This window comes from Demequina aurantiaca, assembly GCF_000975135.1.
Lineage (GTDB): Bacteria > Actinomycetota > Actinomycetes > Actinomycetales > Demequinaceae > Demequina > Demequina aurantiaca.
Genome location: NZ_BBRF01000001.1, coordinates 1,095,609 through 1,152,456, shown reverse-complemented (window position 1 = coordinate 1,152,456; position 56,848 = coordinate 1,095,609). Strand labels below are relative to the sequence as shown.

54 protein-coding genes and 4 tRNA genes (2 of these 58 only partly in view) are annotated in these 56,848 nt (G+C 64.1%); 15 read left to right on the top strand and 43 right to left on the bottom strand.

Annotation, left to right across the window (positions count from 1 at the left end; all coding sequences use genetic code 11):
- The 28 genes from rplE to AOP73_RS05065 form a co-directional block, all read right to left on the bottom strand.
- Positions 1 to 505, bottom strand: the 5' portion of a protein-coding gene (gene rplE / locus AOP73_RS05200; RefSeq protein WP_061963572.1) for a 50S ribosomal protein L5. 56 nt of this gene lie to the left of the window's left edge; only the first 505 of its 561 coding nucleotides appear in the window; its start codon is at positions 503 to 505; its stop codon lies off the left edge, out of view.
- Positions 505 to 843 (bottom strand): 50S ribosomal protein L24, encoded by a 339-nt coding sequence (gene rplX / locus AOP73_RS05195; RefSeq protein WP_061963571.1) that lies wholly within the window; start codon positions 841 to 843, stop codon positions 505 to 507. Before rplX ends, rplE begins: the two co-directional genes overlap by 1 nt.
- Positions 843 to 1,217: a 50S ribosomal protein L14 gene (gene rplN, locus AOP73_RS05190; RefSeq protein WP_061963570.1), complete on the bottom strand. Its 375-nt coding sequence runs from the start codon at positions 1,215 to 1,217 to the stop codon at positions 843 to 845. The genes rplX and rplN overlap by 1 nt, the downstream gene beginning before the upstream one ends.
- A gap of 55 nt (positions 1,218 to 1,272) precedes the next feature.
- Positions 1,273 to 1,560: a 30S ribosomal protein S17 gene (rpsQ, locus tag AOP73_RS05185; protein WP_061963568.1), complete on the bottom strand. Its 288-nt coding sequence runs from the start codon at positions 1,558 to 1,560 to the stop codon at positions 1,273 to 1,275.
- Between the two features lie 2 nt (positions 1,561 to 1,562).
- A complete protein-coding gene (gene rpmC, locus AOP73_RS05180; RefSeq protein ID WP_061963566.1) occupies positions 1,563 to 1,814 on the bottom strand; it encodes a 50S ribosomal protein L29 in 252 nt (83 codons plus the stop codon).
- A complete protein-coding gene (rplP, locus tag AOP73_RS05175) occupies positions 1,814 to 2,233 on the bottom strand; it encodes a 50S ribosomal protein L16 (RefSeq protein ID WP_061963564.1) in 420 nt (139 codons plus the stop codon). Before rplP ends, rpmC begins: the two co-directional genes overlap by 1 nt.
- Entirely contained in the window at positions 2,233 to 3,057 is an 825-nt protein-coding gene (gene rpsC, locus AOP73_RS05170) for a 30S ribosomal protein S3 (protein ID WP_061963562.1), read from the bottom strand. The genes rplP and rpsC overlap by 1 nt, the downstream gene beginning before the upstream one ends.
- Positions 3,057 to 3,431 carry a 50S ribosomal protein L22 gene (rplV, locus tag AOP73_RS05165; protein ID WP_061963560.1) on the bottom strand — a complete coding sequence of 125 codons (375 nt, stop codon included), beginning with the start codon at positions 3,429 to 3,431 and terminating at the stop codon, positions 3,057 to 3,059. Before rplV ends, rpsC begins: the two co-directional genes overlap by 1 nt.
- A gap of 32 nt (positions 3,432 to 3,463) precedes the next feature.
- The gene (gene rpsS, locus AOP73_RS05160; RefSeq protein WP_061963558.1) at positions 3,464 to 3,742 is read right to left on the bottom strand and encodes a 30S ribosomal protein S19; all 279 of its coding nucleotides are present in this window, start codon (positions 3,740 to 3,742) and stop codon (positions 3,464 to 3,466) included.
- A 12-nt stretch (positions 3,743 to 3,754) separates the two neighbouring features.
- Complete coding sequence (gene rplB, locus AOP73_RS05155) at positions 3,755 to 4,594, bottom strand: 50S ribosomal protein L2 (RefSeq protein ID WP_061963556.1); 840 nt, start codon at positions 4,592 to 4,594, stop codon at positions 3,755 to 3,757.
- 19 nt (positions 4,595 to 4,613) lie between these two features.
- A complete protein-coding gene (rplW, locus tag AOP73_RS05150; RefSeq protein ID WP_061963554.1) occupies positions 4,614 to 4,919 on the bottom strand; it encodes a 50S ribosomal protein L23 in 306 nt (101 codons plus the stop codon).
- Positions 4,916 to 5,620, bottom strand: a complete 705-nt coding sequence (rplD, locus tag AOP73_RS05145) for a 50S ribosomal protein L4 (protein WP_061963552.1) — start codon at positions 5,618 to 5,620, stop codon at positions 4,916 to 4,918. Before rplD ends, rplW begins: the two co-directional genes overlap by 4 nt.
- 5 nt (positions 5,621 to 5,625) lie before the next feature.
- Complete coding sequence (gene rplC / locus AOP73_RS05140) at positions 5,626 to 6,285, bottom strand: 50S ribosomal protein L3 (protein ID WP_061963549.1); 660 nt, start codon at positions 6,283 to 6,285, stop codon at positions 5,626 to 5,628.
- A 25-nt stretch (positions 6,286 to 6,310) separates the two neighbouring features.
- On the bottom strand, positions 6,311 to 6,619 hold the full coding sequence (gene rpsJ / locus AOP73_RS05135) for a 30S ribosomal protein S10 (RefSeq protein WP_042213186.1): 309 nt from the start codon (positions 6,617 to 6,619) through the stop codon (positions 6,311 to 6,313).
- Positions 6,620 to 6,915: 296 nt separating this feature from the next.
- Positions 6,916 to 8,106, bottom strand: coding sequence for an elongation factor Tu (tuf, locus tag AOP73_RS05130; RefSeq protein ID WP_061963547.1), 1,191 nt, complete (start codon positions 8,104 to 8,106; stop codon positions 6,916 to 6,918).
- Positions 8,107 to 8,236: 130 nt separating this feature from the next.
- The gene (fusA, locus tag AOP73_RS05125) at positions 8,237 to 10,339 is read right to left on the bottom strand and encodes an elongation factor G (RefSeq protein ID WP_061963545.1); all 2,103 of its coding nucleotides are present in this window, start codon (positions 10,337 to 10,339) and stop codon (positions 8,237 to 8,239) included.
- Positions 10,340 to 10,365: 26 nt separating this feature from the next.
- Entirely contained in the window at positions 10,366 to 10,836 is a 471-nt protein-coding gene (rpsG, locus tag AOP73_RS05120; RefSeq protein WP_061963543.1) for a 30S ribosomal protein S7, read from the bottom strand.
- Positions 10,836 to 11,210 carry a 30S ribosomal protein S12 gene (gene rpsL, locus AOP73_RS05115; RefSeq protein ID WP_061963541.1) on the bottom strand — a complete coding sequence of 125 codons (375 nt, stop codon included), beginning with the start codon at positions 11,208 to 11,210 and terminating at the stop codon, positions 10,836 to 10,838. Before rpsL ends, rpsG begins: the two co-directional genes overlap by 1 nt.
- 207 nt (positions 11,211 to 11,417) lie before the next feature.
- The gene (locus AOP73_RS05110) at positions 11,418 to 15,293 is read right to left on the bottom strand and encodes a DNA-directed RNA polymerase subunit beta' (RefSeq protein ID WP_061963539.1); all 3,876 of its coding nucleotides are present in this window, start codon (positions 15,291 to 15,293) and stop codon (positions 11,418 to 11,420) included.
- A gap of 15 nt (positions 15,294 to 15,308) precedes the next feature.
- On the bottom strand, positions 15,309 to 18,788 hold the full coding sequence (gene rpoB, locus AOP73_RS05105; protein WP_061963538.1) for a DNA-directed RNA polymerase subunit beta: 3,480 nt from the start codon (positions 18,786 to 18,788) through the stop codon (positions 15,309 to 15,311).
- A 421-nt stretch (positions 18,789 to 19,209) separates the two neighbouring features.
- Positions 19,210 to 19,590: a 50S ribosomal protein L7/L12 gene (rplL, locus tag AOP73_RS05100; protein ID WP_061963536.1), complete on the bottom strand. Its 381-nt coding sequence runs from the start codon at positions 19,588 to 19,590 to the stop codon at positions 19,210 to 19,212.
- A gap of 54 nt (positions 19,591 to 19,644) precedes the next feature.
- The gene (rplJ, locus tag AOP73_RS05095) at positions 19,645 to 20,166 is read right to left on the bottom strand and encodes a 50S ribosomal protein L10 (protein ID WP_061963534.1); all 522 of its coding nucleotides are present in this window, start codon (positions 20,164 to 20,166) and stop codon (positions 19,645 to 19,647) included.
- A gap of 445 nt (positions 20,167 to 20,611) precedes the next feature.
- Complete coding sequence (gene rplA, locus AOP73_RS05090; protein WP_061963532.1) at positions 20,612 to 21,310, bottom strand: 50S ribosomal protein L1; 699 nt, start codon at positions 21,308 to 21,310, stop codon at positions 20,612 to 20,614.
- Positions 21,311 to 21,373: 63 nt separating this feature from the next.
- Entirely contained in the window at positions 21,374 to 21,805 is a 432-nt protein-coding gene (gene rplK / locus AOP73_RS05085) for a 50S ribosomal protein L11 (protein ID WP_061963530.1), read from the bottom strand.
- A 62-nt stretch (positions 21,806 to 21,867) separates the two neighbouring features.
- Positions 21,868 to 22,728, bottom strand: coding sequence for a transcription termination/antitermination protein NusG (gene nusG, locus AOP73_RS05080; protein WP_061963528.1), 861 nt, complete (start codon positions 22,726 to 22,728; stop codon positions 21,868 to 21,870).
- Between the two features lie 30 nt (positions 22,729 to 22,758).
- Positions 22,759 to 23,016 carry a preprotein translocase subunit SecE gene (gene secE, locus AOP73_RS05075; protein ID WP_061963526.1) on the bottom strand — a complete coding sequence of 86 codons (258 nt, stop codon included), beginning with the start codon at positions 23,014 to 23,016 and terminating at the stop codon, positions 22,759 to 22,761.
- A 66-nt stretch (positions 23,017 to 23,082) separates the two neighbouring features.
- Positions 23,083 to 23,155, bottom strand: a tRNA-Trp gene (locus AOP73_RS05070).
- A 386-nt stretch (positions 23,156 to 23,541) separates the two neighbouring features.
- Positions 23,542 to 24,402 (bottom strand): endonuclease domain-containing protein, encoded by an 861-nt coding sequence (locus AOP73_RS05065; protein WP_152650535.1) that lies wholly within the window; start codon positions 24,400 to 24,402, stop codon positions 23,542 to 23,544.
- A 395-nt stretch (positions 24,403 to 24,797) separates the two neighbouring features.
- On the opposite strand from AOP73_RS05065, the gene AOP73_RS05060 reads away from it, so the two are divergent.
- From AOP73_RS05060 to AOP73_RS05025, 8 genes are all read left to right on the top strand, one after another.
- Positions 24,798 to 26,009 carry a pyridoxal phosphate-dependent aminotransferase gene (locus AOP73_RS05060; RefSeq protein ID WP_174435862.1) on the top strand — a complete coding sequence of 404 codons (1,212 nt, stop codon included), beginning with the start codon at positions 24,798 to 24,800 and terminating at the stop codon, positions 26,007 to 26,009.
- A 108-nt stretch (positions 26,010 to 26,117) separates the two neighbouring features.
- A complete protein-coding gene (locus tag AOP73_RS05055) occupies positions 26,118 to 26,528 on the top strand; it encodes a hypothetical protein (protein WP_061963520.1) in 411 nt (136 codons plus the stop codon).
- Between the two features lie 10 nt (positions 26,529 to 26,538).
- Positions 26,539 to 27,465, top strand: a complete 927-nt coding sequence (locus AOP73_RS05050; RefSeq protein ID WP_061963518.1) for an ABC transporter ATP-binding protein — start codon at positions 26,539 to 26,541, stop codon at positions 27,463 to 27,465.
- A complete protein-coding gene (locus AOP73_RS05045) occupies positions 27,462 to 28,310 on the top strand; it encodes an ABC transporter permease (protein ID WP_061963516.1) in 849 nt (282 codons plus the stop codon). The genes AOP73_RS05050 and AOP73_RS05045 overlap by 4 nt, the downstream gene beginning before the upstream one ends.
- A 63-nt stretch (positions 28,311 to 28,373) precedes the next feature.
- Positions 28,374 to 29,657, top strand: coding sequence for a sensor histidine kinase (locus tag AOP73_RS05040; RefSeq protein ID WP_152650534.1), 1,284 nt, complete (start codon positions 28,374 to 28,376; stop codon positions 29,655 to 29,657).
- Positions 29,654 to 30,340 carry a response regulator transcription factor gene (locus AOP73_RS05035; RefSeq protein ID WP_061963513.1) on the top strand — a complete coding sequence of 229 codons (687 nt, stop codon included), beginning with the start codon at positions 29,654 to 29,656 and terminating at the stop codon, positions 30,338 to 30,340. The genes AOP73_RS05040 and AOP73_RS05035 overlap by 4 nt, the downstream gene beginning before the upstream one ends.
- 124 nt (positions 30,341 to 30,464) lie before the next feature.
- The gene (locus AOP73_RS05030; protein WP_061963511.1) at positions 30,465 to 31,208 is read left to right on the top strand and encodes an ABC transporter ATP-binding protein; all 744 of its coding nucleotides are present in this window, start codon (positions 30,465 to 30,467) and stop codon (positions 31,206 to 31,208) included.
- 3 nt (positions 31,209 to 31,211) lie between these two features.
- Complete coding sequence (locus AOP73_RS05025) at positions 31,212 to 33,716, top strand: ABC transporter permease (protein WP_061963509.1); 2,505 nt, start codon at positions 31,212 to 31,214, stop codon at positions 33,714 to 33,716.
- Positions 33,717 to 33,824: 108 nt separating this feature from the next.
- Here the strand turns inward: AOP73_RS05025 and AOP73_RS05020 are convergent, their stop codons facing one another.
- Positions 33,825 to 34,925 (bottom strand): UDP-N-acetylmuramate dehydrogenase, encoded by a 1,101-nt coding sequence (locus AOP73_RS05020; protein WP_061964864.1) that lies wholly within the window; start codon positions 34,923 to 34,925, stop codon positions 33,825 to 33,827.
- Between the two features lie 28 nt (positions 34,926 to 34,953).
- The gene (locus AOP73_RS05015) at positions 34,954 to 36,321 is read right to left on the bottom strand and encodes an MFS transporter (RefSeq protein ID WP_160295435.1); all 1,368 of its coding nucleotides are present in this window, start codon (positions 36,319 to 36,321) and stop codon (positions 34,954 to 34,956) included.
- A gap of 156 nt (positions 36,322 to 36,477) precedes the next feature.
- Here AOP73_RS05015 and AOP73_RS05010 point away from each other — a divergent pair, with 156 nt between their 5' ends.
- Positions 36,478 to 37,542 (top strand): LacI family DNA-binding transcriptional regulator, encoded by a 1,065-nt coding sequence (locus AOP73_RS05010; RefSeq protein ID WP_061963505.1) that lies wholly within the window; start codon positions 36,478 to 36,480, stop codon positions 37,540 to 37,542.
- Positions 37,543 to 37,578: 36 nt separating this feature from the next.
- On the opposite strand, the gene AOP73_RS05005 is transcribed toward AOP73_RS05010, so the two are convergent.
- The 7 genes from AOP73_RS05005 to AOP73_RS04975 form a co-directional block, all read right to left on the bottom strand.
- Positions 37,579 to 39,054 carry an NCS2 family permease gene (locus AOP73_RS05005; protein WP_061964862.1) on the bottom strand — a complete coding sequence of 492 codons (1,476 nt, stop codon included), beginning with the start codon at positions 39,052 to 39,054 and terminating at the stop codon, positions 37,579 to 37,581.
- 130 nt (positions 39,055 to 39,184) lie between these two features.
- Positions 39,185 to 39,616, bottom strand: coding sequence for a MaoC/PaaZ C-terminal domain-containing protein (locus tag AOP73_RS05000; protein WP_061963503.1), 432 nt, complete (start codon positions 39,614 to 39,616; stop codon positions 39,185 to 39,187).
- The gene (locus tag AOP73_RS04995) at positions 39,616 to 40,062 is read right to left on the bottom strand and encodes an FAS1-like dehydratase domain-containing protein (RefSeq protein WP_061963501.1); all 447 of its coding nucleotides are present in this window, start codon (positions 40,060 to 40,062) and stop codon (positions 39,616 to 39,618) included. Before AOP73_RS04995 ends, AOP73_RS05000 begins: the two co-directional genes overlap by 1 nt.
- Positions 40,063 to 40,134: 72 nt before the next feature.
- Positions 40,135 to 41,190, bottom strand: a complete 1,056-nt coding sequence (locus tag AOP73_RS04990) for an endonuclease/exonuclease/phosphatase family protein (RefSeq protein ID WP_061963499.1) — start codon at positions 41,188 to 41,190, stop codon at positions 40,135 to 40,137.
- Between the two features lie 219 nt (positions 41,191 to 41,409).
- Positions 41,410 to 41,574: a 50S ribosomal protein L33 gene (gene rpmG / locus AOP73_RS04985; protein WP_061963497.1), complete on the bottom strand. Its 165-nt coding sequence runs from the start codon at positions 41,572 to 41,574 to the stop codon at positions 41,410 to 41,412.
- Positions 41,575 to 41,634: 60 nt separating this feature from the next.
- Positions 41,635 to 41,708 (bottom strand) — tRNA-Met (locus AOP73_RS04980).
- A gap of 54 nt (positions 41,709 to 41,762) precedes the next feature.
- Positions 41,763 to 41,835, bottom strand: a tRNA-Thr gene (locus AOP73_RS04975).
- A gap of 96 nt (positions 41,836 to 41,931) precedes the next feature.
- Here AOP73_RS04975 and AOP73_RS04970 point away from each other — a divergent pair.
- The 5 genes from AOP73_RS04970 to AOP73_RS04950 all read left to right on the top strand — a co-directional run bounded on the left by AOP73_RS04970 (position 41,932) and on the right by AOP73_RS04950 (position 48,763).
- Positions 41,932 to 43,188, top strand: coding sequence for a winged helix-turn-helix domain-containing protein (locus AOP73_RS04970; RefSeq protein WP_061963495.1), 1,257 nt, complete (start codon positions 41,932 to 41,934; stop codon positions 43,186 to 43,188).
- Positions 43,189 to 43,302: 114 nt separating this feature from the next.
- The gene (locus tag AOP73_RS04965; protein ID WP_061963493.1) at positions 43,303 to 44,802 is read left to right on the top strand and encodes a sugar porter family MFS transporter; all 1,500 of its coding nucleotides are present in this window, start codon (positions 43,303 to 43,305) and stop codon (positions 44,800 to 44,802) included.
- A gap of 104 nt (positions 44,803 to 44,906) precedes the next feature.
- Positions 44,907 to 47,150, top strand: a complete 2,244-nt coding sequence (nrdD, locus tag AOP73_RS04960; RefSeq protein WP_061963491.1) for an anaerobic ribonucleoside-triphosphate reductase — start codon at positions 44,907 to 44,909, stop codon at positions 47,148 to 47,150.
- A 3-nt stretch (positions 47,151 to 47,153) separates the two neighbouring features.
- Positions 47,154 to 47,759 carry an anaerobic ribonucleoside-triphosphate reductase activating protein gene (nrdG, locus tag AOP73_RS04955; RefSeq protein WP_061963489.1) on the top strand — a complete coding sequence of 202 codons (606 nt, stop codon included), beginning with the start codon at positions 47,154 to 47,156 and terminating at the stop codon, positions 47,757 to 47,759.
- Positions 47,756 to 48,763, top strand: coding sequence for a formylglycine-generating enzyme family protein (locus AOP73_RS04950; protein WP_061963487.1), 1,008 nt, complete (start codon positions 47,756 to 47,758; stop codon positions 48,761 to 48,763). Before nrdG ends, AOP73_RS04950 begins: the two co-directional genes overlap by 4 nt.
- A 138-nt stretch (positions 48,764 to 48,901) precedes the next feature.
- Here AOP73_RS04950 and AOP73_RS04945 read toward each other — a convergent pair whose 3' ends face one another.
- Both AOP73_RS04945 and AOP73_RS04940 read right to left on the bottom strand, forming a co-directional pair.
- Positions 48,902 to 50,005, bottom strand: a complete 1,104-nt coding sequence (locus tag AOP73_RS04945) for a GmrSD restriction endonuclease domain-containing protein (RefSeq protein WP_236683506.1) — start codon at positions 50,003 to 50,005, stop codon at positions 48,902 to 48,904.
- Positions 50,006 to 50,226: 221 nt separating this feature from the next.
- A tRNA-Tyr gene (locus AOP73_RS04940) sits at positions 50,227 to 50,308 on the bottom strand.
- Between the two features lie 134 nt (positions 50,309 to 50,442).
- Here AOP73_RS04940 and AOP73_RS04935 point away from each other — a divergent pair.
- Positions 50,443 to 50,934, top strand: a complete 492-nt coding sequence (locus AOP73_RS04935; protein WP_061963485.1) for a YajQ family cyclic di-GMP-binding protein — start codon at positions 50,443 to 50,445, stop codon at positions 50,932 to 50,934.
- Positions 50,935 to 51,309: 375 nt separating this feature from the next.
- Here the strand turns inward: AOP73_RS04935 and AOP73_RS04925 are convergent, their stop codons facing one another.
- The 4 genes from AOP73_RS04925 to AOP73_RS04910 all read right to left on the bottom strand — a co-directional run.
- Positions 51,310 to 53,040 carry a thiamine pyrophosphate-dependent enzyme gene (locus tag AOP73_RS04925; RefSeq protein WP_061963481.1) on the bottom strand — a complete coding sequence of 577 codons (1,731 nt, stop codon included), beginning with the start codon at positions 53,038 to 53,040 and terminating at the stop codon, positions 51,310 to 51,312.
- Complete coding sequence (locus AOP73_RS04920; protein ID WP_061963479.1) at positions 53,037 to 54,590, bottom strand: FMN-binding glutamate synthase family protein; 1,554 nt, start codon at positions 54,588 to 54,590, stop codon at positions 53,037 to 53,039. The genes AOP73_RS04925 and AOP73_RS04920 overlap by 4 nt, the downstream gene beginning before the upstream one ends.
- Positions 54,591 to 54,651: 61 nt before the next feature.
- A complete protein-coding gene (locus AOP73_RS04915; RefSeq protein ID WP_061963477.1) occupies positions 54,652 to 55,470 on the bottom strand; it encodes an SDR family oxidoreductase in 819 nt (272 codons plus the stop codon).
- A 10-nt stretch (positions 55,471 to 55,480) separates the two neighbouring features.
- Positions 55,481 to 56,848 carry the 3' portion of a succinic semialdehyde dehydrogenase gene (locus AOP73_RS04910; protein ID WP_084626576.1) on the bottom strand. 171 nt of this gene lie beyond the right edge of the window, so only the last 1,368 of its 1,539 coding nucleotides appear in the window; its start codon lies beyond the right edge, outside the window; its stop codon occupies positions 55,481 to 55,483.

The window sequence follows — 56,848 nt, the reverse complement described above, 5'->3', positions numbered from 1 at the left end:
CGGTCGATGCGGTCGTGACGATGGTGATGTCCATGCCTCGCACGCGGTCGATCTTGTCCTGGTCGATCTCGTGGAACATTGACTGCTCCGTGAGGCCGAACGTGTAGTTGCCGTTGCCGTCGAACTGCTTGGGGCTGAGGCCCCGGAAGTCGCGGATACGGGGAAGCGCGGTGGACAGCAGGCGGTCGAGGAACTCCCACATGCGGTCGCCACGCAGCGTGACGTGAGCGCCAATCTCCTGGCCCTCGCGCAGCTTGAACTGGGCGATGGACTTCTTCGCCTTCGTGACCTGCGGCTTCTGGCCAGTGATGGCCGTCAAGTCCGCGATCGCGCCGGTGATGAGCTTGGAATCCTTCGCAGCTTCACCAACACCCATGTTGACGACGACCTTGGTGAGGCCCGCAACCTGGTTGATGTTGGAGTGAGCGAACTCTTCCTGAAGGCTCGACACAATGTTCTCGCGGTACTTGACCTTGAGACGCGGCATCGTAGTTTCGGTAGCCATTAGACGTCCTTACCGGAACGCTTGGCGACGCGCACACGCTGGGTGCGCTTGCGGCCATCACGCTCGACTTCTTCGGAACGGTAACCCACGCGGGTTCCCTTCTTGGTCTCGGGGTCAACCAGCATGACGTTGGAGATGTGCAGCGGCGCCTCGACTGAAACGATGCCACCCTCCTGGTTGTCACGGCTCGTGCCGGGCTTGACGTGCTTGGTCACACGCTGCACGCCTTCCACGATCACCCGGTCGGTCTCGGTGTTGACCGAGAGCACGCGCCCCTGCTGACCGCGGTCACGGCCGGCGATGACGACAACGAGGTCGCCCTTCTTGATCTTCGCCATTAGATGACCTCCGGTGCCAATGAAATGATCTTCATAAACTTCTTGTCGCGCAGCTCGCGGCCCACCGGGCCGAAGATGCGGGTTCCACGAGGGTCGGTGCTCTCGGAACCCTTAAGGATCACGGCGGCGTTCTCGTCGAACTTGATGTAGGAACCGTCGGGACGGCGGCGCTCCTTGGTGGTGCGCACGATGACGGCCTTAACCACATCGCCCTTCTTGACGTTTCCGCCGGGAATTGCGTCCTTGACGGTAGCAACGATGGTGTCACCGATGCCTGCGTAGCGGCGCTTGGAGCCACCGAGCACACGGATGCAAAGGATTTCCTTGGCACCGGTGTTGTCGGCGACGCGAAGTCGCGACTCCTGCTGAATCATGTCTGTCTCCTGTCGTCTGGTTCTCGCGCGTCAGCACGAGCCTGGTCGAACGTAGTTACTTGGCCTTTTCGACGATTTCGACCAGGCGCCACCGCTTTGAAGCGGACAGCGGGCGGGTCTCCATCACCACAACGAGGTCGCCGATGCCGGCCGTGTTGGCCTCATCGTGCGCCTTGAGCTTGCTGCTCTGACGAAGAACCTTGCCGTAGAGAGGGTGCTTGACGCGCTCCTCAACCTCGACGGTAATCGTCTTGTCCATCTTGTCTGACGTGACGTAGCCACGGCGCGTCTTGCGGAACGCGCGGTGGTCTTCCGTCGCCGTCGTGTGCTTTTCAGTCGACATAGTTACTTTCCTTCTTCGGACTTGGCCGCGGGAGCGGTCCGAATCCCGAGCTCACGCTCGCGCAGAATCGTGTAGATACGGGCGATGTCACGCTTAACCGCCTTGAGGCGGCCGTGGTTCTCGAGCTGGCCGGTGGCCGACTGGAAGCGCAGGTTGAACAGCTCTTCCTTCGACTTCTTGAGCTCCTCGAGCAAACGCTCGTTCTCCATCGCGTCCAACTCGCTAGGTGCGAGGTCCTTGGTACCGATAGCCATTAGATGTCACCACCCTCACGGGTCACAAAGCGGGTCTTCATGGGCAGCTTGTGCTGCGCGCGGCTAAGTGCCTCGCGAGCCAGCTTTTCATCAACGCCGGCGAGCTCAAAGAGCACGCGACCCGGCTTGATGTTGGCGATCCACCACTCGGTCGAACCCTTACCGGAACCCATGCGGACTTCGGCAGGCTTCTTGGTCAGCGGACGGTCGGGGTAGACGTTGATCCACACCTTTCCACCACGCTTGATGTGACGGGTCATTGCGATACGAGCGGCCTCGATCTGACGGTTCGTCAGGTACGCAGGCTCGATGGCCTGGATGCCATAGTCACCAAACGACACCTCGGTGCCGCCAGTAGCGTGCCCCGAACGACCGGGGTGGTGCTGCTTACGGTGCTTAACACGACGAGGGATAAGCATTACTTGCCTTCCTTCCCAGCGTCGGCCTTGGGAGCCTCTGCTGCGGCGGGCGCTTCAGCCTTGGGGGCGTCGGCGGCTGAGCGCGGGGCGCCACCATCACGACGCGGGGGACGTGAACCGGTGGGACGGTCGCCACGACCGCGCTGGGGACGAGGAGCCTTGGCCTGCTCAGCAGCCCACTCCTTTTCGGTCATGTCGCCCTTGTAGATCCAGACCTTGACGCCGATGATGCCGAACGTGGTCTTGGACTCAAAGAAGCCGTAGTCGATGTTCGCGCGCAGGGTGTGCAGGGGCACACGGCCTTCGCGGTAGAACTCCGAGCGGGACATTTCAGCGCCACCAAGACGACCGGAGCACTGGACACGGATGCCCTTGGCGCCGGCGCGCATCGATGACTGCATGCCCTTGCGCATGGCACGGCGGAACGAGACTCGCGAGGCGAGCTGCTCTGCGATGCCCTGAGCCACGAGCTGAGCGTCCATCTCGGCGTTCTTCACCTCGAGGATGTTGAGCTGCACCTGCTTGCCGGTGAGCTTCTCCAGGTTGGAACGAAGCTTGTCAGCCTCGGCTCCACGACGACCGATGACGATTCCCGGGCGAGCGGTGTGGAGGTCCACACGTACGCGCTCACGGGTGCGCTCGATCTCGACCTTGGACACGCCTGCGCGCTCCAAGCCCTTGCTCATGAGCTCGCGGATCTTGACATCCTCGCCCACGTAGTCGCTGTAGCGCTCGCCCTTCTTGGTCGAGTCTGCGAACCAGCGCGAACGGTGGTCGGTAGTAATACCCAGGCGGTAGCCGTGCGGGTTAACCTTCTGACCCATTAGTTGGCCCCTTCCTTAACGGCGCCCTGACGGGTGGCCACGGTTACCTTGAGGTGGCTCGTCCGCTTCAGGATGCGGTTGGCACGACCCTGTGCGCGCGGCATGATGCGCTTCATGGTCGGACCCTCGTCCACGGTGATTGCCTTGATATACAACTCGTTCTCGTCGAAACGCTCGCCGGCCTTGTCGGCTGCAACGCGTGCGTTGGCGATTGCCGACGAGATCAGCTTGCGGACGTCCTCGGACACGGCCTGCGGCTGGAACTTCAGCGAGGCAACAGCCTCGACAGCGTTCTTTCCACGAACCAGGTTCACGACGCGGCGAGCCTTCTGAGCGGTGACGCGAACGTATCGCGTTTGCGCATTGGCTTCCATCTCTAAACTCCTCTTACCTTCGCTCGGGCGCCTTAGCGGCGGCCCTTGCGGTCGTCCTTGATGTGGCCCCTGAACGTGCGGGTAGGTGCAAACTCACCGAGCTTGTGTCCCACCATCGACTCCGTCACAAACACGGGAATGTGCTTGCGACCGTCGTGCACTGCAAAGGTGTGTCCCAGGAAATCGGGCGTGATCACGCTACGGCGCGACCAGGTCTTGATGACGGTCTTCGTTCCGGCCTCGTTCTGGGCGTCCACCTTTTTCTGCAGGTGGTCGTCGACGAAGGGGCCCTTCTTCAGACTGCGTGGCATAAGTCAGGCTCCTTAACGCTTGTTCTTGCCAGAGGTACGGCGGCGGACGATGAGCTTGTCGCTCTCCTTGGACTTCTTGCGGGTACGGCCCTCGGCCTTGCCCCAAGGGCTGACCGGGTGACGTCCACCAGAAGTCTTGCCCTCACCACCACCGTGCGGGTGGTCGACAGGGTTCATGACAACACCACGCACGGTTGGGCGCTTGCCCTTCCAGCGCATGCGGCCGGCCTTACCCCAGTTGATGTTCGACTGCTCGGCGTTGCCGACCTCGCCGATCGAGGCGCGGCAGCGTGCATCCACGTTGCGAATCTCACCGGAGGGCATACGCAGCTGGGCGTATACGCCATCCTTGGCGACGAGACGCACCGACGCACCCGCGGAACGGGCAATCTTGGCGCCGCCACCGGGCTTGAGCTCGATCGCGTGAATCACGGTACCGACGGGGATGTTGCGCAGCGGCAGGTTGTTGCCGGGCTTGATGTCGGCACCAGCACCGGCCTCAATAGCGTCACCCTGACGGAGCTTCTCGGGAGCAATGATGTAGCGCTTCTCGCCATCTGCGTAGTGCAGCAGCGCGATGCGGGCGGTCCGGTTGGGGTCGTACTCGATGTGAGCGACCTTCGCGGGCACGCCGTCCTTGTCGTGACGACGGAAGTCGATCACGCGGTAGGCACGCTTGTGGCCACCACCCTGGTGACGGGTAGTGATGCGACCGGTATTGTTACGGCCACCCTTCTTGTGAAGGGGGCGGACCAGCGACTTCTCGGGCTCGGAGCGAGTCACCTCAACGAAGTCGGCAACAGACGAGCCACGACGGCCCGGAGTTGTCGGCTTGTACTTACGAATAGCCATGAGTGATTCCTGTCCTTACCTAGCCGACCTGGCCGGAGAAGATGTCGAGAGCCTCGCCGCCACCAACGGTGACGATGGCGCGCTTGACATCTTTACGCTTGCCAAGGCCGAAGCGCGTGCGGCGCGTCTTGCCCTTGCGGTTAATGGTGTTGACCGACGACACCTTCACACCGAAGATCTGCTCAACGGCAATCTTGATCTCGGTCTTGTTGGCGCGGGGGTCCACCTCGAAGGTGTACTTGCCCTGATCCATGAGCGAGTAGCTCTTCTCCGACACGATAGGTCGGATGAGGATATCGCGGGGGTTCTTGTTCAGGTGGCTCACTTGGTCTCCTCCGCCTGAGTAGCGGCAGCCTCGGACTCGGTGGCAACGGCCTTAGCCGATGCGCCCTTGGCGGGGCCTGCGAGGAACGCGTCGAGCGCGGATGCCGTGAACACGATGTCATCGTTGGTCAGCACGTCGTACGTGTTGAGCTGGCCAACCGAGACCACGTGGGTGTCGGGCGCGTTGCGCAGCGACTTCCAGGCGAGCTCGTCAGTCCGCTCGAGCACGATGAGTGCGCGGCGTCCGGCCGTCACCGCAGCGATTGCGGCAATAGCGTTCTTGGTGGAAGGAGCGTCGCCGGAGACGACGCTCTTGAGGACGTGCACGCGATCGGCGCGAGCCCGGTCAGACAGCGCACCGCGAAGCGCGGCGGCCTTCATCTTCTTGGGCGTACGCTGCGAGTAATCGCGCGGCTGCGGTCCGTGGACGATGCCACCGCCGGCAAACTGGGGCGCGCGGATCGAGCCCTGACGAGCGCGACCGGTTCCCTTCTGCTTGTACGGCTTGCGGCCACCACCGGATACCTGTGCACGCGTCTTGGTCGCGTGCGTACCCTGGCGAGCTGCGGCGCGCTGGGCGACGACAACCTGGTGGATCAGCGGGACGTTCGTGACGACGTCGAAGATCTCGGCGGGAAGCTCGGCGGTGCCGGCCTTCTTGCCCTTCGCGTCGACGACGTCGACAGTCTGAGTGTTGGTCATTTGAGTTACGCGCCCTTCACTGCGGAGCGGATGAGTACGACGCCACCCTTGTTGCCGGGAACGGCACCCTTGAGCAGCACCAGGCCACGCTCGAGGTCGACTGCCTGGACCTGCAGGTTCTGCACGGTCTTGCGGTCGTTACCCATGCGTCCGGCCATCTTCATGCCCTGGAACACACGCGACGGCGTCGAAGCGCCACCGATCGATCCGGCCTTGCGGTGGTTCTTGTGAGCACCGTGGGAGGCGCCTACGCCGTGGAAACCGTGGCGCTTCATAACACCGGCGGTTCCCTTTCCCTTGGTGGTGCCGGTTGCGTCGACGAGCTGGCCGACCTCGAACACGTCGGCGGCAATCTCCTGGCCGAGCGTGTAGTCAGCGGCGTTCGCGGTGCGAACCTCGGCAACGTGGCGGCGAGGCGTAACGCCTGCCTTGTCGAAGTGGCCCTTCAGCGGCGCGGTCACGCGGCGAGGGTCAACTGCGCCGAAAGCGAGCTGAACGGCACTGTAACCGTCAGTCTCTGCGTTCCGCACCTGAGTCACAACGTTGGTGTCTACCTGGACGACCGTCACGGGAACAACTCGTCCCTCGGCGTCCCACACCTGCGTCATGCCCAGCTTCGTACCTAGCAGCGCAGTTACATTGCGCTGGGCATTGGAAGTAGTCATGTTGAGTGAAGTCCTTAACAGCTCGTTAGAGCTTGATCTCGATGTTGACGTCAGCCGGGAGGTCGAGACGCATGAGCGAGTCGACTGCCTTGGGCGTCGGGTCCACGATGTCGATGAGGCGCTTGTGAGTGCGCATCTCGAAGTGCTCGCGGCTGTCCTTGTACTTGTGGGGCGAACGAATTACACAGAACACGTTCTTTTCGGTGGGCAGCGGGACGGGTCCCACCACTGAAGCACCGGCGCGCGTGACCGTTTCAACGATCTTGCGAGCTGAGGAGTCAATGACCTCGTGGTCGTAGCTCTTCAGCCGAATGCGGATCTTTTGTCCCGCCATGGCGTGGTTCTGCCTTATCTCTCGTCAATCTGTGGTCATCACCACCGACCCCCGCGCTCGGGCGTGTCGCGCAATTGCTTCGCACGCGAGCTTTACCGATCGCTCGGCGAGTCGTTGGTGAGTGTGATGGCTACCCGCAATGGGCAACCTGAATATTATGCCAGATATTTGCCTGGCATACCAACCGCAGTTCCGTGACTCCCCTCACACCGGGGGCGGGGCCTGACGGCTAGCGTGCAGATGCGGGGCCCGGATTGAACCGGACCCCGCATCTGGGGATCGCTTAGTTAAGCGAACTACTTGATGATCTTGGTCACCGTGCCGGAGCCGACGGTACGGCCACCTTCACGGATTGCAAAGCCCTGTCCCTCTTCGATGGCGATGGGCTGAATTAGCGCAACGGTCATCTCAGTGGTGTCACCAGGCATAACCATCTCGGTGCCCTCGGGCAGCGTGATGACGCCCGTGACGTCAGTCGTACGGATGTAGAACTGGGGACGGTAGTTCGTGTAGAACGGGTTGTGACGGCCGCCCTCGCTCTTGTCGAGGATGTACGCCTTGCCCTCGAAGTCGGTGTGAGGGGTGGTGCTGCCCGGGGCAACAACAACCTGTCCACGCTCGACGTCTTCGCGCTTGGTACCGCGGAGCAGGAGGCCACAGTTCTCGCCGGCCCACGCCTCGTCCATCTGCTTGTGGAACATCTCGATACCCGTGACCGTGGTCTTCTGGGTGTCCTTGATGCCGATGATGTCGACTTCGGAGTTGATCTTGAGCTTGCCGCGCTCGATCTTGCCGGTGACGACGGTTCCACGACCGGTGATCGTGAAGACGTCCTCGATGGGCATGAGGAACGGCTTGTCCATGTCGCGCTCGGGCTCGGGGACGTTCTCGTCCACCGCGTCCATGAGCTCGCCAACCTTGGCAGCCCAAGCCTCGTCGCCCTCAAGTGCCTTGAGTGCGGAGACCTGGATGACGGGAGCGTTGTCACCGTCGAAGCCCTGCGAGCTGAGCAGCTCGCGAACCTCGAACTCGACGAGCTCGAGGATTTCCTCGTCGTCAACCATGTCGGACTTGTTCAGTGCGACGAGCAGGTAGGGAACACCAACCTGCTTGGCGAGAAGAACGTGCTCACGCGTCTGGGCCATGGGACCATCCGTCGCGGCAACCACGAGAATTGCGCCATCCATCTGCGCAGCACCCGTGATCATGTTCTTGATGTAGTCAGCGTGGCCGGGGGCGTCGACGTGTGCATAGTGACGCTTCTCGGTCTCGTACTCGATGTGCGCGATGTTGATCGTAATACCGCGCTCGCGCTCTTCAGGAGCCTTGTCGATGTCTTCGAAAGGCGTGAAGGGGTTGAGGTCCGGGTACTTATCGTGCAGGACCTTCGAGATGGCGGCGGTCAGCGTCGTCTTACCGTGGTCGACGTGACCGATGGTTCCGATGTTGACGTGCGGCTTGGTCCGCTCGAACTTGGCCTTACCCATTTGGGCTTCCTCCTGATTAGTTTTAGAGACTCGGGTAGTGAATCTTAACGTCTAGCGCTAGCCGTTGGCTATTGCGGGGCGTGTAGCTTCCCTACTGGTCGTTTGTTTATTTCTATTTCAACCGGTGGGACTACTCGCCCCGGGTCTTTGCAATGATCTCCTCGGCAACTGCCTTGGGGACCTCTGCGTAGCTGTCGAAGGTCATCGAGTACACCGCGCGACCCTGCGTCTTTGAACGCAGGTCCCCGACATAACCGAACATCTCTGACAGTGGCACGAGGGCATCAATCACCTTCACACCAGTGGCTTCCAACATCTGTCGGATCTGGCCACGGCGTGAGTTGATGTCGCCGATGACCTCGCCCATGTACTCCTCGGGCGTACGGACCTCGACTGCCATCACGGGCTCGAGGATCACAGGCTTGGCGCGCTTGACGCCCTCCTTGAAGACCATCGAACCGGCAATCTTGAATGCCATTTCGGACGAGTCAACGTCGTGGTAAGCGCCATCGAGCAGAGTGGCCTTCACTCCGACCATGGGGTAGCCAGCGAGAACGCCGAGCTCCATAGCGGACTGGATACCAGCATCGACCGACGGGATGTACTCGCGAGGGACGCGACCACCCGTGACGCCGTTGACGAACTCGTAAAGCTCGCCCTCTTCCGATTCGAGAGGCTCGAAGCGGACCTGGACCTTTGCGAACTGGCCGGATCCACCCGTCTGCTTCTTGTGGGTGTAGTCGACCTTGTCGGCAATGCCCTTGATGGTCTCGCGGTACGCGACCTGAGGCTTTCCGACGTTGGCGTCGACGTTGAACTCGCGACGCATGCGGTCAACCAGGATGTCGAGGTGCAGCTCGCCCATACCGCCAATGACGGTCTGACCGGTGTCCTCGTCCAACTTCACGCGGAACGTGGGGTCTTCCTCAGCCAGCTTCTGGATAGCGATCGACAGCTTCTCCTGGTCAGCCTTGGTCTTAGGCTCGATAGCAACATCGATGACCGGCTCGGGGAACGTCATGGACTCGAGGACCAACGGGTTCGCGGGGTCGCACAGAGTGTCACCCGTGGTCGTGTTCTTCAGGCCAATGACCGCGTAGATGTGACCGGCGGAGATGGTCTCGACAGGCATTTCCTTGTTGGAGTGCATCTGGAAGAGCTTTCCGATGCGCTCCTTCTTGTCCTTGGTGGCGTTCAGGATGGGTGCGCCCGACTCGAGGTGACCCGAGTAAACGCGCACGTACGTGAGCTTTCCGAAGAACGGGTGGGAAACGACCTTGAAGGCCAGCGCGGAGAAAGGCTCGGTTGCGTCGGAGTGACGCTCGATGATCTTCTCTTCGTCACGCACGTCGCGACCCTCGATCGCACCCACGTCGAGCGGGTTCGGAAGGTAGTCGATGACGGCGTCGAGCATCGGCTGCACGCCCTTGTTCTTGAAGGCAGAGCCACAGAGAATCGGGTACGCCTCGCCGGCGACCGTCAGCTTGCGAATCGCAGCCTTGATCTCGGGAACCGTGATCTCCTCGCCTGCAAAGAAACGCTCCATCAGCGCATCGTCCGTCTCGGCGACGGCCTCGAGAAGCATGTTGCGGTATTCCGCAGCCTTCTCCTTGAGGTCCTCGGGGATCTCCTCGGTCTCGTATGCCTCACCGAGGTCGGTCTCGCCGCGCCACACCTTGGCGTTCATCTCGACCAGGTCGACGATGCCGATGAAGTCGTTCTCAGCACCGATGGGAAGCTGGATGGGCAACGGGGTGGCCTTCAGGCGATCGATGATCGTCTGAACCGTGTAGTAGAAGTCCGCGCCCAGCTTGTCCATCTTGTTGACGAAGCAGATACGAGGAACGTTGTACTTGTCGGCCTGACGCCAGACGGTCTCGGACTGGGGCTCAACGCCCTCCTTGCCGTCAAACACGGCGACAGCACCGTCGAGGACGCGGAGCGAACGCTCCACCTCGACCGTGAAGTCAACGTGTCCGGGGGTGTCGATGATGTTGATCTGGTTCTTTTCCCAGAAGCACGTCACAGCAGCGGACGTGATGGTGATGCCACGCTCCTGCTCCTGCTCCATCCAGTCAGTCGTCGACGCACCGTCGTGGGTTTCACCGATCTTGTAGTTCACGCCCGTGTAGTACAGGATGCGCTCGGTAGTAGTGGTCTTGCCGGCGTCGATGTGCGCCATGATGCCAATGTTGCGGACCTTCGTGAGGTCCGTAAGCACGTCCTGTGCCACGAGTGGTTCTCCCTAAACTTTTCTGACTACCAGCGGTAGTGCGCGAAGGCCTTGTTGGACTCCGCCATCTTGTGCATGTCCTCGCGACGCTTCACCGCGGCGCCGAGGCCGTTGGATGCGTCGAGGATCTCGTTCATGAGGCGCTCGGTCATGGTCTTTTCACGACGCTGACGCGAGAAGTCAACCAACCAACGCAGCGCGAGGGTGGTCTGACGCACGGGACGGACATCCACGGGCACCTGGTAGGTGGCTCCACCAACACGGCGAGACTTGACCTCGAGTGCGGGGCGGATGTTCTCAAGAGCGCGCTTGAGGACGGTGACGGGGTCCTGACCGGACTTTTCCTTCACGCCTTCGAGTGCGCCGTAGACGATGGCCTCGGAGACTGACTTCTTGCCGTCCAGCAGGATCTTGTTGATCAGCTGGGTGACGACAGGTGCGCCGTATACCGGGTCGTTGATGATCGGACGCTTAGGCGCCGGTCCCTTGCGAGGCATTACTTCTTCTCCTTCTTCGCGCCGTAGCGGCTGCGAGCCTGCTTGCGGTCCTTAACACCCTGGGTGTCAAGCGAGCCGCGAACAATCTTGTAGCGAACACCGGGGAGGTCCTTCACACGACCGCCACGCACGAGCACGATCGAGTGCTCCTGAAGGTTGTGACCCTCGCCGGGAATGTACGCGGTGACCTCGATACCGGTCGAGAGGCGCACACGTGCGACCTTACGCAGAGCCGAGTTCGGCTTCTTGGGCGTGGTCGTGTACACGCGGGTGCACACTCCGCGACGCTGGGGGCTCGACTTGAGAGCCGGGGTCTTGGTCTTGGTCACCTTGGGGTGGCGACCCTTCCTGACCAGCTGCTGAATCGTAGGCACTGCTTCTCCGTCTTTTAGTTCGTGTGAAAACTGGTGAAAATCTCATGTGTCATGTCCGACCCCCGCGCTCGGGCGTGTCGGTCATGATCGTGGCGCTCCGGTGAAGGCGCGCGCAAGGGGCCCGCCGACGCGGGCACGAGTATCTAAGATACCCGTCACCCGCGTCCGCGTCAAAGCGAAGTTACCAACGCTGGCCCTGACGTAGTGCTAGTCGCGAGGAATTTCAAACTCTTCGAGAGGAACGGCCTCGCCCGTACCCTCGCTAAAGAACTGTCCGTCCCACTCTTCGTAACCGAAGGTTGGGAACAGGTTGGACTTCGCTTCTTCGGTGGGCTCGACCGTCGCCGAACGGTACTGGTGCAAACCGGTACCGGCGGGGATGAGCTTTCCGAGGATGACGTTTTCCTTGAGGCCGAGCAGCGGGTCCGACTTTCCGGACATCGCCGCCTCCGTGAGGACGCGGGTGGTCTCCTGGAAGGAGGCCGCCGACAGCCACGAGTCGGTCGCGAGAGATGCCTTGGTGATACCCATGAGCTCGGGGCGAGCCGATGCCGGCTTTCCGCCCTTCGTCACGGTTTCGCGGTTGGAACTCTCGAAACGCGCGCGCTCCACCAGTTCACCCGGCAGAAGCGTGGTCTCACCCGAGTCAAGCACGGTCACGCGACGCAGCATCTGCCGCACGATGACCTCGATGTGCTTGTCGTGGATCTCCACACCCTGCGAGCGGTACACCTGCTGAACCTCGTCCACCAGGTGCTTCTGGGTGGCACGGGGGCCCAGGATGCGCAGCACGCTCTTGGGGTCTACGGCACCAGCGACAAGCTGCTGCCCAACCTCGACGTGCTCGCCGTCCTGCACCAGCAGGCGCGAACGCTTGGTGACGGGGTACTCGATGACCTCGTCGCCGTTGTCCGGCGTCACGACCAGGCGGCGCGTGGCCTCCGAGTCATCAACCTTGAGCTTTCCAGCGACCTCGGAGATCGGAGCCACACCCTTGGGGGTACGGGCCTCGAAGAGCTCCTGGACACGGGGAAGACCCTGCGTGATGTCATCGGCCGATGCCACACCACCGGTGTGGAACGTACGCATCGTCAGCTGCGTGCCGGGCTCACCGATGGACTGTGCGGCAACAATACCGACGGCCTCACCGATGTCGACCAACTCGCGGGTCGCGAGGGAGCGACCGTAGCACTTGGCGCAGGTTCCAACAGCGGACTCACAGGTGAGTACGGAGCGGACCTTGACCTCTTCCACGCCCGACTCGATCAGCGCGTCAATCAGGGCGTCCCCGATGTCGTCGCCGGCCTTGCCGATCGTGGTGCCAGAGGCGTCCTGGACGTCGGTCGCGAGGTTTCGGGCGAAGACCGAGGTCTCCACACGCTCGTGGAGCTGGCGGTTGCCCGCTGCGTCCTCCTCGATGATCGGCATGACCAGACCGCGCTCGGTACCGCAGTCGTCCTCACGCACAATGACGTCCTGTGACACGTCCACCAGACGGCGGGTCAAGTAACCCGAGTCGGCGGTACGCAGCGCGGTGTCAGCGAGACCCTTGCGGGCACCGTGAGTTGCGATGAAGTACTCGAGAACCGACAGGCCCTCGCGGTAGTTCGACTTGATCGGACGCGGGATGATCTCACCCTTAGGGTTCGCCACCAGTCCACGCATACCGGCGATCTGGCGTACCTGCATCCAGTTACCACGAGCACCCGAACCCACCATAGTGTGAACGGTGTTGTACTCGGGGAATGCTGCACGCATTTCCTTATCCACCTCGTTGGTGGCCTGCGTCCAGATCTCGATGAGTTCCTGACGACGCTCGTCGTCGGTGATCAGACCGGTGTCGTACTGGTCCTGCACCTTGGCTGCGAGAGTCTCGTAGCGGTCCAGGATGGCCTGCTTGCCCTGAGGCGTCACCACGTCCGAGATGGCGATGGTGACACCCGAGCGCGTGGCCCAGTAGAAGCCGGCTGCCTTGAGCGCGTCCAGCGATGCGGCAACCTCGACCTTGGGGTAACGCTCGGCGAGGTTGTTGACGATGTCGCCCAGTACCTTCTTGTCAACGTTGCGGTTGACGTAGGGGTACGACACGGGAAGGAGCTCGTTGAAGAGCGCGCGTCCCAGCGTGGTCTTGAGAGTGAACGCGGAGCCGGCGATGCGGTCCTCGTCCAACGTCACGTCGGCCGGCGGCACGGTGGTGCCATCGACTCGCAGCGAGATCTCCGCGTTGAGCGCGATCGTGCCGGAGTCGAACGCCATCATGGCCTCGGAGGTCGACGAGAACGTCAGCCCCTCGCCAGTGACGCCCGGCTTGTGCAGCGACAGGTGGTAGAGACCAATGATCATGTCCTGTGAGGGCATGGTCACCGGGCGACCATCTGACGGCTTCAGGATGTTGTTGCTCGAGAGCATCAGCACACGTGCCTCGGCCTGAGCCTCGGCGGACAGCGGCAGGTGAACTGCCATCTGGTCACCGTCGAAGTCGGCGTTGAACGCACCACAGACGAGCGGGTGCAGGTGGATTGCCTTGCCCTCCACCAGCTGAGGCTCGAATGCCTGGATACCCAAGCGGTGCAGCGTGGGGGCACGGTTCAGCAACACGGGGTGCTCGGTGATGACCTCTTCGAGGACGTCCCACACCTCGGAGCGCGAACGCTCCACCATGCGCTTGGCCGACTTGATGTTCTGTGCGTGGTTGAGTTCAACCAGGCGCTTCATCACGAACGGCTTGAACAGTTCCAGCGCCATCTGCTTGGGAAGGCCACACTGGTGCAGCTTCAGCTGCGGACCAACAACGATGACCGAACGGCCCGAGTAGTCCACACGCTTACCGAGCAGGTTCTGACGGAAACGACCCTGCTTACCCTTGAGCATGTCCGAGATGGACTTGAGCGGGCGGTTACCAGGACCGGTGACCGGACGACCACGACGACCGTTGTCGAACAGTGCGTCGACTGCCTCCTGGAGCATGCGCTTCTCGTTGTTCACGATGATCTCGGGAGCACCGAGGTCAAGCAGACGCTTCAGGCGGTTGTTGCGGTTGATGACGCGGCGGTACAGGTCGTTCAAGTCGGACGTCGCGAAACGGCCACCGTCGAGCTGGACCATCGGGCGCAGGTCCGGCGGGATGACCGGAACAGCGTCCAGCACCATGCCTTCGGGCGAGTTCGTGGTCGTGAGGAACGCCATCACTACCTTGAGGCGCTTGAGCGCACGTGTCTTGCGCTGGCCCTTGCCGTTGGCGATGATGTCGCGCAGCGACTCCGCCTCAGCCTCGAGGTCGAACGTCTGGAGACGCTTCTGGATGGCCTGAGCGCCCATCGAACCCTTGAAGTACGAGCCGTAGCGACGCGAAAGCTCGCGGTACAGCAGCTCGTCACCCTCGAGGTCCTGGACCTTCAGGCTCGTGAAGCGGTCGAACACTGCGTCGAGACGATCGATCTCGGCGTCTGCACGCTTGCGCAGGTTCGCCATCTCACGCTCGGCGCCGTCCTTCACCTTGCGCTTGACGTCGGACTTGGCACCCTCGGCCTCGAGCTCGGCAATGTCCTTCTCGAGCTTCTCGGCGCGGGTGTTGATGTCGTTGTCGCGCTGGTTGGCGATCGCCTTCTTTTCAACCTCAATCTCGTTGCGGAGCTGAGGAAGGTCTTCGTGGCGACCGTCGACGTCGACCTCGGTGACCATGTAGGCCGCGAAGTAGATGACCTTCTCGAGGTCCTTGGGCGCGAGGTCAAGCAGGTAACCCAAGCGCGAGGGAACGCCCTTGAAGTACCAGATGTGGGTCACGGGAGCGGCAAGCTCGATGTGTCCCATGCGCTCACGACGCACCTTGGAACGAGTGACCTCTACGCCACAACGCTCACAGATGATGCCGCGGTAGCGGACACGCTTGTACTTGCCACAGCCACACTCCCAGTCGCGGGTGGGGCCGAAGATCTTCTCGCAGAAGAGTCCGTCCTTTTCCGGCTTCAGGGTGCGGTAGTTGATCGTCTCAGGCTTCTTGACTTCGCCGTGAGACCACGTGCGAATGTCCTCTGCAGAAGCGAGGCCGATGCGGAGGTCGCTGAATTCGTTTACGTCGAGCACAGTCAGTCCTCTTCCTTAAATCTCGTCGACGCTAGAAGCGTCGGGACGGCTGGACAGGGAGATACCGAGTGACTCGGCTGCTTGATACACGTCGTCTTCCGACTCGCGCATCTCGACAAGCTGACCTTCAGCGTTGAGAACCTCAACGTTGAGGCAGAGCGACTGCATCTCCTTCATGAGCACGCGGAACGACTCCGGCAAACCAGGCTCAGGGATGTTCTGTCCCTTCACGATGGCCTCGTAGACCTTCACGCGGCCGAGCACGTCATCCGACTTGATGGTGAGCAGCTCCTGCAGCGCGTAAGCGGCACCGTAGGCCTCGAGGGCCCACACTTCCATCTCACCAAAGCGCTGACCACCGAACTGGGCCTTACCACCCAGAGGCTGCTGCGTAATCATCGAGTACGGACCCGTGGAACGGGCGTGGATCTTGTCGTCCACCAAGTGGTGGAGCTTCAAGATGTACTTGTAACCGACGGCGACGGGCTCCGGGAAGGGCTCTCCCGAACGGCCATCAAACAGTCGTGCCTTGCCGTTCTCGTTGACCAGGCGGTCACCGTCACGGTTGGGGTTCACGACGGTACGAAGACCGCTGATCGTCTCTTCCTTCAGGCCGTCGAACACCGGGGTCGCCACGGGGCGTCCGGGCTCCGAGGTGGTCGCACCCTTAGGCAGCTGTGCGGTCCAGTCGCCCTTGGCGTCCGTTGCATCCCAGCCGTTCTTGGCGAGCCAACCGGTGGCGGTCTCGAGGACCTGACCGACGTTCATACGTCCAGGAACACCCAGCGGGTTCAGGATCACGTCGACCGGAGTACCGTCCGCGAGGAACGGCATGTCCTCCACGGGCAGGATCGTCGAGATGACGCCCTTGTTACCGTGACGGCCGGCGAGCTTGTCACCCTCCTGGATCTTGCGTCGCTGCGCGATGTACACGCGAACCAGCTGGTTCACGCCTGCGGGCAGGTCGTCGCCGTCCTCCTCGGTGAAAACACGGACGCCGATGACGGTTCCGGTCTCGCCGTGGGGCACCTTGAGCGAGGTGTCGCGGACTTCGCGAGCCTTCTCGCCGAAGATGGCGCGCAGGAGGCGCTCTTCCGGCGTGAGTTCGGTCTCACCCTTAGGCGTGACCTTGCCCACCAGCACGTCACCGGCGCGAACCTCGGCACCGATACGGATGATGCCACGCTCGTCGAGGTCAGCGAGGACCTCTTCCGAGGCGTTCGGGATGTCGCGAGTGATCTCCTCCGGACCCAGCTTGGTGTCGCGGGCGTCAACCTCGTGCTCCTCAATGTGAATCGAGGAGAGAGTGTCGTCCTGCACCAGACGCTGCGAGAGGATGATCGCGTCTTCGTAGTTGTGGCCTTCCCAGCACATGAATGCGACAAGGAGGTTCTTGCCCAAGGCGAGGTCACCCTCGTCCGTGGCAGGACCATCGGCGAGGACGGAGCCCTCGACGATCTTGTCGCCCTCGTCGACCAGCACGCGCTGGTTGTACGAGGTGCCCTGGTTGGAGCGCTGGAACTTGGCGACGCGGTAGGACCCAGTCGTCGCATCGTCGTTCGCAACCGTGATCAGGTCCGAGGAAACCTCGGTGACCACGCCGGGCTTGGTGGCGATGATGACGTCACCAGCGTCAATTGCCGCGCGACGCTCCATGCCGGTACCCACGAGCGGGGCCTCGGAACGGACCAGCGGCACAGCCTGACGCTGCATGTTGGCACCCATGAGTGCGCGGTTGGCGTCGTCGTGCTCGAGGAACGGAATCAGTGCGGTACCGACCGACACCATCTGACGTGGGGAGACGTCGATGTAGTCAACAGCCTCGGGGGCCACCAACTCAACCTCGCCACCCTTGGCGCGCACGAGGACGCGCTCGTCCGTGAAGCGGCCGTCATCGGCGATCCCGGCGTTAGCCTGCGCGATGACGAACTGGTCCTCGTCATCGGCCGTCAGGTAGTCGACCTTGTCGGTGACCTTACCCTTGAGCACCTTGCGGTACGGCGTCTCGACAAAGCCGAGCGGGTTGATGCGACCGAACGATGCGAGCGAGCCGATCAGACCGATGTTCGGGCCTTCAGGGGTCTCGATGGGGCACATGCGGCCGTAGTGCGACGGGTGAACGTCTCGTACTTCCATGCCGGCACGGTCGCGGGACAGACCACCCGGGCCCAGCGCGGACAGACGACGCTTGTGCGTCAGACCGGCGAGGGGGTTGTTCTGGTCCATGAACTGCGAGAGCTGGCTGGTGCCAAAGAACTCGCGAATCGCGGCGACCACGGGGCGCGTGTTGATCAGGGTCTGCGGCGTGATGGCCTCGACGTCCTGAGTCGTCATGCGCTCACGCACCACGCGCTCCATGCGGGACAGACCCGTACGGATCTGGTTCTGGATAAGCTCACCGACCGCACGGATACGGCGGTTGCCGAAGTGGTCGATGTCGTCAGTCTCGACGCGCACGTCGCCGTTGGTGCCCGGCATGGTCGAGTGACCGGCGTGGGCAGCAGCGATGTACTTCACGGTGGCGACGATGTCGTCAACGTTCAGGACCGAGTCGTTTAGGGGCTTGTCGACGCCGAGCTTCTTGTTCAGCTTGTAGCGGCCGACCTTCGCGAGGTCGTAGCGCTTGGAGTTGAAGTAGAAGTTGTCGAGCAGGTTCTGACCGGCCTCAACCGTGGGCGGCTCACCCGGGCGCAGCTTGCGGTACAGGTCGACGAGTGCTTCCTCGTGCGTGTGGACGGTGTCCTTCGCGAGGGTCTCGAGTACAGCGGGGTACTCCTTGAACTCGCGCTCGATGTCCTCGTCCGTCAGGCCCAGGGCCTTGAGGAACAGCGTGACAGACTGCTTGCGCTTGCGGTCGACACGAACGCCAACGGCGTCACGCTTGTCGATCTCGAACTCAAGCCAGGCGCCACGCGACGGGATCATCTTCGCGGTGAAGATGTCCTTGTCTGAGGTCTTGTCGGGCGTGCGCTCGAAGTACACCCCGGGCGAACGGACCAGCTGCGAGACAACGACGCGCTCGGTGCCGTTGACGATGAACGTTCCGCGCGGGGACATCAGCGGGAAGTCGCCCATGAACACCGTCTGCGACTTGATCTCGCCCGTGGTGTTGTTCATGAACTCGGCGGTCACGAACAGCTGCGCGGAGAACGTGAAGTCCTTCTCCTTGCACTCGTCAGGCGTGTGACGAGGCTCTTCGAAGTAGGGGTCGGAGAACGACAGAGACATGGTCTGTCCGAAGTCCTCAATCGGGGAGATCTCCTCGAAGATCTCCTGGAGGCCGGCAGTCAACGGAACGTCGTTGCGGCCTTCCTCCTTGGCTGCGTCAACGCGCGCAGTCCAAGCGGCGTTTCCAAGAAGCCAGTCGAAACTCTCAGTCTGCAGACCGATGAGGTTCGGAACCTCAAGCGGCTCAGCGATCTGAGCGAATGAGACTCGTCGTGATGCGGAGCGGTTAGCGATGGCCGAAGCCGTGGGGGTGCGCAAGGCAGCCAAGGGTGGGTCCTTCCCTTTTTAATTCGAGCAGGTCACGTGCTAAAGCCACAGTTCCACCGGATCCTGGGGCGAAACCACTTTCGAGCGGACGCACACCAGGTAGGCATTTGAGGGCAGGGCAATAGACAGCGCAACTACCCAGAGTAGTGCCGAATCGCGAGATTGTCCACCCAAAATTCAAAGTCGTCAACAGTGACGCGCGTGTCGGTGGAGGACAGGAACCAAATCGCAACCCACCCGTGGGGCAAAAGCCATGTCGCCGCTTCCGCGCCGACTGCTCCTGCGCTTACATCTACGCTGCTTTCTCGCCGAAAATGGGTCCGGATGTAGGCGCAGGGGACATTCGCCGATGCCGGGAACGGCAAAGGCCGGGCCGATGCTTTCGCATCGACCCGGCCTCCGCTTCAGCGAGAAGTCGAAACTACTTGAGCTCGACCTTGGCGCCAGCGGCCTCGAGGACCTCCTTGGCCTTCTCAGCGTCTTCCTTCTTTGCGCCCTCAAGAACAGCCTTGGGTGCGCCGTCAACGAGTGCCTTCGCCTCACCGAGACCGAGGCTCGTGAGTGCGCGCACCTCCTTGATGACCTGGATCTTCTTGTCGCCGACCTCGGCGAGGATGACGTCGAACTCGTCCTTCTCCTCAACCTCTTCAGCGGCAGCAGCGGCCGGAGCGGCAGCAGCGGCAACGGGGGCAGCAGCGGAAACCTCGAAGGTCTCCTCGAACGCCTTGACGAACTCCGAGAGCTCGATGAGGGTCAGTTCCTTGAACGCGTCGATCAGCTGATCGGTGGTGAGCTTAGCCATGGTGGCTTCCTTCCTAATTCTGCGTAAGCAGGGGTTGTTTGGGGGGTGCAGCCGTTAGGCTGCGTCTTCCTGCTTCGCACGCAGGGCTTCGACGCCTCGCGCTGCCTGAGCAAGCGGGGCCTGGAAAAGATATGCAGCTCCGAACAGCGACGCCTTGAGGACGCCTGCCGTCTTTGCGAGCAGTACTTCACGGGACTCGAGGTCTGCGAGCTTGTTGATCTCGTCAGCAGACAGCACGGCACCATCAAGAACGCCGCCCTTGAGGACGAGCGCCTTGTTGTCCTTGCTGAACTCCTTCAGACTCTTTGCAGCCTCCACCGGGTCACCGGTGACGAATGCAATGGCCGTGGGACCAACGAAGAGGTCGTCAAGACCTTCTACGCCGGCATCCTTAGCCGCGAGCGCCGCGAGAGTGTTCTTCGCAACCTTGAAGGTTGCTGCGCCGCGGAGCTTGGTACGCAGCTCAGCGAGCTGGGGTACCGAGAGACCGCGGTACTCGGTGATTACGACAGCGTCGGAGTCACGGAACTGATCCGCGAGGTCCTTTACTGCCGCCACCTTGTCTGGCGTCGCCATGGTTGTCCTTCCGTTGATGCGACCGCAGGTATCCCGCTCCGACCAACAAAAAAGCCCCGCACAGGGCGGGGCACATGGGCGCATCAGACTAATCCGACAAACCTGTACTCGCTCTGCGCTGGCTTCCACTGCTGCGGAACTTCGTGTCGGTTGGTCACCTTGCGGCTCCCGCCCCGACGACCGGCGGTCTTTGGGCGTAGGCAATCGTACGGCGTTCGCTCCCCCGAAGCAAATCCCCCGTCGTCGCGGCCAACCAGCCGAGGCATCGGCGGAAAGACTTTCAAGCATCGGCCGATGCTGGGGAGACGAAGAAGGGCCGGTTCCCCTCAGGGGAACCGGCCCGGGTGACACACGCGCTGGGGGGTTGAAGGCGCGCGTGCACCATGCTCTCTGCGCTCAACCCGGGATCGCCGGGCGTCGCACGAGTGCGTTTCTTAGTGCAGCTCTACTCTGCTGCCTTCGCCAACGGATCCACGAGGATACCGGGGCCAGTGGTCGCGGAGATCGCGGCCTTGACGATGTACTTGCCCTTAGAAGCGGAAGGCTTCACGCGAACGATTTCGTCCACGATCGTCTTGTAGTTCTCGAGCAACTTCTCGTCGCCGAACGACGCCTTGCCGACCACGGTGTGGAGGTTGGCGTGCTTGTCGACGCGGAACTCGATCTTTCCGCCCTTGATGTCGGACACGGCCTTGGCCACGTCCATCGTCACGGTGCCGGTCTTGGGGTTAGGCATGAGGCCACGGGGACCCAGGACCTTACCCAAACGACCAACCTTGCCCATCAGGTCGGGGGTGGCAACAACGGAGTCGAAGTCCTGACGACCGTTCTGCACCTCCTCGATGAGCTCGTCGCCACCGACGATGTCTGCGCCGGCCTCGCGGGCGGCGTCTGCCTTCTCGCCGTTGGCGAAGACCAGGACCCGAGCGGTCTTACCGGTGCCGTGCGGAAGGATGACGGTGGAGCGAACCGACTGGTCCGCGTGACGAGGGTCAACGCCCAACTTGAAAACCGCATCGATGGTCGAGTCGGTGTTCTTGGAGGACGTCTTCTGAGCGAGGCGGAGGGCCTCGATCGGCGTGTAGAGCTGGCTACGGTCGACGAGCTGGGCTGCGTCGTTGTAAGCCTTTGAGCGCTTAGTCATCTGCTGATGTTTCCTTTGCAGTCGTGGTGGCGGGCCAGCGCGGCCCTCCCACTTGGGGTGGAACTACTTAACGGTGATACCCATGGAGCGGGCGGTGCCGGCGATGATCTTCGACGCAGCGTCGATGTCGTTCGCGTTGAGGTCTTCCATCTTCGTCGTCGCGATCTCGCGGACCTGTGCCTCGGTAATCGAGCCAACCTTGTCCGTGTGCGGAACGCCAGATCCCTTTGCAACGCCAGCTGCCTTCTTGATGAGCTCGGCTGCAGGAGGGGTCTTGGTAATGAAGGTGAACGAGCGGTCTTCGTAGACCGTGATCTCGACGGGAACCACATTGCCACGCTGCGACTCGGTCGCCGCGTTGTAGGCCTTGCAGAACTCCATGATGTTCACACCGTGCTGACCGAGGGCGGGGCCCACGGGCGGTGCGGGGTTTGCGGCGCCAGCCTGGATCTGAAGCTTAATCAGACCAGCGACCTTCTTCTTAGGGGGTGCCATGTTTGGGTCCTTCTATTGCTCGTGGCGGATGGTGACCGCCGTGGTGTTGTCCTGCCAGGAACCTAGATCTTCTGGACCTGGTTGAACGACAGTTCGACCGGAGTTTCCCGGCCGAAGATGGATACGAGGACGTGGAGCTTCTGGCTCTCGACGTTGATCTCGGAAATGGTGCCGGGGAGCGTGGCGAACGGGCCGTCGATGACGGTGATTGCCTCGTCGACAACAAAGTCGACCTCCACGGGGGTGGCCTTCGACGACTGCTCGTCCTCGACGGCTGCGGCGGTCTCGGGGGTCACCAGCATCGAGTAGACCTCGTCAATGGTGAGCGGAACCGGCTGGTGTGCGTGACCGACAAAACCGGTGACGCCAGGCGTGTTGCGAACGGTGCCCCAGGACTCGTCGCCTAGGTACATGCGGACCAGGACGTAGCCGGGCATCCGCACGCGGGTGACGAGCTTGCGCTGGCCGTTCTTGATCTCTGCGACCTCTTCCATCGGGACCTCGACCTGGAAGATGTAGTCCTCCATGTTGAGGCTCGCGATGCGGTGCTCAATAGCCTGCTTCACGCGCTTCTCGTGACCGGAGTAGCTGTGCACGACATACCAGTCGCCCTCGCGCATGCGCAGTTCCATCTTGAACTCTGCGGCCGGATCCGAGACGGGCTCAGCCAAGTCCTGGTCAGCGTCGTCGGCCTCTTCGATAACCGCTGCAACCTCGGCAGGGTCAACCGCGTCGTCGCCGGGAACGGTGTCGTCGTCGCCCTCGATCACGGCATCGGCGGGAGCATCGGCAAAGCCGGCCTCGTCGACGGGAACCTGAGCGGGCTCTTCCGCGGCCGCAGACGCCTCAGTGAGGGCTGCGTCAACGTCAGCGACCAAGGCCTCAGCCTTGTTCAGCGCGTCGTCAATCTTGTCGTCACTCATCGGTGCACCACTTCCTTTACTCGACGGCGCTTAGCCGCCGAAAACCTTCTGCGAGAGCCAGCCGAATGCCACATCGAGCACGAAGACCAGAACCATCATGACGGCCACGAAGCCAACGACCACCCAGATGTAGCGGATCAGCTCTTCACGCGTGGGCGTGACGACACGGCGCAGTTCGGAGATCACCTGGCGCACGAACAGTGCGATGCGGCCAAAGATCGAGCGGCCCTCTCGCTTTTCGTGGCGCGGGTCGTCCTCACCGGCGTCGGTCACGGCAGATTCACTCACCGAATAGTCCTTTGCTTTGTGGGAGACATGCTTACTTTCACTCACGCGGTGAAATACCGCGCTCTGCAGGGCAGGCGGGACTCGAACCCACAACCGTCGGTTTTGGAGACCGATGCGCTACCAATTGCGCCACTGCCCTTCGGGAAAGGTTGGTTTCCCTTTGGAGATCGACATTCTGTTGCTGCGTTTTGGGCGCAGGTCATCATGACGAATGTCAATCGCCGACTAGCAATGCTACGGCTTTTCGGGCCGTAAAGCGAACTCGAGTCCGCTCCGCTGATTGGGTCCTGGTCCCTGATGGACAAATGCTGGCCCCGGCGGCGCTAGGCAACTATCCACGATACGTCAGCGCGAGGCGCACGTCGAGACCACAACCGTGCACGTGCTCCGAAATACCGTGCATGCGCTCCGAACTGAGGCGACGTCAACCATGGTGCTGCGACCGTTCGTGAAGGGCGAGACCAATACTGGCCTTCCGGATCGGGCTTTTGACCCCTTCATTCAGGACGATGCTGACTTCGTCCTTCAGGAGCGGTCGGTGGCGAGGGCGGCGCTCACCTCGGCAACGATGTCGATCGCTCGAGCACCGACGAGGTCCGCGTAGGTGAATCTCATGACCCGAAATCCGCAACGCAAGAGCATACGGTCGCGTTCCCGGTCCCGCTGGAACGCGTGCGGGTCGTCGTGATGGCGGCGGCCGTCAGTCTCGACCACCAACTGCCCCTCGACCAGCAGATCTACCCGACCTACCCCATCGACAAATCTCTGCGGTTGCACGGCAAATCCCGCCTCAACCAGATCCACGCGCACCAGTGTCTCGAGTGGGGATTCTGCCCGACCATCGGCGTGAGCGACGAGCCACTCCCTGCGCTCCCGCGCGAATTCCGCGATGGCACGGCCGCGCGAGTCCACGAGTCGGCTTGAAACGGGCGCGATGTGATTGACGTTCACAAGCCCCTTGTTCAGGGCAGAGTCGAGCGCGACTAGATGCTCGCGCGGGGTAAGGCAAGCGCTCGCAGCAATAAGTGCGCGGGCGACGGAGACCACTGTCCCCGGGGTAGCTCCACGGCAGCAGTCGCTTGCGTAGTGAAGCCGGGTGCGCGCCGAGCCACGGCCCCGCGCCGCGAAGTTGCTCGGCACCTCGAGATGAGCCCCATCCGGCAGATTGATGAGTGAAATGCCGTGGCGAGCAAGGGCGCTCACGCAGGTGACCTGCGCGCCGAGCCGGACACAATCAAGCATCATCGGGGTGACTCCAGGCACCCCGTAGACACCGCGAGCGACACGCGTCATGCGATTCTCGCGAACTGCGCCGGCGATATCCCGCTTCTGAAAGCCCAGACTCAGCAACGTGCCGGTACGCGCCGCACCACCAAGGTCGGCCACTCGCTTCGCCACGTCCACCCTGCCACGGTCCCGCAGAGCGATGGTCGGCGCTGTCGCGAGAGCACATCTGTGGATAACCGGTGAGTGGTGGCAAGGTGTTCGTGGTGGGGCTGGTTCCTTCGTGAAGGTGCGTATCCGCGGGGCCCTTCCGCAGGGGACACTGGGGCCAAAACGCAGGACGATGCTTCTATCGTCCTTCACGAACGGACCGAACGATCGGGCGGAAAGTGAGACGCGAGCACAGCGGGTCGGGGCACGACTGCCGCAGGCGGAGCTAGCACTCCGGGTGAGAGCGCAACCCCCGCAGGCGGCGGGGCGTGAGTGGGGCACGACTGCCGCAGCCGGAGCCAGCACAGCGGGTGAGGGGCATCGGCCGGTGTGGAAGAATGAAAACCGTGACCTCCTCAGCCTCTCGCCGCGTCTCTGCCCGCCTCGGTGCCATCGCACCCTCAGCCACCCTCGCCGTCGACGCGAAGGCCAAGGCCCTCAAGGCCGCCGGACGGCCCGTGATCGGCTTCGGAGCTGGTGAGCCCGACTTCCCCACGCCGCAGTTCATCGTGGACGCAGCCATTGAGGCAGCAAAGGACCCCAAGAACCACCGATACACCCCCGCCTCGGGTCTCCCCGACCTGCGCCAGGCCATCGCGGACAAGACCAAGCGCGACTCTGGCTACGAGATCGACCCTGCTTCGACGCTCGTGACCAACGGCGGCAAGCAGGCCGTCTTCCAGGCGTTCGCCGCGATCCTCGACCCGGGCGACGAGGTCATCCTCCCCGCTCCGTATTGGACCACGTACCCAGAGGCCATCGCCCTCACGGGCGCGACCACCGTCGAGGTGTTCGCCGGCGCCGACCAGGACTACCTCGTCACGGTCGAGCAGCTCGAAGAAGCACGCACTGACGCGACCAAGGCGCTGCTGTTCTGCTCGCCGTCCAACCCCACGGGCGCCGTCTACACGGCTGAGCAGACCAAGGACATTGGCGAGTGGGCCCTGGAGCACGGGATCTGGGTCATCACCGACGAAATTTACGAGCACCTCCTCTACGAGGACGCGGCATTCACACCGATGCTGTCCGTTGTTCCCGACCTCGCCGACACCTGCATCGTGCTCAACGGAGTGGCCAAGACCTACGCCATGACCGGCTGGCGCGTGGGCTGGATGGTGGGCCCCATGGACGTCATCAAAGCGGCCACTAACTTCCAGAGCCACCTCACCAGCAACGTCGCCAACGTCTCGCAGCGTGCGGCGATCGCAGCGCTCAATGGCAGCCTCGACGAGGTCTACGAGATGCGCAAAGCATTTGACCGTCGCCGCCAAACCATGGTGTCGATGCTGCGCGAGATCGACGGCCTCATCGTGCCCACGCCCAAGGGCGCCTTCTATGCGTACCCGTCCGTCGAGGGACTGATTGGCCGCACGATTCGCGGTCGCAAGATCGAGTCCTCGATCGACCTAGCGGCCGTCATCCTCGAGGAAGCCGAGGTGGCCGTGGTTCCGGGTGAGGCATTCGGCCCCAGCGGGTACGCGCGCCTCAGCTACGCTCTTGGCGACGATGATCTGATCGAAGGCGTCGGCCGTATCCAGAGCTTGCTCGCCGAGGGTTAAACCCGTAGCAGTCATTCGCTAGGCGGACGCGTTTCTTGTCCTTGTGGATGATGCGGTGCCTGCGGCGTCGCGGCCATACTCGGGGAGTCAACACTCCACGGGAGAGAAATGAATCCTCACCATGTCGCTAAAGCAGCGACTTGCCTGCTCGGCGCCGTGGGCGCTGTCCACGTCGTCGCCCTCGCCGGCGGCATTCCTTTCGAGTACCTCGGCGGCGGACGCTACCCCGACGAGACCACCGCCCGCATCGGTGAACTCGGGGCGCTTGTCACGGTGTCCGCCTTTGGCTGGATGACCGCGGCGCGGGCGCAATGGCTGTCCCGCCCATCGCCGCGCATCGTCCGCGGGTCCATGTGGGCGATGGGCGGGCTATTCGCGCTCAATACCTTGGGCAACCTCGCCGCAACGACGCTCACCGAGACGCTGATCTTCACCCCCATCACGCTGGCCCTCTCTGCCGCAGGTTTCTACCTGGCATGGCGACCCGCCGATGTCCGACCCACCACTGAGGGGCATTAGCCTCGTGACTATGAACCAACCCGCGATCACCATCCGCGACCTACGCAAGACCTACGGCGAACTGAACGCCGTCGACGGCCTGGACCTCACCATCAACACCGGGGAGATCTTCGCGATTCTGGGCCCCAACGGCGCCGGCAAATCCACGACGGTTGAGATTCTCGAGGGATTCCGCAAGCGCACCTCCGGTGAGGCGACGGTGCTGGGACTCGACCCCGCGCACCCCACGCGCGAGTGGCGCGAGCGGCTCGGCATCATGTTGCAGTCGACCTCCACCAACGCACCCCTGACGGTCCGCGAGATGGTCGCGCACCAGAGCCACCTGTTCCCCCATCCGCGCGACGTCGAAGAAACGATCGCGGAGGTGGGCCTCGAGGAGAAGGCGAACGTCCGTTCCACGGCGCTGTCGGGAGGCCAGCGACGCCGTCTCGATGTCGCCCTCGCCGTCGTGGGCCGTCCCGAGCTGATGTTCCTCGACGAGCCGACCACCGGCTTCGACCCCGAGGCTCGCCGCCAGTTCTGGCACCTCATCGAGTCACTCAAAGACGGCGGCACCACGGTCGTACTGACGACGCACTACCTCGACGAGGCCGAGCACCTCGCCGACCGCCTCGCCGTTATCGCCCGTGGGAAGATGGTCGCGCTCGACACTCCCGCGGGCTTGCGCGCCCGTGCGGCCGATGCCGTGGTGGCCTGGTCAGAACCTGGCGCCGATGGCGCGGTCACCTCTCGTACCGAGGTCACCAAGACCCCCACTGCCACTGTTCGCGGACTCCTTGCTACTCACGACGGCGAGGTCAAGGACCTCGAGATTCGGCGGCCGTCCCTCGAGGACGTGTACCTCGACCTCATCGGGAAAACCGATGACGAGGCGAGTGCGGAAGGCGATGCCGCCATGCCTGGCGAGGTCATCGCTACCGAGGAGGCAACCTCATGAGCCGAATCCCTGCGAGCAAGCCAGCCCCAGCATCGGCCGCGAACAAGCGCCCGTCCATGGCGGCGCTCGTGTGGGAGCGCGCAGTGCTGGAGACCAAGGAGTTCAGCCGCTCGCGCGAGCAGATGCTATTCATCTTCATGTTCCCCATCCTGCTGTTGATTCTGTTTGCGTCCATCATGGGCGGCAACGACATCGGCGGGGGTGTGGATTTCAAGCAGTACTTCCTCGCGGGCATGATTGCCTCGGGAATCATGAACACCGGCTTCCAGTCGCTGGGCATCTCGCTGGCGATCGACCGCGATGACGACGTTCTCAAGCGCATTCACGGCAGCCCATTGCCGGCGTCGGCATTCTTCATGGGCAAGATCGTGCACGTGTTGATGGTGTCGATCATCCAGATCGCGCTGCTGCTCCTGGTGAGCGCGCTGCTCTACGACATTCCCATCCCTACCGACCCCGCCAAGTGGTTGACCTTCGCGTGGGTGTTCCTGCTGGGGACCGCGGCGTCGACCGTGCTGGGCATCGCGTTCAGCTCGCTTGCACGCAGGGGTCGCTCCGCGCCGGCTGTGCTGACGCCCATCGTGTTATCGCTGCAATTCATCTCTGGCGTGTTCTTTGTGTTCACGCAGCTGCCGTCATGGCTGCAGCACATCGCCGAGGTGTTCCCGCTGAAGTGGCTCGCGCAGGGCATGCGATCGGTGTTCCTACCGGACAGCTTCGCCGCGCAGGAGGCCGCTGGCAGTTGGCAGCACCCGGCCACGGCGATCGTGCTGGCGATCTGGTTTGTCGTGGGGCTTGCCGTCACCATCAAGACGTTCCGCTGGCAGCGCCCGAACGACCGGTAGGCGACTGGCCATCATTCCTGTGGCCGATGCCTTCGCGGCGCTCCCTGTCCTAGGGTGGGGCACGTGAGAGTAAGGATGCCCCGCGCAGGCGACGCGCTCATTGCGGTCGGCCTCTTCGCTATTGCCCTGATTGGGCTCTACGAGATCGGTAGCGACGCGCGGCCGGAGGTCACCCCCAAGGCGATCGTCCTGATCGCACTCATGACCCTGCCGCTCGCGTGGCGTCACCGGGCTCCTCGGACCATCCTGTGGGTCTCGATCCTGGCCTGGATGATCTTTGTCGCGATCGGCTATCCCAACGCCGCCAGCATCCTAGGGCTGGTGGTCGCCCTTTACGGCGTGGGCCTGTACCTGCCCCGCCGATCCGCGCTACTGCATGGAATCGGCGCCATCCTGGTCGTCAGCGCCTGGACGGCAATGGGCGTGCTCACCAGCGACAACGTGCAGGTCGCGGCCGTCATTTCGACTCTCGTAGCGCTGGTGATCGCGCTCGGGATTGGATTGTCCGACAACCGCCGTCACTTGCGCCTCACCGAACTCGAGATTGCCCATGCCCGCCAGGACCAGGCGCGCAAAAATGCAGCGGCCGATGCTGTCCGGGCCGAGCGGGCACGGATCGCCCGAGAGTTGCATGACGTGGTCGCACACGAGGTCACGGTGATGACCCTGCAGGCCGAGGGCGCCGCCAGGCTGGCGAAGGACGGCGACCCACGGGTGGCCGAGGCGCTGCACACCATTAGCGAGTCAGGCCGCACTGGATTGATGGAGATGCAACGCATGATCGGTGTGCTGCGCGCCTCGGAGGCCGAGGCGGCGGAAGGGGTGACGGGCCGGGCGACGCTTGGAGAGAGCGACGATGCTGCGGCCGAGCACCACACCGCCTTTGACCTCTTGCCCATGCCCTCGCTGGCAGCGCTGCCCGACTTGGTTCAGCAGGTCGAGGATGCGGGACTGCCCGTGTCGCTCGAGGTATCCGGATCCGCCCACGTCCCCGCGGGCGTCGAGCTGAGCGCGTTCCGCGTGGTCCAAGAGTCGCTGACGAACGCCATGAAGCATGCCGGCCCCGGTGCCAATGCGACCGTGGCGGTCGTGCGCGAAGCCGATGCTGTGACGATTACCGTCGAGGACGATGGCCGCGGCGTCATCTCCGAGGCGATGCACTCCGGTGGCCACGGCATCGACGGAATGCGGGAGCGGATCACCGCACTGGGCGGGACACTCGATGTGGGCCCGCGCTCCGGCGGCGGCTACCGTGTTCACGCGGTGTTGCCGTCCGGGGACGACCAAGTCCACTCCACGCGACCACGCTCCGCCACGCCGATCACGCCCGAAAGGGGCCGCACATGATTCGAGTTGGACTAGTCGATGACCAGGCGATGGTGCGCGTCGGCCTCAAGATGATCCTGGAGTCGGAGGACGACCTCGACGTCTGCGGCGAGGCCGCGGATGGTTCGGAAGCGCTCGCGATGGCGCGTGAAACTGAGCCCAACGTGGTGCTCATGGACATCCGCATGCCGGGAGTGGACGGATTGACGGCGACGCGCGAACTGGTCGCGGAGTGCCCCGACGTTCACGTCGTCATTCTCACGACCTTTGACGACGACGAATACGTCTATGAAGCACTGCGTGCGGGTGCGTCGGGCTTCCTCCTCAAGAGTGCGGACGGGGACACCCTGGTCAACGCGGTGCGGGTGGTCGCTGGGGGCGAGGCGCTGCTCGCTCCCGAGGTGACGCGCCGGGTGATCGAGAAGTTCGCGAGTGGAGCCCTCGCTCAGAATCCCGCGGGTGCCGACCCGGACAACCACGTGCCATCCCCCGAGGCTATCGGCGACCTGTCGGATCGTGAGGTCGAGGTGCTGCTTCTGATGGCCCGTGGGCTCTCGAATCAGGAGATCGCGTCCGAGCTCTTCGTGTCCAACACCACCGTCAAGACGCACGTGAGCCACATCCTGACGAAGTTGGGCGTGCGGGACCGCGTCCAGGCCGTCGTGGAGGCGTACAACTCCGGCATCGTGGTACCCCGACCCTAAAAACCGTTCTATTGGACGATGGCGGATCTCGCCGATGTTCGCGAGACTAGGTGACGAACGCCCGATGCCGCCACGGCATCGGCCGTCGGTTTTCCGCGCTTCCTCCCCCGCGAAAGGTAATCCCATGACCGCCACCACAACCACCAGCCTCGCCGCCCAGATGCGCGACGGCTACAAGGACTACGGCACCGGAGAGATGGCCGTCCGCGCCCTCGACGGCGTCAGCGTCGACATCGCGCGCAGCGAGTTCACCGCCATCATGGGCCCGTCGGGCTCCGGCAAGTCGACGCTTCTGCACACGCTCGCCGGGCTGGACCGCCTGACCGCAGGGGAGTCGTCCATCTCCGACATCGTCATCACCACGCTGAGCGAGGCGCAGGTCACCGAGGTGCGCCGCAACAACATCGGATTCGTGTTCCAGTCCTTCAACCTGATTCCGTCGCTCACGGCGCGCGAGAACATCACGCTGCCCATCGACATCGCGGGAGACAAGGTCGACAAGGAGTGGTTTGACGAGATCATCGGCATCCTCGGCCTGGCCGACCGCCTCACTCACCTTCCCGCCGAACTCTCCGGTGGCCAGCAGCAGCGCGTGGCCGTGGCCCGGGCGCTCGTGTCGCGCCCCGAGATCATCTTCGCGGACGAGCCCTCCGGAAACCTCGACTCGCGTTCCGGCGCCGAGCTGCTGGGATTCATGCGTCGCGCCGTGAAGGAGTTTGGCCAGACCATCGTGATGGTCACGCACGACCCGACCGCAGCATCGTACGCCGACAGGATCCTGTTCCTCGAGGACGGCAAGATCGTGGATGAAATGCGCGATCCGAGCGCGGAGAAGGTACTCGACCGCATGAAGCAGATGGGGCACTAGTACATGTTCCGCCTCGCCATCAAGTCGATCAAACACAGCCCCAAGCGGCTGATTCTGACCGCCGTGGCCGTCGCTCTGGGCGTTTCGCTCGTGGCCGCCACGCAGATCTTCACCAACTCGTTGTCCTCCGGGTTCTCGGACCTGTTCTCGGACACCTACTCCAGCATCGACGTCGTCGTCGAGGCCGATCCCAACTCAGACGTCCTGTTCTCCCCCGATGAGGAGCCGCTCAGCGATGCCGACCTCGCCGCGGTCCAGGCAACCGACGGCGTGGCTGACGCCTACGGTGTCGTGATCACGCAGGGTGCGCTCGTGGCTCCCGATGCCGCCTCCAACCAGCCCGGTCCTCCCACCTTCGTGCAGAACTGGAACGGCAACGCAGATATCGACACCGGCGCAATCGCGGAGGGTACTGCGCCCACCGGACCGGGCGACGTGGTGCTGGACGCCGACACCTTCGCCAGCGGCTACGCCCTCGGCGACACCGTGAAGATTGCGGGAAGCGAGGGCTCCTCGGAGTACACGCTGGTGGGATCGGTAGAGCTGACGAGCGGAACCTCACTTGGCGCCAAGTTTGCGTGGATGAGCACCGATGACGTTCACGCGTTCAATAGCGACATTCCCGGGTACTCCACCATCAGCGTGATCGCTGACGAGGACGCCAACGTCGACGACGTCGCGGCGGCCATAGGCGAGGAACTGCCCGAGGGCACCCGCGCCATCACCGGCGAAGACAAGGCCGCCGAGTCTGTCGAGGCCGTGCAGAGCGTGGTCCAATACGTCGACATTTTCTCCATCGCGTTCGCCCTGATCTCGCTGTTTGTGGGCGCATACATCATCGTCAACACCTTCCGCATCATCGTCACCCAGCGCACCCGTGAGTTCGGGCTGCTGCGTGCGGTGGGCGTGACCGGCCAGCAGGTGCGCCGCATGATCCTCCTCGAGGCGCTGGTGGTGGGAATCGTCGCGTCCACGATCGGGCTCATCATGGGCTATGTGCTCGCGCTCGGCATCACGGCTATCGCCAAGCTTGCCGTCGGCGACATTTTTGGCGTCCTGACGCTCCCGCCAGACGCCATCGCCTGGGCCTATGGCCTTGGCCTCCTCGTTACGATGGCCTCGGCAATCGCCCCCGCCATTCACGCTTCGCGCATCTCCCCCATGGAGGCGCTACGTGAGTCAGCCACCGAATCCAAGAAGCCGTTGCACACGCGCAACATTGTGGGATCGGCAATGGCGATCATTGGCATCGGGACCGTGTTCCTTGGCCTCTTTGGGGACTTCGACAAGCCCTACATCTACGTGGGTGTGGGCGCCGTGCTCCTGGTCTTGGGAATGAGCCTGCTCGCGGCGCAGTTCCTTGTCCCGATCGCCTTTGGCCTACGCGGCGTGCTGACACGCCTGTTCAAGGTGGACGGCAAGCTCGCTGCGAACAACATTCGACGTGAGCCGCGCCGCAGCGCAAATACTGCGGCGGCACTGATGATCGGTGTGATGTTGCTCGCCCTTGTTGCGACGTTCACCGAGTCATTGAAGACCACCGTGACGGCCCAGTTCGACTCGACCTCAGCGGACTACTTTGTCATCGACACGGCGGGCACCGGTATCCCGGACTCGGCCATTGACCTTGTCACCAACACAGACGGGGTCGACGAGGTGGCACGCGTCGGCGTGGGCCCAATTCAGTATGACGGCGCGGATAGCCGCATCGCCGTGATCGACGTCGAGGCCTCGACGGACCTCATGACCTTCGAGACGGATCCCGACATCACCGAGGTGGGCGACGGCACGTACATTGGCCAGGCCATCCAGGATCAGGGCGTCGAGGTGGGTGACACCGTGACGCTGACAGGCGGCGGATCCACCATGGACGTCGAGGTCACGGGCCTCTTCAACGACGAAAATGGCGGCGACTTCAACGTCGACTGGGCTACCGGCGAGGAGATCCTTGGCGACGTGGTGGTGGCACAACTCCTCGTCTCCGCGGATCCCGGCACCGACGTCGAGGCACTACAAACCACGCTCAGTGACGAACTGGCCGCCGAGTACCCCACGGTGCTGGTGCAGTCGCCTGGCGAATTGGCGCAGTTCGCCAACCAGTTCATCGACCTGCTGCTCGGCGTCATCTCCGCGCTTCTCGGGTCTGCCTTGGTTATCGCAATTTTGGGCGTGGCCAACACGCTGCTGCTGTCCGTCACCGAGCGCACCCGAGAGATCGGGTTGCTCCGCGCCGTTGGTCTGCGCAAGAGGTCCGTGTGGAGGATGGTGACACTCGAGTCGATGGTGATGGCGATATTCGGGGCCATACTCGGCATGCTGCTCGGGCTTGGGCTCGGGTCAGCGTTGGTACTTGCCCTGGCCGACTTCGGCTTTGATGGGGTCACGGTGCCGTGGATATGGCTGGGCATCTACACGGTGCTCGCCGCGATCGCTGGTGTCGTGGCCGCGATCTGGCCCGCATGGCGTGCCTCCAAGCTGGACATCCTCAAGGCGATCGCGACCGAGTAGGTCACAGCAGCCTCAGCGACGGCCCTCATCCCTCCTGGGATGGGGGCCGTGTGCGTGCTACGCCCGCACCCTCAAGCGACAGTGGGGGTGCTGTAGGTTCAGCGAACGCTAGAGGTCGACCCCGAGCGTGACGGGCTCCGGGATCAGGTTGATGCCGAACGCGTCGCGCACGCCTTGCCGCACCGCGCGTGCGAGCGCTACGACGTCTCCCGCGCGAGCATTCCCGCGATTCGTCAGCGCGAGTGTGTGCTTGGTGGACAGGCTAGCCCGTGCATCGGGCATAAGGGCGAAGCCCTTGCCGAAGCCGGCGCGCTCGATCAGCCAGGCGGCGCTCGTCTTGACCGCGCCTTCAGGGTGCGCACTGCCCGCCGGGTAGCGGGGAGCATCGGCGGGCAAGGCTGCCGCGGCATCGGCGCTCAAAATCGGGTTCGTGAAGAACGAACCGGCACTCCAGGTGTCGAAGTCGCCGTCGTCCAGCACCATGCCCTTGGAACCGCGCAGATAGAGGACTGCGGCGCGCACGTCCCCCATGGGCGCACGCTCCCCCACCTCGACGCCGAGAGTCTGCGCGAGTTGCGCGTACCGGATAGGCGAGGACAGCGTTCCGGTGCGCATGTGCAGCGTCACGTCGAGGACCACGTAGCGCGGGGTGGGACGCCACAGGTGACCGTCGGGACCGAGCCCGCGCATGGAGCGCTTGAGCAGCGAGTCGCGGTAACCGAACTGGCAGTCCACACGCGCGAGCGAGCGCACCCGGTTCTCATGGCGATCCCAGGTGCGCACCAGCGCGGTAGAGTCCGCAACCTCAGCGCCGTACGCACCCACGTTTTGCACGGGAGTCGCCCCGGTGGAGCCCGGTATTCCGGAGAGCGCCTCCAACCCCACCCAGCCCTCATCAACCGCGCGCGCGACCACGTCGTCCCAGGGCATGCCAGCACTGATGGTGACGGACACTCCCCCGCATGCGCCATCGTCCTGCACGGTCAGATCGTGACGGTCGTCGCGCACCACGGTGCCCGCGAAGCCGTCATCGGAGACCAAGATATTGGAGCCTCCGCCAAGCACGAGCAGCGGGGTCTGCGTGGCATCGGCCGTGCGAACAGCGTCAATGAACTCAGGCTCGGAGTTGGTGTCGACGAGCGCGCGCGCCGGGCCTCCCACCCGCAGGGTGGTGAGGTCCGCGAGTTGGGTCTGGGCCACATCAGTCATGACGCCAGCGTATCCGTCGTGAGCGGTGCTACTTGCGCGAGGCGACGGCCGAATCAGCACCCTTGGCGGGCGGCCCCTCGTCAAGCGTTCCCTCGAGCGATACGGCGGCATTGCCGCCGGTCTGGGCCTCGTCGCTTCGCACCACGGCGGCGCCCAGTTGGCGCTCCATGGCGCGACGGCTGCGGAAGAGGCTACCGCCTCGCCTGACGGAACGTGCGAGCACAAAGGACGTGACCGATGCGATGATCACCACGAGCATGGCCTCCCGCAGCGGAATGAACTCGGCGAGCTGACCCACGAGCGGCGGGACAACGAGCCCGGCAATCGTGGAGAAGGAGGCGACAGCGGCCAAGCGAGCCGCGGCGTGCTTGGGCTCGTCCGCAGCGGCGGAGAAGCCGATGGGCGCCCCCAGCGCTGCACCCATTCCCCAGAAGACAGCAGCAACCGGGATGAGCCAGAACACGGGCGCGAAGGCGAACAACAGGATGCCGATGACAACGGAAATCGCGGCGATGCGCAAACTCTTGACGCGTCCGAGCTTGCCGATGATGGGGGCGCCGAACCAGCGCACGGTCACCATCGACACGACGAAGACCCAGTAGATGACGTCGCCAACAGCCTCATTGCGGCCAAAGTCGTCTACGACGGACAGGGCCATCCACTGCGCGGCAATCATCTCCGTCATCGACGCCGCGAAGATGATGAACCCGATCAGGACGACGCGGCGCTCCTTGAACTCGTTCTTTGCGGTGGCAAAAGGCCCGCCGATGCTGGTGCCGGGTTCCGCCGGTTTGGCGACGCCGTCCAGGACGGCCATGGGAATCACGCCCAGTCGAATCGCTGTCAGGATGATTCCGGCCGCGATGAAGTGCCACAGGACTCCGACACCCATGTGGGAGACCAATGCGCCCGCTCCGAGTCCGAGCGCGACTCCCACGGAGAATGCCGCGTGGAACTGCGGCATGATGGCGCGCTCCATACGTCGCTCGACCTCGGCGGCCTCGGCGTTCATCGCCACGTTGGTGAAGGCGAAGGACACGGAGACAAAGAAGTAGCCCGCGGCGAAGAGCCACGGTACAGCGTTTGCCGTCGCGATACCCACCGCGAAGATGGCGACCAGGTAGGAGAAGCTCGACCACCACAGCACCTTGCGGGTGCCGAAGCGCGCGACGGACCAGCCCGTAACCGCGAGCGCGCAGAGGGCGCCGGCCGCACCGAAGATGATGAGCGTCGCCAGTTCCGACGAACTGACTCCTAGACCATCGCGCATCGAGGGCATGCGTGAGAGCAGCGTCGCGGACATGGCGCCCATGAGTGCAAAGAGGGACAGCACGCCGGCGCGCGCGTACTTCACCCGTGAGCGCGAGGGCTCGTTAGTGGGCGCAAAATCAGTCATGAGGACCATGGTGTGTAACTCCTGAAGGCGAACCCGCTCGCACGTACGTGGGCTCTGGGCCAACGTCGGCGGTACCGCGGCGCGTTCCGAACATACGGGGTACGCGTGCCTTGTTCACCGATAGTCTAAACGAAGCAACGCTTCCAGGAGGAATTCATGGCTAAGAATGGCCGTCCCACCATGGCCGATGTCGCGGCAAAGGCCGGGGTATCGCTTTCCACGGTCTCTCTCAGCTACTCCGGCGCGGGTCCCATCTCCCCGGAGATGAAGGCGCGCGTAGAGAAGGCTGCTGCCGAGCTCGAATACGGCGGTCCCTCCGCTGCGGGCCGTGCGCTGCGGTCCGGCCGCTCGCATGTGGTGGGCGTCGTCATTCACGACTCTCTCACGCTCGCCTTCCGCGCACCGCTGATCCTGCAGATCATGGACGGCCTGATCTCCGACCTGGGCGACATGGGGCTCGGCGTGCTGCTACTCACGTCGCCGTCTGGCATCCCCGAGGAAAACTCACTGCTCGAGACCGCCCCCATGGACGCCGCCGTGCTCCTGCGCGTTCGCGATCACGACGAGCCTGCGCTGGAGATTCTGCGCAAGCGCGGCATCCCGATCGTCGTCATGGACGGCCCACCCCCCGCTGGTGCTGGTGTGGTGACCATCGACGATGGCCCCGCGACCGTAGACCTCATCAAGCGACTCCAGGACCTAGGCCACGAGCGCATTGGCACCGTCACGCTGCCGATCGCGCCGCGGCTTGAGACTTCATTGCGCTCGCTCGAGGACTTCGAGGATTCTGCGTGGGCACCTACCCACCGCCGCCTGCTCGCGTTTGAGGACGCCGGCATCGAGCCGTGCGTCATTGTCAGCGCGCGCGAGTCGCTGGTCGAGGAGGGCATTGCCGCCGGCCACCTAGCCCTGTCCCACGAGTCGCGGCCCACCGCGCTCGTGGTGCAGTCAGACCAACTCGCGGCCGGCGTGCTTCTCGCCGCGCGTGAACTCGACATCCGTGTGCCCCAGGATCTCTCGATCACCGGCTTCGACGGACTTGACCTGCCGTGGTTGTCCCCCACCGAGCTCACCACTGTGGTTCAGGACGGCGAGAAGAAGGGCCACGCGTTGGCAGCGGAGGTCAAGGCGCTACTCGCGGGGGAGACCCCCGAGCCCGCGTTCACCCCGCTCGAGTTCCGCCAGGGCAACACCATCGGCCGCGTCAACCCCGAGCGGTAGTGAATAGGTTGGGCGCGGCCCGTCGCGCGTGCTCCCCTAGCTGCCGAGCAGACCGTTGATCGGACCCAGCACAAAGTAGATGGCGAACGCCGCCGCAGAGGCCCACATGAGCGGGTGCACCTTCTTGGTGCCGCCCGTCGCGACCTGAAGCACGACGTAGGAGATGAATCCCACACCGATGCCGATCGAGATGGAGTAGCCGAACGGCATCAGGATGAAGGTCAGGAACGCCGGAATGGCGATCCGGTAGTCCTTCCAGTCGATGTCCGCGACCTGGGTCACCATCAGGAAGCCCACCACGACAAGGACCGGGGTAGCGGCCTCAAAGGGCACGATCGCGTATAGCGGCGTGAGGAACATCGCCAGCAGGAATCCAAGACCGGTGACAACGGATGCGAGACCCGTGCGGGCACCGTCGCCCACGCCGGATGCCGACTCAATGTAGGACGTGTTCGACGACACCGAACCGAGTCCACCGGCGACCGCGCCGAGCGAGTCGACCATCAGAATCTCCTGCGAGCGCGGCGGGTTGCCCTGCTCGTCGTTCAGGCCCGCCTCGGCGCCGATGGCCGTCATGGTGCCCATGGTGTCGAAGAAGTCCGCCATCAGCAACGAGAAGATCAGCAGCAGCGCGGTGAGGACTGGCAGTGACGTGAATCCTCCGAAGAGATCTACCTGGCCGACCAGTCCCAGATCCGGGACCTCGACGATCTTGCTCGGAAGCGAGGGCTCCACGAGCGCCCAGCCACTGGGGTTGTCGACAGAGGAGCCCAGCTTGAAGATCAACTCGAAGGCAACGGCGACCACCGTGGCAACGGCAATCGAGATCAGGAGGGCGCCGCGAACCTTCTTGGCGAGCAACACGATGGCCACGAATAGGCCAATGACGAAGACAACCATGGGCCAGGTGGCGATGTACCCATTGACACCAAACGACGTCGGAACACCGGCGCCGGGCTGGATGATGCGCGCGTCCCACAGACCAATGAACGCCAGGAACAGGCCGATGCCCACGGCAATTGCCTTCTTAAGGAACCCGGGCACTGCACGGAAGACGGCCTTGCGGAACTTGGTCAGGACCAGGATGGAGATGAGTACGCCCTCGATCACCACAAAACCCATGGCCTGCGGCCAGTTCATGCCGGTGCGCGAAGCGATCCCGTAGGCCACGAACGCGTTGAGGCCGAGGCCGGTGGCGAGGGCGATGGGGAAGCGCGCCCAGATACCCATGGCAATGCTCAGCAGGCCGGCGACGAGCGCGGTGGCCGCGGCGACCATGGCGAGGTTGGGGGCGTCTCCGCCACCCAGAAACTCGCCGTCACCGCCGGCGACAGTACCGATGATGAGGGGGTTCAGCACCACGATGTAGGACATCGTGAAGAAGGTGGTGAGTCCGCCGCGGATCTCGCTACCGAAGGAGGAGCCACGTGCGGTGATCTCAAAGTAGGAGTCGAGTTTGCCCTTGATCCCCGACTGCTGTGTCGTGGGCCGATCTGTGGTGTCAGTTGCCATGGTCAGAATCATGGCAGTAACGGGGACCTCGCTGCGACGCTTGGAGACTAGCCCGTGCGCGCGTCAACTAGAGACATTCGACAATCGGCGGGAACAAACCGTTCCAAACCAACGCGAAGCACCCGCCAGGTTAAGCGCAGGGAACGATCGCCTGCGCCTTGCCAAGGACCTTCACACCGTCAAAGTCCACGACGACGTCGATGCGCGCGGTACGCAGTTCCTCGTCCAGCGCACCCACCTTGGCCGTCACGACGACGGTCGCGACGCCGGGGTTCGGCACCGGGATCGGGCGTGTGAAACGCGTCTGAAAGTCGGCCACGTTGCCCGGCCCGGCCCACTCCTCCACCACCGATGCCGCGGCGCCCATGGTCAGCATGCCGTGAGCGATCACGCCCGGCAGCCCCACGGACTCGGCCATCACATCGTTGTAGTGAATGGGGTTGAAGTCACCCGAGGCGCCCGCGTAGCGCACCAGGGTGTCACGGGTGAAGGCGACCTCACGCTCGGCGACCACTGCACCAACCTCGAGCGCGTCGAATGAAGGAAGGTTCTCGTCGCTCATCAGGCGTCCTCTCGCACGGCCAGGGTGGACAGCACGGTGGTGACAGGGTCACCCTCGGCATCGGCCAACTCGGCGCGCGTGGTCACCATGGAGATGCCGGCGCGCTGCGTGATCTTGTCGATGTGAATGGTGGTGGTGATCTCATCGCCTGCCACGATGGGCCGGTGGTGCGTGAAGCGCTCGTCCGCGTGCACCACCTTGGAGAAGTCGACCCCTACCTCGGGGTCCACCACCACGTGGAACTCGGCGCGCTGCGCGATGACTACCGCGAAGGTGCTGGGCGCCACCAGGTCGTCGTAACCCTCCGCACGGGCAGCTGCCACGTCACGGTGGGCAAAGGAGCGGGCGTCCACGGCATCGGCGAACTCGCGGATCTTCACGCGCGTCACCTCGTACACCTCTGACGGGCCGTACTGGCGGCCGACGGCTTCTGGGTTCACTGGCATGGCGCCAGCCTAGCGAACTCGCGTGCGCAGCCCGAATGCTTGGTACCCCAGTGCCCCGGTGCCTCGCCCCACTTAGGCCGCTCCGTAGGTGACGAGCAGCATGCGGTGATCCGCCCCGGGGATCGATGCGGTGCTGACGGACGTCGCCACGAAGTCCACATGGCCGACTAGCGCGTGGTCGATCGCGACAAATGGCCACGGGCCGCGCCCCTCCGGGAACGTGGGCAGGAAGCCCGCACCCGCCTGGTCCGCGGCATCGGCGTACCCCAGCGCCTGAATCTCGCGAAACGCCCTATGGTCACGCGTGGTGTTGAAGTCGCCGAGTACCAGGGTGGGCCCGCTCTGGCCCGCGAGTACGTCGGTGAGGCGCGACAGGTCCGCGTCCCAGCTTGCGTGCGCGGTGAGCCCCGGTGCGGCGGGATGAATCGCAAACACGGTCAGCTGCTGGCCGGCGACGTCGACGTCCGCCTTCACCGCCTGCGACACGTAGCCCCCCAGCTTTTCCACCTCGTCCGACGTGTCCAGCGTCGTTGCCTTGCTCAAGGGCGAACGCGACCACAGTCCTGTGCCGGTCACCCCAGGCTCCGCGGCCACCTCCGAATACGGAAGCAGGTCGTCGAGACCAGCTGCACGCAACGCCTCGACGGCCTCAGGCGTGACCTCCTGCGCCGCCAGGATGTTCACCTCGTGGTCGCGCACCAATTCCACCACGGCATCGACGTCCGCCTGCCCAAAGGTGAGATTGATGGTCGCCACCCGCACCACCCCGCCGCCCAGCGCGTGCTGGGCCGTGAACATCGGCACGGCCCAAATCAAACAAAGAACCAAGACAGCGGCCGATGCCGCGACCAGCCACCACGCCCGCGCGACCAGGGCGAGCACCACCGGTACGACGCAGGCGACCGTCACCCACGGCATCAGCGCCACCAGGATGGCCAGCGGACCGGTCTCGATGCCGAACAGTCGCGCGAGGACGGGAACCAGCACAGCGATCAGCGCGAGCGCTGCCAACACGAACCACGCGCGGCGCCAGCGAGACCAGCGCCTGCCATCGCGTTCCGTCTCCGGAGCGCGCGCATCGACGGCCGCTTCCTCAGCAAGGGCCGATGCCGGGGCGGGCGAGGCCACGGAGGGAGAATCCGCTACGGTCGGGTTGCTCTCACAGGGCTCTGCATCTGGCACGCGGATAAGCATGGCACGGTGTCACCGCTGGCGCCCGGGAACCCCGGCGCGAAGGCGCCACTCGGCCCATACCCGGCCACAGCATCGTCCGCCTGGGAGGTTACGCCAACGCAAAACGCCCGCCCCCTCGAATGAGGGGACGGGCGCCTTGACGAATCCGACAGACTAGCGAGTCTCGCGGTGAGCGGTGTGCTTGCCACACTTGGGGCAGAACTTGGAGAGCTCAACACGGTCGGGGGTGTTACGACGGTTCTTACGCGTGATGTAGTTGCGGTTCTTGCACTCGGTGCACGCGAGGGTGATCTTTGGGCGGACGTCATTCTTGGCCATGTTTTGTCTCCTAGCCTTGTGTTTTCAGCACCCACCGACATTCGGCGGATCCATTGTGCGTAGCGAGGGGGGGACTCGAACCCCCGACCTCACGATTATGAGTCGTGCGCTCTAACCAGCTGAGCTACCCCGCCATGAAAGTGGTTCGCCGCCGCCTGAATATTCAAGCGACGGCAACCATCTATCTGAGCCCCGACAGGGAATCGAACCCTGGACCTTTTCCTTACCATGGAAACGCTCTACCGACTGAGCTATCGGGGCAAGCCGGACAAGAATACACGCGAATGGCCGGCATAGTGAAATCGCCTCTAAGTCCCGCTCGCGCGCAGTGTCTGACGCCGCGATTAGGGTAGCAAAGTGACCGATACGTTGAGTGCAGCCGCGGCCCGGCGAATCTTCCTGAGCGCGCAGGGCTTGGCACGCAAACGCAGCCCTCGCCGAGTGGGCGACGCGCAGTTCGCCGAGTACCTGCGACGCCAAGGTGTGCTGCAACTCGATAGCGTCAATGTGCTCGCCCGCGCCCACTACATGCCGCTGTTCTCCCGGTATGGCGCGTACGACCGCGCCACGCTCGACTCCTTTCTGTGGGGCGACGCGGACGGCCACTCCCCGCACGCGTTCGAGCACTGGGGTCACGAGGCGTCCGTCTCGCCTCTGGCGCTGCTGCCGGCGATGCACGTCAAGATGACCGACACCGGGGCCTGGGGCTCGCGCAACGAGGCACGCATCGAGGCCGCGCACCCCGGGCTCATCGCGCAGGTCCGCGAGCGCGTCGAGGCCGCCGGCCCCTTCGACGCCGCCGGGTTGGAACACATCGCTCCACGCCTGGAGGCCTCAGGCCCGTGGTGGGACCACAGCGCGGTCAAGTCCGCGCTCGAGCATCTGTTCATCACCGGCAAGGTGGCGGCGTCGCGTCGCGGCCACTTCCGGCGGACGTACGACTCGACCATGCGCGGGTGGGGCGTCGCGCCGGCAGACGTGGGCACCTGGGGTCTCGCGCCCGATGCGGCGCGTCAGGCGCTCTTCGACCACGCCGTCTCCGCGGTGGGCATCGGCACTCCCCGCGACGTGGCCGATCACTTCCGACTCAAACCCGGCTTGGCAAAAGGACTTGCGGCCGATGCCGTGGCCAGGGGCGTCGCCGACTGGGTGGACGTCGAGGGCTGGGGCGACCGGGCACTCCTAGCAGCCGGTGCATCCGATCCTGGGCGCGCGACGGGAGCCGCATTGCTAAGCCCGTTCGACCCCGTCTGCTGGTACCGGCCGCGCCTGGAACGCATGTTCGGCATGACCTACCGCATCGAGATCTACACGCCCGAGCCCAAGCGGGTCTACGGGTACTACACGTTGCCGTTCTTGCTGGGAGATCAGGTGGTGGGAAGGTTCGACCTCAAGGCGGACCGTGGCGCGCGAACACTGCGGGTGCTGGCATCGTGGCGCGAGGAACGCACCGTGCCGGGTGCACGCCGGCGCGGCAACCCCGAGATCGCGGACGCCGTGGCGGCCGAGTTGGGTGCCATGGCCACCTGGCTCGGACTGGAAACGATTCGAGTGGAGTCGCGAGGCAATCTCGCCGAGGCAGTGGCCGCGTCCTTGAGCGAAAGCGCCACGTAGATCACCGTTTGTCCGGCCCGTTTTCGGAGCGCGGGTGGCCCCAACGGGCGCTAGTGTGAGTACTACACGCCAGGTACGTGGGTCCAGGCCCGCACTGTACAAAGGAGTCAGCCCATGGCCGCACCGGTCGATCCCACCACCCCCATCCCGGATGCCAAGCTGAACCGCAGAGTAATTGGCATCAGCGTCGGCGCCGCGCTCGGTGGATTCCTCTTTGGCTTCGACTCCTCCGTCGTCAACGGCGCAGTCGATGCAATCCAGAAGGACTTTGCGCTCGGCGATGCACTCACCGGCTTTGCCGTCGCCTCGGCACTCCTGGGTTGCGCGGTGGGCGCCTGGTTCGCGGGCACCCTGGCGAACAAGTACGGGCGCATCCGGGTCATGGTGCTCTCCTCGATCCTGTTCTTTGTCTCTGCGTTTGGCTCCGGCTTCGCGTTTGGCGTCGCGGACCTGATCCTCTGGCGGGTGCTCGGCGGTCTGGCGATCGGCGCGGCCTCGGTCATCGCGCCGGCCTACATCGCGGAGGTCGCCCCGGCCAAGTTCCGCGGCCGGCTTGGTTCGCTCCAGCAGCTCGCGATTGTCCTCGGTATCTTCTCCGCGCTGCTCAGCGACCAGCTCTTTGCCAACACCGCCGGCGATGCCTCCAACGACCTGTGGTTTGGCCTTGAGGCGTGGCGCTGGATGTTCATGGCGGCCGCGGTGCCGGCGGTGATCTACGGTCTTGCCGCCCTGCGACTGCCCGAGTCGCCCCGCTACCTCGTAGGCAAGCACCGCAACGACGAGGCCGCCGTGGTGCTGCGGGAGTTCACCGGCGAGACGGATGTGCACCTGCGCATCGAGCAGATTCAGGAGTCGCTCGGCACCGACGACAAGCGGTCGCTGCGGGATCTGCGCGGCACCAGTTTTGGCCTCAAATCCGTAGTGTGGACCGGCATTCTGCTGTCGGTGTTCCAGCAGTTCGTGGGCATCAACGTGATCTTCTACTACTCAACGTCGCTGTGGTCGTCGGTCGGAATCGAGAACCCCTTCCTCACCTCCACCATCACGTCAGTCACCAACATTGTTGTCACGATCGTCGCCATCATGCTGGTCGACAGGATAGGCCGGCGCCTCCTGCTGCTCATCGGCTCGACGGGCATGTTCCTGTCCCTGGGCATCATGGCCATTGCCTTCTCCAACGCCACGTCTGAGGTGGTCAACGGCGAGGACGTCGCCACCTTCACCGGCAACTGGGACACGGTGGCGATCATTGGGGCCAACGCGTTCGTGGTCTTCTTTGGTGCGACCTGGGGCCCGGTGGTGTGGGTACTGCTGGGCGAGATGTTCCCCAACCGTATCCGTGCGACTGCGCTCGCCGTGGCGGCTGCAGCCCAGTGGCTGGCGAACTTCGCGATCACCATGACATTCCCCGTGTTTGCGGACATCGGCCTCACGTTCGCCTACGGGTTCTACGCCGCGATGGCGTTCCTGTCACTGATCTTTGTGTACTTCAGAGTCCCAGAAACCCGCGGCATGGAACTCGAGGACATGCACGACGACATCATCGTCAAGCGCGGCAAGTTTGTGGGCGCCGTCGTCGTCGACGAGGAGCCGCCAGCAGCGACCCGGGACTAACGTCCCGCCCCTAGCCCCGCCACTACATCTAGTTTCAGTTTATTGAAACAGCACTACATGTAGTGATAGGAGCGCCAGCGCTGGCGCCAACCCAGGGGGCAAACATGAGCATCACCGAAGCTGCACATCCGGTCACGCCGCACACGATCGCGCCGCGCGTGGTCAAGCGCGACGGGCGCGTCCTACCCTTTGACGAGGCGCGAATCTCCGCCGCGTTGAGCCAGGCATTCGTCGCGGTTTACGCCGATTTGACGGAAGACCATCAAGACACCATTGCGACTCTTACCCAGAGGGTGAGCGATCTGCTGGCAGCGCGGTACTTCGACAACGTGCAGATTCACGAGATTCAGTCGGTGGTCGAGCACGAGCTGCTCGAGTCCGGCGAGCGCCGCGTCGCGCGGGCGTACATCGACTATCGCACCGAGCGCGACGTCGCGCGAAGCAAGTCAAAGGACCTCAACCACGCGATCGTGGGCCTCCTTGAGAAGGACTCGACCCTGGTCAACGAGAACGCCAATAAAGACGCGGACGTGTTCAACACCCAGCGCGACCTCACGGCGGGCGTGGTGGGCAAAGCCATCGGCCTCAGGATGCTTCCGCCCCACGTCGCCAACGCGCACGCCAAAGGCGACATCCACTTCCACGACCTGGACTATCACCCCTATGCACCCATGACGAACTGTTGTCTGATTGACTTCGAGACCATGCTCGGCCACGGCTTCCGGCTGGGCAATGCCCAGGTCGAGCCACCCAGGTCGATTCAGACCGCCACCGCGCAAATCACCCAGATCATCGCGAACGTCTCGTCCAGCCAGTACGGCGGGTGCACGGTTAACCGCATCGACGAGCTGCTGGCGCCCTACGCGCGCCTCAACTACGCCAAGCACGCGGCCGAGGCTGCGACGTGGATCGAGGACCCGGCGCGTCACGATGACTACGCCCGCGAGCGCACTACCAAGGACATCTACGACGCGATGCAGAGCCTCGAATACGAGATCAACACTCTATTCACGAGCAACGGGCAAACGCCGTTCACGTCGGTCGGCTTTGGGCTCGGAACCGACTGGTACGAGCGTGAGGTCCAGCGCGCCATTCTGCGGGTCCGCCTCACCGGCCTGGGAGCGGAGGGCCGCACCGCCATCTTCCCCAAGCTGCTGTTTACGCTGCGCCGCCACGTCAACCTCGAGCCCGAGGACCCCAACTACGACATCAAGACCCTCGCCGTCGAGTGCGCCGCCAAGCGCATGTACCCGGACGTGCTGAACTACGACAAGATCGTGGAACTCACCGGTTCTTTCAAGGCGCCCATGGGGTGCCGCTCGTTCTTGCAGGGCTGGCACGATGCGGACGGCAACGATGTCGTGGTGGGCCGCATGAACCTGGGCGTCGTGACGCTGAACCTGCCGCGAATCGCGCTTGAGTCCGGGGGTGACCGGGCCGCCTTCTGGCGCCTGCTCGACGAGCGCCTGACGACGGTAGACGACGCGCTCATGTACCGCGTCGCACGGTGCAAGGAGGCCCTCCCCGCCAATGCGCCCATCCTGTATGTGCACGGCGCGTTTGGCGAGCGCTTGAGCCCCGACGCCGACGTGGACACCCTCTTCCGAGACGGTCGCGCGACGGTGTCGCTGGGATACATCGGCCTGTACGAGGTGGCCGCGGCTTTCTATGGCGGCGACTGGGAAACGACGCCCGGGGCCAAGGACCTGACCATCGCCGTGCTGCAACGCCTGCAGGCGGCCGCCCGCGAGTGGACCGCGCGCTCGGGTTATCAGGTGTCCGTCTACTCGACTCCTAGCGAGTCCCTGACGGACCGGTTCTGCCGCCTCGATAAGGAGCGGTTTGGGTCGGTCGCGGACATCACCGACAAGGACTACTACACGAACAGCTTCCACTACGACGTGCGCAAGAACCCCACCCCCTTTGAGAAGCTCGACTTCGAGGCGGACTACGCCCAGTACACGTCAGGCGGCTTCATTCACTACTGCGAGTACCCCGTGTTACACACCAATCCCCGCGCCCTGGAGGCCGTGTGGGACTACTCGTACGACCGCATCGGCTACCTGGGAACCAACACCCCCATCGACCGGTGCTTTGAATGCGGCTATGCCGGGGATTTCAACCCGACGGCGCGCGGCTTCCGCTGCCCGGAATGCGGCAACTCGGATCCACAGACGTGCGATGTGGTCAAGCGCACGTGCGGCTACCTGGGCAATCCACAGCAGCGGCCGATGGTGCGCGGGCGTCACGCCGAGATTGCCGCCCGGGTGAAGCATCTGCCGGGATCGGTACGGGCAGACGATGCCGCAGCCGGCGTGGGCACTGCCACCACTCCGGATGGGGCGTAGCCCATGGCGCGCACGCCCGTCCCCGAGCAGTGGCAGGCAGTCAAGGTCAGCCAGCGCTACGTCGCCGACTACAAGCCGTTCAGTTTTGTGGACGGCGAGGGCGTGAGGTGCAGCTTGTATGTGAGCGGCTGCCTGTTTGCGTGCGAGGGGTGCTTCAACGAGGCCACGTGGAACTTCCGCTACGGCGAGCCGTACTCGCCAGCGCTGGAAAACCGAATCATCGCCGACCTCGCTCATCCCGCGGTTCAGGGACTCTCGCTGCTGGGCGGCGAGCCCTTCCTGAACACGGGAGTCGCGCTGTCGATCGTTCAGCGCTTGCGCCACGAGTTCGGCACGTCCAAAGACGTCTGGTGTTGGACTGGCTACACGTTCGAGCAACTCAGCCACGAGTCCGTCGACAAGATTGAACTACTCCGGGTGATCGACGTCCTGGTCGACGGGCCTTTCGAACAGTCCCAGAGGGACCTCACTCTCGCGCACCGAGGGTCACGCAATCAGCGTGTACTCGACGCGCCCGCCTCCCGCGCACAGGGCCGCGCGGTGGAGCGAACCGCTCCCTGGGGGCAGGAGTCCACCGCGCCCCGGCCCGCAGATAGGCTGAATTCATGACTGACATGGTGCACATCCCGGGCGGCGAATTCTCTATGGGCTCCCACGACTTCTATCCTGACGAGCGCCCCATCCACCGCGTCTGCGTCAGCGACTTCCTGCTCGATGCCCACCCGGTGACCAATACCCAGTTCGCCGAGTTTGTCGAGTCGACCGGCTACGTGACTGTCGCCGAGCGTCCCATGGACCCCGCCCTTTATCCGGGCGTCGACCCAACCGCGCTGGTGCCGGGCTCGCTCGCATTCACGCCCACCTCGGGTCCCGTAGATCTGACGGATTGGCGCCAGTGGTGGTCCTGGGAGAAGGGCGCGCAGTGGCGTCACCCCTTTGGCCCGGACTCCGGCATCGAGGACCGGTCCGACCACCCCGTCCTCCACGTGTGCTTCGAGGACGCGCAGGCCTACGCCACCTGGGCCGGCAAGCGCCTGCCCACCGAGGCCGAGTTCGAATACGCCGCCCGCGGTGGGCTGGATGGCGCCACCTACGCCTGGGGCGAGGAGGTTCATCCCGACGGCAAACTGATGGCCAACAATTGGCAGGGTAAGTTCCCTTACCTCAACACCGGCGCCGAAGGTTGGGTGGGCACCTCCCCTGTCGGCACCTTCCCCGCCAATCCCTTTGGGCTCGTCGACATGATCGGCAACACCTGGGAGTGGACCTCGTCCTACTACACGCCGTCGCATCGGGCGGCCGCGGGCGACCAGGCGCCCACCACTGGACCCTCTGCCAACCTGCTGTCGCCACCCGCGACTACCCCGGCATCGGCCGATGCTGGGGCCGGGGAAGCCGGCTGCGGCGACGGCTGCACGTGTGGGCCGTCCGACGCGAGGCTGGCGTCCGCGAGTGCGGAACCGGGTTCGGAGATTCCGCGCCGAGTGCTCAAGGGCGGCTCGCACCTGTGCGCGCCCGAGTACTGCCTGCGCTATCGGCCCGCCGCAAGGTCGCCTCAGGCGGAAGACAGTGGGACGACGCACATCAGCTTTAGGTGCGCCAAGGACGCGTAGTAGTGCGGCGGCCTCCCGAACCGCGGATCCTCGGCGCTGGTCCGCTGATCCTGGTCCCGGGGCCGCGGGCCCTGCGCTTACATCTGGTTCGAGTTTTCGGGGTAAATGAGCTCGGATGTAAGCGCAGGAGCAACTCGACTACTCGCAGACCACTCCGTCGCCATCGCGGTCGGTGTACCAGTCGTATTCCGGGTCGGTGCCCTTGACGTACGGTCCGTAGCCGGAGGGCAGATCCTTGCAATACGGGAAGCGCTCGTCGAGCTCAGGCTCGGGCTTGGGGGCTGGGGCCTCGGTCTTCTTAGGCGCCGGGGCCTCGGACTTCGTGGGCTCGGGGCCGCCCGTGTTCTGGGCGAGGATGGGCTGCGAGCCGAACGACGGCATCGGCTCCCCTGGGCAGGTGTCGAGAACCCGTGTCATGGCGCCGAGCTCGGCGTCGGTGACCCAGACGTCGTACTTGGTTTTCACCGCGACCTGGCGTGCCACGTAGTCACAGCGGAACGCCTTGTTGGACGGCAGCCACGTCGCGGCGTCGCCGTCGCTCTTCTGGCGGTTGGCGCCGGCATCGATGGGCTCGAGGTTGAGCGGGTCGTTGGCGAACGCGACGCGCTGCGCAAAGGGCCAGGTGGCGGCGCCCTTCTGCCAGGCGTCCGACAGTGCGACGATGTGGTCGACGTCGACCTCGCTCTTGCCGCCACGGACAAAGTGCACCGACGTGCCCGTGTACGGGTCAGCGAGATCGCCCGACATCACCTTGCACTTGCCGTCCACATTGAGCGCCGTGAGGCGCAGGATCAACATGTCGCTGCGCGTGTCACAACCGTTGCGGTCCACGTCCACCCAGCCACTGCCGAACTGCTCGCGCGCGTAGCCGGTCTTGGCCGCGCGTCCCTTGACCGCGAGCGCGAGAGCCGCGGCCAGTGCGGTGCCGTCCTCAGCATCGGGCGGTGGCGCGGGGGCGGCGGCCTCGGCCTCCACTGCGCCGGGCGTGACCGAAGGAGACGGCGACGGATCGGCCGCTACGGAGGAACTCGGCGATTCGGATGAGGACACGGGCGCATCGGCCGATGACGTGACGGTCGGTGACGCAGCGGCCGCAGTGGCGACACCGTCCGCCCCAACACTGGTCTCCGAACCGGCGGTGGTGGTGCACGCACTGAGTACGGTGCCCCACACCATCAGTGATGCAATGGACCCGAGCGCCCTTGCGAAGGGGTGGCGCGTCTTCTCAGCCTTCTTCATCATGCTCCTCAGCACTTAAACCTGGATGAACGTTAACCCTGTCGCGCCTGCTGAACCCAGCCCGTGTGGCCAACGTCTCATTCCGGATCGGCGCGCCCTGCGCTTACATCTGAGCTGGTTTTGGGGCCTAAATGCGTCGAGATGTAGGCGCGGGTGACGGAGTCGGGTCAGGGATGCATCCTGGGCAACAAAAAGGCCCGCTGCGTACGCAGCGGGCCTGAGTGTGGCGAGTACAGGATTCGAACCTGTGAAGTCGTTGACGGCTGATTTACAGTCAGCTCCCTTTGGCCGCTCGGGCAACTCGCCATGCGCCACATTGGAAACCAAGGTGGCGCGCATGGAAGGATAGCAAGTGAAACGGCCTCGGCGCGAACTGGGGTCTCATCACCGCACAGCTCGCCCTCGCCGGAACAGGCGCGGGGCCCTATTAGGAGGCACTCATGGCCAGCGATTCCTCGTTCGACGTCGTATCCAAGGTAGACCAGCAGGAGGTCGACAACGCCCTCAATCAGGCTCACAAGGAGATCGCACAGCGCTACGACTTTAAGGGCGTGGGTGCGTCGATCGAGATGTCCGGGGAGAACATCCTGATGAAGGCCAACTCCGAGGAGCGCGTGAAGGCCGTCCTCGACGTCTTCATCGGCAAGCTCGCCAAGCGCAACATCTCCATGAAGGCGCTCGATTACGGCGACCCGATCCCTTCCGGCAAGGAGTTTCGCCTCGTCGCGTCGGTCAAGGAAGGCATCGCCCAGGACGTGGCCAAGAAACTCACCAAGCTAGTGCGCGACGAGGGCCCCAAGGGCGTCAAGGCGCTTATCCAGGGAGACGAATTGCGCGTGAGCTCCAAGAGCCGCGACGACCTGCAGACCACCATGGCGCTACTCAAGGGTGCGGACGTCGACGCTGCACTGCAGTTCGTCAACTATCGCTAGCCGCCTGACGGAAAGTCGCCCAGATCGCTGAACAGCGCGAGCAAAACTCGTCGTGTTAGCGTGAAATGGAAGTCCCCTATTTGTGCCCCTGGAGTGGTTCCAAATGTTCTTGCTGGTCACTATCGCTGGAACAGCCCTTGGTTTTCTCTACGCGCACTGGCTTCACAAGCACTTTGAGTTCAGGGATTGGCACCTCTCGGCCGCATTGGCGCCCGTGTGGGCTTGGGCGATCGGCTACGTCGTGGTGACGCGGTCCGTGAATATGACGAGTCTGCCTTCCCAAGCAGTCTTCTCCTGCGCCGTCGCCTCACTTGTCGGAACCGCTCTCGCCTACGTCAACGAGCACCGGAGGGCCAGAGTCGCCCAGCGCTGAGGCTACTTTCGACTTTCGAGTGTCTCCGTGAGCTTGGCCACCGCATAGCCCCAGGCCTGAGACACCTTGGGATTGGGCGGCACGGCAATCTCGTCGGGATTCGTCACCACGTCGAGCAACACCGGGCCGTCCTGGTCGAAGGCCCAGGACATCGCTCCGTCCAGGTCGTCCGGGTCCTCTACTCGACGCGACGCCAGACCCATCGCCGTTGCCACGGCGGCGAGGTCTGGGTTGTCCAGGTCCGTACCAAAGGACGCGAGCCCACCCTCCTGCTGCTCGAGTTGCACCATTCCCAGCGAGGAGTTGTCGAACACCACGACGACCACCGGCAGCGAGTAGGTCACGGCGGTTCTCAAGTCGCCAAGCAGCATCATGAGGCCACCGTCGCCGCTCATGGAGACCACAGCGCGGTCACGATCGAGAGCCTGCGCGCCCAGAGCCTGCGGAAGGGCGTTTGCCATCGACCCCAGATTGAACGACCCGAGAAGTTCGCGGTCGCCGCGCATCTCCACAAACCGCGCCATCCAGGTGGTCGACATGCCCGTGTCGGACGTGAAGATCGCATCATCCGGAGCGTGACGATCAACCGCCGCCGCGACGGCCTCGGGACGAATGCGATCGTCCGGGTTGTCAAAGGTAGATCGCACCTTTGCCACGATGCCGGACTCCTCGTAGTCGGGGTCCGCGATGTGGGCCTGGCGCTCCTGCCACTCGGAATACGTGTCTCGACAGGCGTCGAGGTGCTTGGACGCGTCGCCGCCGGTCAGTCGCGGCAACAGTGCCTCCAGTACCTCGCGCGAGTCCCCCACGACGGGCACGTCGACGGAGGTGCGCCTGCCGATGTGCCCGGAACGCGCATCGATCTGCACGGCCACAGCATCGTCCGGATAGAAGTCGCGATACGGGAAGTCGGTGCCCACCATCAGCAGCGCATCGGCGTCCTTAAGTGCCTTGACCGCGCCGGGGTTTCCCAACAACCCGGCCTGTCCTACCTGCATCGGATTGTCACCGTCGAAGCCCGGTTTTCCCTTGATAGTGACGACCATCGGTGCCTGCAGTCGTTCTGCGACTGCGATGGCCAGTTCCCTGGCTCCCGCCGCGCCCTGACCCACCAGCATCGTCACTTTGTCGGCGTCGTTGAGTGCCGCGGCCGCCGCCGCGAGCGAATCCTCCGTGGCATTGCCCGGGGCGTACGCGGTGACAAAATGTGGCGCCGCCACACCATCGGGCAACTCAAGGCCCCCGATGTCACCTGGAATGGTCAGCACTGCCGGGCCGCGGAACTCGTACGCCGCACCCACCGCAGCCTCCAGCATCTGTGGGAGCTGGTCGGCGGAGGAGAGCGTCTGGTTCCACACCGCGACGTCCTCGAAGACGCGATCGTTGTTGACCTCCTGGAAGTACTCGGTTCCGATCTCTGCGCTGGGCACTTGCCCGCAGATCGCGAGCACGGGGGCGTGGGACTTCTTCGCGTCGTACAGCCCGTTGATGAGGTGCAGGGAGCCGGGGCCCACAGTGCCCATACAGACGCCGATGCGGCCCGTCAGTTGGGCCTGCGCGGAAACGGCAAAGGCTGCGGCCTCCTCGTGACGAACCCCGATCCATTCGATGCGGTCGTCCGTGCGGATCGCATCGGTCAGGGGGTTGAGGGCGTCGCCGACGACGCCCCACACGTGCCCCACGCCGTGCTCCGCGAGGGCGGTGACAATGTGCTGTGCGACCGTAGTGCTCATCTCGTGTCTCCTCTAGTGGTGATGCGTGGCGGGGCGAAGCTGTCCGCCGAGGCAAGTGTCCAGTCCTTTTCCCAGTTGGCGGGTGGCTGGTCGAGCAGCTCCCCTGACTTCAACCAGTCGTAGTGATCGCCGTACGACACCGTCTCGCCGGGCGAGATCACCAGCCGTAACTGGTCGGGGGTGAGGTCTTCGGGACGCTCCGCGCCCATGGAGGACATCATCCGCACCGCCTCGTCGACGGTTGCCTTCTGGTAGCGATAGACGCGTTGCGACTTGTCGCCCACGTCGAGGGCGTGGGCGCGCCGCGGGTCCTGGGTGGCGACGCCCACGGGGCAGGTATCGAGGTGGCAACGCTGGGATTGGATGCAGCCGGTCGCCATCATCATGGGACGCGCGGCGTTCGTATAGTCGGCGCCCTGGATCAAGCGCTTGACGATGTCGTTGCCCGCGGCGACCTTGCCGCTCGCGGCGACGCGCACGCGGTCTCGTAGACCCGCACCTACCAGTGCGTTGTGGACGAGCATGAGCCCGTCAGTGAGCGGCATGCCCACGTGATCCTCGTACTCGAGTGGGGCGGCCCCCGTGCCGCCCTCGGAACCGTCCACGATGATGAAGTCCGGGGCCGTCCCGACGTCAAGCATCGCCTTGACCATGGAGAGGACCTCGACGCGGGAGCTGACGCAGAGCTTGAAACCGGCCGGCTTACCCCCGGACAGGTTCCGCATCTGCGCGATGAACTCGATCAGTTCGGTGGGGGTCGAGAACACCGAGTGTCCCGGCGGGCTGACGCACTTCTCGCCCGCCGGCACCCCGCGCGTCTCCGCGATCTCCTGCGTGACCTTGGCGGCCGGCAGCACCCCGCCGATGCCGGGCTTGGCCCCCTGCGAAAGTTTGAGCGAAACCGTTTTGATCTGATCATCACGGGACTTCTCCGCGAACTGGTCGGGGTCAAAGAGTCCGTCCTTGGTGCGCGTGCCGAAGTACCCGGTGCCGATTTCCCACACCAGGTCGCCACCGTGTTCGCGGTGGTAGGGCGAGATGCCTCCCTCGCCGGTGTCGTGGGCGAAACCGCCCATGGCCGCACCTTTATTCAGGGCGCGGATGGCGTTGGCGGACAACGCCCCAAAACTCATCGCGGAGACGTTGAGCGACGACATCGAGTACGGCTGCGAGCAGTCCGGTCCGCCCACCGTCACGCGTGGAGGATTCTCCGGCGGCGACTGGGGCACGGTGGAGTGCACCAGGAACTCGTGGCCCACCTCGTAGACGTCCAACTCGGTGCCGTACGCCTTCTCTCCGTGGACGCCCTTTGCGCGCTCGTAGATGATGTCGCGGGTAGCGCGGTCAAAGGGCTTGCCGTCCCAGTCGCGCTCGATGAAGTACTGCTGAAGTTCGGGACGGAGCCGCTCGAGTCCATATCGGAGATGGCCGACGACGGGGTAGTTGCGTAAGACCGAGTGACGCTTCTGAAGGGTGTCGTAGGCGGCGAGAGCGGCGAGCGCTCCTGCGCCGGCGATGGCTCCTAGTTTCCAACCGGACGGACTCGGCATCTGACCTCCTTGACTGGAGCGTCTGGGTGGCGGCTACCAGCCCTTCCACACTAACCCCGTCCTAGCGGTTCAAACGATCCGAGAGGCGACCCACAAAATGGTCCATCGTGTTGTTGACTCCGAGCTGGTTGGTCAGCTTGTCGAACAACGCGACGGGCAACATCCGTGCGGGGGCGAGAGCGCGGACGAACCGGGGCATGATCAATTGATGGCGGCCGCTCTCGATGGCGTCAAGGGTCCTCTGGGCCACATACTCGGGCTTCAAGATCGGCAGGAGTCGCGGGTACTTGGTTTGAACCCCCTCGAACATTCCGGTGCTGATGAAGTACGGGCACACCACGAGCGAGTTAACTCCGGCATCCGCCTTGGCGAGTTCCACGCGCAGGGATTCCGCGAATCCGAAGCCCGCAAACTTGCTTGCAGAGTAATCCGTTTGCTTGGCCACCCCGACGAGTCCCGCAGCGCTGGAGATGGTGACGACGGTGCCGCGCTTGTTCTCAATCATGCTCGCGAGGAACGCCCTGGTCACCCAGAACAGCGCGAGCGTGTTCACCTGGAGGGTGCGTTCGATCTCCTCGTCCGATGCGTCGAGTAGGTTCTTGCCGGTCACGACACCCGCGTTATTGATCACCACGTCCACGGGACCGGTCGCGAGCGCGGTGGCCCTCACGGCATCGCGATCTGACACGTCGACGCTGAAGGCCTCGGTCTCTCCGCCCACGCCAAGAATCTCGTCGCGTACTGCCTCGCCAGCGGCGGCCGAGAGGTCCCACAGGATCACGCGAGCGCCACGTTGCGCGGCGCCAAGCGCGAGCAGACGCCCGATGCCGCTGCCCCCTCCAGTGATCAGGACGGTTTGGCCTTCAAGAGGGTGCGACATGGGCTGGTTCCTATCGGTAGAGGTTAAGGAGGCGGGATCCGGCGCTCAGCGCCTTCGCCCAGGTTTCCTTCTTGAGGTCCGCAGGACCGGCGATCGGTAGCAGGCGTTGCACCGCGATGGTCTGCGGTTCTGTGTACTTCAAGAGTCCCTGCGCACCGTGGCGTCGCCCAAGTCCCGAGGACTTCATTCCGCCCATGGGGGCGCCATGTGAACTCCACGTCGCCGCATACGCCTCGTTGACGTTGACCGTCCCCGCTTCGAGTTTGCGAGCTACGTTGGGCCCATTTCTTTTTGACCACACGCTTGCGCTGAGCCCATACTCGCTGTCATTGGCGAGCTTCACGCCCTCGTCGTCGGAGGACACCCGGTACAGGCTCACGACGGGGCCAAAGGTCTCCTTGCGCGCCAACTCCATCGAGTCGGTGACCCCAAGCAGAACTGTGGGCTCGTAGAAGTACGGCCCCAGGTCCGGGCGTCGATTCCCGCCGGTCAGGACGCTCGCCCCCTTCGCCACCGCATCGTCGACGTGGGCGGCAACGGCATCGAGCTGTCGCTCGCTGATCAGCGAGCCCATGTCCGCGTCCCACTCGAAGCCCGGCTCCAGGCGCATCTGTCTGACGCGTTCCCCAAACGCGGAGACAAACTCGTCCCAGACCGCGTCGTGCACGTAGATCCGTTCAATGCTGACGCACAGCTGACCCGAGTTCGCGAAGCAGCCCCGGACTGCTCCGACGGCCGCCTTGGCCACGTCTGCATCCTCGAGGACCAGCATTGCGTTCTTGCCCCCGAGTTCTGCGGAGCAACCGATCAGTCGTTCCGCGCACTGCGCCGCGACGATCTTGCCCGTGGCAGTCGAGCCCGTGAACATGACGTAATCCGCGTTGGCGACGACGGCGCCTCCCACCTCGGGACCCGGGCCAACGACAATCTGCAACACGTCGCGAGGCAATCCCGCGCGGAGCAACAGATCAAGCACCATGAGCGCCGTGTGTGGGGTCTGCGAGTCGGGCTTGAGCACCACCGCGTTGCCGGTCACCAGCGCCGGGACGACGTCGCTGGCCGGCAGCGTCAGCGGGTAGTTCCAGGGCGTGATGACGCCAACGACTCCCTTGGGGACGTGCCGCTCGTGCGTCTTCGTCAGAAGCGGGAACGTTCCCTGGCGCCGCTTTTCGCGGAGCAATCCGGACGCATGGCGGGCGTTATAGCTACTCCATAGGGACGCATCGGCGACCTCTTCAAACGCGCTCGCTCGGGCTTTGCCCGTCTCGGCCTGGACGCAGTCGACAAGGGCATCCCGCTCCCTCAGTAGCAGGTCACGGAATCGCGCCACCACCGCCGCACGCTCCTTGACGGGCCTCGCGGCCCAGTCTGTTTGAGC

Coding starts and splice junctions, on each gene's coding strand:
- rpmC (WP_061963566.1), bottom strand. CDS start 1,814: ATGGCTATCGGTACCAAGGACCTCGCACCTAGCGAGTTGGACGCGATG.
- rplP (WP_061963564.1), bottom strand. CDS start 2,233: ATGCTTATCCCTCGTCGTGTTAAGCACCGTAAGCAGCACCACCCCGGT.
- AOP73_RS04950 (WP_061963487.1), top strand. CDS start 47,756: ATGACTGACATGGTGCACATCCCGGGCGGCGAATTCTCTATGGGCTCC.
- tuf (WP_061963547.1), bottom strand. CDS start 8,106: ATGGGTAAGGCCAAGTTCGAGCGGACCAAGCCGCACGTCAACATCGGA.
- AOP73_RS04920 (WP_061963479.1), bottom strand. CDS start 54,590: ATGCCGAGTCCGTCCGGTTGGAAACTAGGAGCCATCGCCGGCGCAGGA.
- AOP73_RS04965 (WP_061963493.1), top strand. CDS start 43,303: ATGGCCGCACCGGTCGATCCCACCACCCCCATCCCGGATGCCAAGCTG.
- AOP73_RS05015 (WP_160295435.1), bottom strand. CDS start 36,321: ATGACTGATTTTGCGCCCACTAACGAGCCCTCGCGCTCACGGGTGAAG.
- rplA (WP_061963532.1), bottom strand. CDS start 21,310: ATGACTAAGCGCTCAAAGGCTTACAACGACGCAGCCCAGCTCGTCGAC.
- AOP73_RS05050 (WP_061963518.1), top strand. CDS start 26,539: ATGAACCAACCCGCGATCACCATCCGCGACCTACGCAAGACCTACGGC.
- AOP73_RS05035 (WP_061963513.1), top strand. CDS start 29,654: ATGATTCGAGTTGGACTAGTCGATGACCAGGCGATGGTGCGCGTCGGC.
- rplK (WP_061963530.1), bottom strand. CDS start 21,805: ATGGCACCCCCTAAGAAGAAGGTCGCTGGTCTGATTAAGCTTCAGATC.
- AOP73_RS05025 (WP_061963509.1), top strand. CDS start 31,212: ATGTTCCGCCTCGCCATCAAGTCGATCAAACACAGCCCCAAGCGGCTG.
- AOP73_RS04945 (WP_236683506.1), bottom strand. CDS start 50,005: ATGATGAAGAAGGCTGAGAAGACGCGCCACCCCTTCGCAAGGGCGCTC.
- rpsG (WP_061963543.1), bottom strand. CDS start 10,836: ATGCCTCGCAAGGGACCGGCGCCTAAGCGTCCGATCATCAACGACCCG.
- AOP73_RS05045 (WP_061963516.1), top strand. CDS start 27,462: ATGAGCCGAATCCCTGCGAGCAAGCCAGCCCCAGCATCGGCCGCGAAC.
- rpsQ (WP_061963568.1), bottom strand. CDS start 1,560: ATGTCGACTGAAAAGCACACGACGGCGACGGAAGACCACCGCGCGTTC.
- AOP73_RS05030 (WP_061963511.1), top strand. CDS start 30,465: ATGACCGCCACCACAACCACCAGCCTCGCCGCCCAGATGCGCGACGGC.
- rpmG (WP_061963497.1), bottom strand. CDS start 41,574: ATGGCCAAGAATGACGTCCGCCCAAAGATCACCCTCGCGTGCACCGAG.
- rplC (WP_061963549.1), bottom strand. CDS start 6,285: ATGACTACTTCCAATGCCCAGCGCAATGTAACTGCGCTGCTAGGTACG.
- rplX (WP_061963571.1), bottom strand. CDS start 843: ATGGCGAAGATCAAGAAGGGCGACCTCGTTGTCGTCATCGCCGGCCGT.
- AOP73_RS04925 (WP_061963481.1), bottom strand. CDS start 53,040: ATGAGCACTACGGTCGCACAGCACATTGTCACCGCCCTCGCGGAGCAC.
- rpsS (WP_061963558.1), bottom strand. CDS start 3,742: ATGCCACGCAGTCTGAAGAAGGGCCCCTTCGTCGACGACCACCTGCAG.
- nusG (WP_061963528.1), bottom strand. CDS start 22,728: ATGAGTGACGACAAGATTGACGACGCGCTGAACAAGGCTGAGGCCTTG.
- rplJ (WP_061963534.1), bottom strand. CDS start 20,166: ATGGCGACGCCAGACAAGGTGGCGGCAGTAAAGGACCTCGCGGATCAG.
- rpsJ (WP_042213186.1), bottom strand. CDS start 6,619: ATGGCGGGACAAAAGATCCGCATTCGGCTGAAGAGCTACGACCACGAG.
- rplL (WP_061963536.1), bottom strand. CDS start 19,590: ATGGCTAAGCTCACCACCGATCAGCTGATCGACGCGTTCAAGGAACTG.
- rplB (WP_061963556.1), bottom strand. CDS start 4,594: ATGGCTATTCGTAAGTACAAGCCGACAACTCCGGGCCGTCGTGGCTCG.
- AOP73_RS05055 (WP_061963520.1), top strand. CDS start 26,118: ATGAATCCTCACCATGTCGCTAAAGCAGCGACTTGCCTGCTCGGCGCC.
- AOP73_RS04995 (WP_061963501.1), bottom strand. CDS start 40,062: ATGCCAGTGAACCCAGAAGCCGTCGGCCGCCAGTACGGCCCGTCAGAG.
- AOP73_RS04935 (WP_061963485.1), top strand. CDS start 50,443: ATGGCCAGCGATTCCTCGTTCGACGTCGTATCCAAGGTAGACCAGCAG.
- rplV (WP_061963560.1), bottom strand. CDS start 3,431: ATGGAAGCCAATGCGCAAACGCGATACGTTCGCGTCACCGCTCAGAAG.
- AOP73_RS05010 (WP_061963505.1), top strand. CDS start 36,478: ATGGCTAAGAATGGCCGTCCCACCATGGCCGATGTCGCGGCAAAGGCC.
- AOP73_RS04915 (WP_061963477.1), bottom strand. CDS start 55,470: ATGTCGCACCCTCTTGAAGGCCAAACCGTCCTGATCACTGGAGGGGGC.
- AOP73_RS05020 (WP_061964864.1), bottom strand. CDS start 34,925: ATGACTGATGTGGCCCAGACCCAACTCGCGGACCTCACCACCCTGCGG.
- AOP73_RS05000 (WP_061963503.1), bottom strand. CDS start 39,616: ATGAGCGACGAGAACCTTCCTTCATTCGACGCGCTCGAGGTTGGTGCA.
- nrdD (WP_061963491.1), top strand. CDS start 44,907: ATGAGCATCACCGAAGCTGCACATCCGGTCACGCCGCACACGATCGCG.
- rplD (WP_061963552.1), bottom strand. CDS start 5,620: ATGACCAACACTCAGACTGTCGACGTCGTCGACGCGAAGGGCAAGAAG.
- AOP73_RS05005 (WP_061964862.1), bottom strand. CDS start 39,054: ATGGCAACTGACACCACAGATCGGCCCACGACACAGCAGTCGGGGATC.
- rplN (WP_061963570.1), bottom strand. CDS start 1,217: ATGATTCAGCAGGAGTCGCGACTTCGCGTCGCCGACAACACCGGTGCC.
- nrdG (WP_061963489.1), top strand. CDS start 47,154: ATGGCGCGCACGCCCGTCCCCGAGCAGTGGCAGGCAGTCAAGGTCAGC.
- rpsC (WP_061963562.1), bottom strand. CDS start 3,057: ATGGGTCAGAAGGTTAACCCGCACGGCTACCGCCTGGGTATTACTACC.